General features: G+C 63.5%; 50 protein-coding genes, 1 tRNA gene and 1 CRISPR repeat array (2 of these 52 only partly in view). Of the genes, 21 read left to right on the forward strand and 30 right to left on the reverse strand.

The genetic code is table 11. The features are described from left to right. The 4 genes in view from SK1NUM_RS11675 to SK1NUM_RS11690 are tightly spaced (at most 20 nt apart) and all read right to left on the reverse strand, a layout consistent with a single transcriptional unit that may run on beyond the window. Positions 1–127 carry the 5' end (the start) of an alpha-ketoacid dehydrogenase subunit alpha/beta gene (locus SK1NUM_RS11675; RefSeq protein ID WP_212322149.1) on the reverse strand. Its footprint begins 2333 nt before the window's first position, so the window shows 127 of its 2460 coding nt (coding positions 1–127); its start codon is at positions 125–127; its stop codon lies off the left edge, out of view. 20 nt (positions 128–147) lie between these two features. After that, on the reverse strand, positions 148–1515 hold the full coding sequence (gene lpdA / locus SK1NUM_RS11680; protein WP_212322150.1) for a dihydrolipoyl dehydrogenase: 1368 nt from the start codon (positions 1513–1515) through the stop codon (positions 148–150). A gap of 11 nt (positions 1516–1526) precedes the next feature. Next, on the reverse strand, positions 1527–2888 hold the full coding sequence (locus SK1NUM_RS11685) for a dihydrolipoamide acetyltransferase family protein (protein ID WP_212322152.1): 1362 nt from the start codon (positions 2886–2888) through the stop codon (positions 1527–1529). Positions 2889–2897: 9 nt separating this feature from the next. Continuing rightward, positions 2898–3650 carry a DeoR/GlpR family DNA-binding transcription regulator gene (locus SK1NUM_RS11690; protein ID WP_212322154.1) on the reverse strand — a complete coding sequence of 251 codons (753 nt, stop codon included), beginning with the start codon at positions 3648–3650 and terminating at the stop codon, positions 2898–2900. A gap of 386 nt (positions 3651–4036) precedes the next feature. Here SK1NUM_RS11690 and SK1NUM_RS11695 point away from each other — a divergent pair, with 386 nt between their 5' ends. Beyond that, a complete protein-coding gene (locus SK1NUM_RS11695; RefSeq protein WP_212322169.1) occupies positions 4037–4711 on the forward strand; it encodes a fructose-6-phosphate aldolase in 675 nt (224 codons plus the stop codon). 181 nt (positions 4712–4892) lie between these two features. Beyond that, entirely contained in the window at positions 4893–6197 is a 1305-nt protein-coding gene (locus SK1NUM_RS11700) for an HAD family hydrolase (protein WP_212322170.1), read from the forward strand. A gap of 82 nt (positions 6198–6279) precedes the next feature. Here the strand turns inward: SK1NUM_RS11700 and SK1NUM_RS11705 are convergent, their stop codons facing one another. Further along, a complete protein-coding gene (locus SK1NUM_RS11705) occupies positions 6280–7104 on the reverse strand; it encodes a helix-turn-helix domain-containing protein (RefSeq protein WP_212322172.1) in 825 nt (274 codons plus the stop codon). Between the two features lie 34 nt (positions 7105–7138). On the opposite strand from SK1NUM_RS11705, the gene SK1NUM_RS11710 reads away from it, so the two are divergent. Further along, positions 7139–7684 carry a maleylpyruvate isomerase family mycothiol-dependent enzyme gene (locus SK1NUM_RS11710; protein ID WP_212322174.1) on the forward strand — a complete coding sequence of 182 codons (546 nt, stop codon included), beginning with the start codon at positions 7139–7141 and terminating at the stop codon, positions 7682–7684. Here the strand turns inward: SK1NUM_RS11710 and SK1NUM_RS11715 are convergent, their stop codons facing one another. Beyond that, entirely contained in the window at positions 7685–10474 is a 2790-nt protein-coding gene (locus tag SK1NUM_RS11715) for a cation-translocating P-type ATPase (protein WP_212322176.1), read from the reverse strand. It abuts the gene before it with no gap. A gap of 346 nt (positions 10475–10820) precedes the next feature. Between SK1NUM_RS11715 and SK1NUM_RS11720 the strand changes: the two genes are divergently transcribed. From SK1NUM_RS11720 to cas2, 7 genes are read left to right on the forward strand one after another with little or no spacing between them, the layout of a single operon-like run. Further along, positions 10821–11576, forward strand: a complete 756-nt coding sequence (locus tag SK1NUM_RS11720; protein ID WP_212321357.1) for a transposase family protein — start codon at positions 10821–10823, stop codon at positions 11574–11576. 13 nt (positions 11577–11589) lie between these two features. Then, entirely contained in the window at positions 11590–12735 is a 1146-nt protein-coding gene (gene cas7g, locus SK1NUM_RS11725; RefSeq protein ID WP_212322178.1) for a type I-G CRISPR-associated RAMP protein Csb1/Cas7g, read from the forward strand. 1 nt (position 12736) lies between these two features. Further along, the gene (gene csb2, locus SK1NUM_RS11730) at positions 12737–14149 is read left to right on the forward strand and encodes a type I-G CRISPR-associated protein Csb2 (RefSeq protein ID WP_212322180.1); all 1413 of its coding nucleotides are present in this window, start codon (positions 12737–12739) and stop codon (positions 14147–14149) included. Beyond that, complete coding sequence (gene cas3g, locus SK1NUM_RS11735; RefSeq protein WP_212322182.1) at positions 14136–17024, forward strand: type I-G CRISPR-associated helicase/endonuclease Cas3g; 2889 nt, start codon at positions 14136–14138, stop codon at positions 17022–17024. The genes csb2 and cas3g overlap by 14 nt, the downstream gene beginning before the upstream one ends. Further along, on the forward strand, positions 17021–17962 hold the full coding sequence (locus SK1NUM_RS11740) for a type I-G CRISPR-associated protein, Cas3-extension family (protein ID WP_212322184.1): 942 nt from the start codon (positions 17021–17023) through the stop codon (positions 17960–17962). The genes cas3g and SK1NUM_RS11740 overlap by 4 nt, the downstream gene beginning before the upstream one ends. Positions 17963–18009: 47 nt before the next feature. Then, positions 18010–19635 carry a CRISPR-associated endonuclease Cas4g/Cas1g gene (gene cas4g/cas1g, locus SK1NUM_RS11745; RefSeq protein ID WP_212322193.1) on the forward strand — a complete coding sequence of 542 codons (1626 nt, stop codon included), beginning with the start codon at positions 18010–18012 and terminating at the stop codon, positions 19633–19635. After that, positions 19632–19922 carry a CRISPR-associated endonuclease Cas2 gene (gene cas2, locus SK1NUM_RS11750; protein ID WP_212322195.1) on the forward strand — a complete coding sequence of 97 codons (291 nt, stop codon included), beginning with the start codon at positions 19632–19634 and terminating at the stop codon, positions 19920–19922. Before cas4g/cas1g ends, cas2 begins: the two co-directional genes overlap by 4 nt. A gap of 166 nt (positions 19923–20088) precedes the next feature. Continuing rightward, positions 20089–21724: direct repeats of the CRISPR family, unit length 36 nt; unit sequence CTTTTCCCAGCTCCAAAAGCTGGGCTCCATTGCGGC. A 177-nt stretch (positions 21725–21901) separates the two neighbouring features. Here cas2 and SK1NUM_RS11755 read toward each other — a convergent pair. Beyond that, positions 21902–22657 (reverse strand): transposase family protein, encoded by a 756-nt coding sequence (locus SK1NUM_RS11755; RefSeq protein WP_212321357.1) that lies wholly within the window; start codon positions 22655–22657, stop codon positions 21902–21904. Between the two features lie 402 nt (positions 22658–23059). On the opposite strand from SK1NUM_RS11755, the gene SK1NUM_RS11760 reads away from it, so the two are divergent. The 5 genes from SK1NUM_RS11760 to SK1NUM_RS11780 all read left to right on the forward strand — a co-directional run bounded on the left by SK1NUM_RS11760 (position 23060) and on the right by SK1NUM_RS11780 (position 28953). Further along, positions 23060–25780, forward strand: a complete 2721-nt coding sequence (locus SK1NUM_RS11760) for an adenosylhomocysteinase (RefSeq protein WP_212322197.1) — start codon at positions 23060–23062, stop codon at positions 25778–25780. Positions 25781–25869: 89 nt separating this feature from the next. Then, entirely contained in the window at positions 25870–26283 is a 414-nt protein-coding gene (locus SK1NUM_RS11765) for a cupin domain-containing protein (protein ID WP_223927551.1), read from the forward strand. 170 nt (positions 26284–26453) lie between these two features. After that, complete coding sequence (locus tag SK1NUM_RS11770; protein ID WP_212322198.1) at positions 26454–27311, forward strand: ABC transporter substrate-binding protein; 858 nt, start codon at positions 26454–26456, stop codon at positions 27309–27311. Positions 27312–27319: 8 nt separating this feature from the next. After that, positions 27320–28183 carry an amino acid ABC transporter permease gene (locus tag SK1NUM_RS11775; RefSeq protein ID WP_212322199.1) on the forward strand — a complete coding sequence of 288 codons (864 nt, stop codon included), beginning with the start codon at positions 27320–27322 and terminating at the stop codon, positions 28181–28183. Next, positions 28183–28953 carry an amino acid ABC transporter ATP-binding protein gene (locus tag SK1NUM_RS11780; protein ID WP_212322200.1) on the forward strand — a complete coding sequence of 257 codons (771 nt, stop codon included), beginning with the start codon at positions 28183–28185 and terminating at the stop codon, positions 28951–28953. Before SK1NUM_RS11775 ends, SK1NUM_RS11780 begins: the two co-directional genes overlap by 1 nt. Before the next feature lie 19 nt (positions 28954–28972). Here the strand turns inward: SK1NUM_RS11780 and SK1NUM_RS11785 are convergent, their stop codons facing one another. From SK1NUM_RS11785 to SK1NUM_RS11800, 4 genes are all read right to left on the reverse strand, one after another. Next, entirely contained in the window at positions 28973–29842 is an 870-nt protein-coding gene (locus SK1NUM_RS11785) for a sensor histidine kinase (protein ID WP_212322201.1), read from the reverse strand. Beyond that, on the reverse strand, positions 29839–30534 hold the full coding sequence (locus SK1NUM_RS11790) for a response regulator transcription factor (RefSeq protein WP_212322202.1): 696 nt from the start codon (positions 30532–30534) through the stop codon (positions 29839–29841). Before SK1NUM_RS11790 ends, SK1NUM_RS11785 begins: the two co-directional genes overlap by 4 nt. Then, entirely contained in the window at positions 30531–31157 is a 627-nt protein-coding gene (locus SK1NUM_RS11795) for a DUF3060 domain-containing protein (protein ID WP_212322203.1), read from the reverse strand. Before SK1NUM_RS11795 ends, SK1NUM_RS11790 begins: the two co-directional genes overlap by 4 nt. 130 nt (positions 31158–31287) lie before the next feature. Next, positions 31288–32052 (reverse strand): DUF3060 domain-containing protein, encoded by a 765-nt coding sequence (locus SK1NUM_RS11800; protein ID WP_212322205.1) that lies wholly within the window; start codon positions 32050–32052, stop codon positions 31288–31290. 169 nt (positions 32053–32221) lie between these two features. Here SK1NUM_RS11800 and SK1NUM_RS11805 point away from each other — a divergent pair, with 169 nt between their 5' ends. The 3 genes from SK1NUM_RS11805 to SK1NUM_RS11815 all read left to right on the forward strand — a co-directional run bounded on the left by SK1NUM_RS11805 (position 32222) and on the right by SK1NUM_RS11815 (position 36289). Further along, entirely contained in the window at positions 32222–33271 is a 1050-nt protein-coding gene (locus tag SK1NUM_RS11805; protein WP_212322212.1) for a lipoate--protein ligase family protein, read from the forward strand. Between the two features lie 213 nt (positions 33272–33484). After that, a complete protein-coding gene (locus SK1NUM_RS11810) occupies positions 33485–35602 on the forward strand; it encodes a hypothetical protein (RefSeq protein ID WP_212322214.1) in 2118 nt (705 codons plus the stop codon). A gap of 9 nt (positions 35603–35611) precedes the next feature. Further along, positions 35612–36289: an FMN-binding negative transcriptional regulator gene (locus SK1NUM_RS11815; protein ID WP_212322216.1), complete on the forward strand. Its 678-nt coding sequence runs from the start codon at positions 35612–35614 to the stop codon at positions 36287–36289. Positions 36290–36375: 86 nt separating this feature from the next. Here the strand turns inward: SK1NUM_RS11815 and SK1NUM_RS11820 are convergent, their stop codons facing one another. The 10 genes from SK1NUM_RS11820 to purL all read right to left on the reverse strand — a co-directional run bounded on the left by SK1NUM_RS11820 (position 36376) and on the right by purL (position 46107). Beyond that, a complete protein-coding gene (locus SK1NUM_RS11820) occupies positions 36376–37743 on the reverse strand; it encodes a glycoside hydrolase family protein (protein ID WP_212322218.1) in 1368 nt (455 codons plus the stop codon). Between the two features lie 328 nt (positions 37744–38071). Next, a complete protein-coding gene (locus SK1NUM_RS11825) occupies positions 38072–38326 on the reverse strand; it encodes a hypothetical protein (RefSeq protein ID WP_212322220.1) in 255 nt (84 codons plus the stop codon). Positions 38327–38445: 119 nt separating this feature from the next. Further along, positions 38446–39078 carry a hypothetical protein gene (locus SK1NUM_RS11830; RefSeq protein WP_212322222.1) on the reverse strand — a complete coding sequence of 211 codons (633 nt, stop codon included), beginning with the start codon at positions 39076–39078 and terminating at the stop codon, positions 38446–38448. Continuing rightward, a complete protein-coding gene (locus tag SK1NUM_RS11835; protein WP_212322224.1) occupies positions 39075–39659 on the reverse strand; it encodes a zinc metalloprotease in 585 nt (194 codons plus the stop codon). The genes SK1NUM_RS11830 and SK1NUM_RS11835 overlap by 4 nt, the downstream gene beginning before the upstream one ends. 625 nt (positions 39660–40284) lie before the next feature. Continuing rightward, on the reverse strand, positions 40285–40500 hold the full coding sequence (locus SK1NUM_RS11840) for a deaminase (RefSeq protein WP_212327774.1): 216 nt from the start codon (positions 40498–40500) through the stop codon (positions 40285–40287). Positions 40501–40535: 35 nt separating this feature from the next. Continuing rightward, the gene (locus SK1NUM_RS11845; RefSeq protein WP_212322227.1) at positions 40536–42191 is read right to left on the reverse strand and encodes a hypothetical protein; all 1656 of its coding nucleotides are present in this window, start codon (positions 42189–42191) and stop codon (positions 40536–40538) included. After that, positions 42176–42613, reverse strand: a complete 438-nt coding sequence (locus SK1NUM_RS11850; protein WP_212322229.1) for a deaminase — start codon at positions 42611–42613, stop codon at positions 42176–42178. The genes SK1NUM_RS11845 and SK1NUM_RS11850 overlap by 16 nt, the downstream gene beginning before the upstream one ends. Positions 42614–42695: 82 nt before the next feature. Then, complete coding sequence (locus SK1NUM_RS11855; protein ID WP_212322231.1) at positions 42696–43058, reverse strand: nuclear transport factor 2 family protein; 363 nt, start codon at positions 43056–43058, stop codon at positions 42696–42698. Beyond that, complete coding sequence (locus SK1NUM_RS11860; protein ID WP_223927553.1) at positions 43055–43783, reverse strand: hypothetical protein; 729 nt, start codon at positions 43781–43783, stop codon at positions 43055–43057. The genes SK1NUM_RS11855 and SK1NUM_RS11860 overlap by 4 nt, the downstream gene beginning before the upstream one ends. A 59-nt stretch (positions 43784–43842) precedes the next feature. After that, entirely contained in the window at positions 43843–46107 is a 2265-nt protein-coding gene (gene purL / locus SK1NUM_RS11865) for a phosphoribosylformylglycinamidine synthase subunit PurL (RefSeq protein ID WP_212322235.1), read from the reverse strand. 157 nt (positions 46108–46264) lie between these two features. On the opposite strand from purL, the gene SK1NUM_RS11870 reads away from it, so the two are divergent. Together SK1NUM_RS11870 and SK1NUM_RS15320 are read left to right on the forward strand one after the other, a co-directional pair. Beyond that, entirely contained in the window at positions 46265–47413 is a 1149-nt protein-coding gene (locus tag SK1NUM_RS11870; protein WP_212322237.1) for a carbohydrate kinase family protein, read from the forward strand. A gap of 175 nt (positions 47414–47588) precedes the next feature. Beyond that, entirely contained in the window at positions 47589–49799 is a 2211-nt protein-coding gene (locus tag SK1NUM_RS15320) for a calcium-binding protein (protein WP_280526529.1), read from the forward strand. 66 nt (positions 49800–49865) lie between these two features. On the opposite strand, the gene SK1NUM_RS11885 is transcribed toward SK1NUM_RS15320, so the two are convergent. The 9 genes from SK1NUM_RS11885 to SK1NUM_RS11925 form a co-directional block, all read right to left on the reverse strand. Beyond that, positions 49866–49939, reverse strand: a tRNA-Leu gene (locus tag SK1NUM_RS11885). Positions 49940–49945: 6 nt separating this feature from the next. Further along, positions 49946–50851 (reverse strand): Ppx/GppA phosphatase family protein, encoded by a 906-nt coding sequence (locus tag SK1NUM_RS11890; RefSeq protein ID WP_212322239.1) that lies wholly within the window; start codon positions 50849–50851, stop codon positions 49946–49948. Further along, positions 50848–51345: a DUF501 domain-containing protein gene (locus SK1NUM_RS11895; RefSeq protein WP_212322241.1), complete on the reverse strand. Its 498-nt coding sequence runs from the start codon at positions 51343–51345 to the stop codon at positions 50848–50850. The genes SK1NUM_RS11890 and SK1NUM_RS11895 overlap by 4 nt, the downstream gene beginning before the upstream one ends. An 8-nt stretch (positions 51346–51353) precedes the next feature. Continuing rightward, a complete protein-coding gene (locus SK1NUM_RS11900; protein ID WP_223927555.1) occupies positions 51354–51929 on the reverse strand; it encodes an FtsB family cell division protein in 576 nt (191 codons plus the stop codon). Between the two features lie 30 nt (positions 51930–51959). Next, a complete protein-coding gene (gene eno, locus SK1NUM_RS11905) occupies positions 51960–53237 on the reverse strand; it encodes a phosphopyruvate hydratase (protein ID WP_212322243.1) in 1278 nt (425 codons plus the stop codon). A gap of 109 nt (positions 53238–53346) precedes the next feature. After that, positions 53347–53637: a hypothetical protein gene (locus SK1NUM_RS11910; protein ID WP_212322244.1), complete on the reverse strand. Its 291-nt coding sequence runs from the start codon at positions 53635–53637 to the stop codon at positions 53347–53349. Continuing rightward, positions 53627–55195 carry a TROVE domain-containing protein gene (locus tag SK1NUM_RS11915; RefSeq protein WP_223927557.1) on the reverse strand — a complete coding sequence of 523 codons (1569 nt, stop codon included), beginning with the start codon at positions 55193–55195 and terminating at the stop codon, positions 53627–53629. The genes SK1NUM_RS11910 and SK1NUM_RS11915 overlap by 11 nt, the downstream gene beginning before the upstream one ends. Before the next feature lie 458 nt (positions 55196–55653). Continuing rightward, the gene (locus tag SK1NUM_RS11920; protein WP_212322249.1) at positions 55654–56286 is read right to left on the reverse strand and encodes a MazG family protein; all 633 of its coding nucleotides are present in this window, start codon (positions 56284–56286) and stop codon (positions 55654–55656) included. Then, positions 56286–56768, reverse strand: a complete 483-nt coding sequence (locus SK1NUM_RS11925) for a hypothetical protein (RefSeq protein ID WP_212322251.1) — start codon at positions 56766–56768, stop codon at positions 56286–56288. Before SK1NUM_RS11925 ends, SK1NUM_RS11920 begins: the two co-directional genes overlap by 1 nt. A gap of 318 nt (positions 56769–57086) precedes the next feature. Here SK1NUM_RS11925 and SK1NUM_RS11930 point away from each other — a divergent pair, with 318 nt between their 5' ends. Further along, on the forward strand, positions 57087–57671 hold the 5' end (the start) of the coding sequence (locus SK1NUM_RS11930; protein WP_212322254.1) for a glycoside hydrolase family 16 protein. 954 nt of this gene lie beyond the right edge of the window; 585 of the gene's 1539 nt are visible here — the first part of the coding sequence; it begins with the start codon at positions 57087–57089; the stop codon falls past the right edge of the window.

Genomic DNA, 57671 nt, shown 5'->3' on the forward strand with positions numbered 1-57671 from the left:
CCTGCTTGCCGTAGCGTTTCAGCTCGGCCTTGAAGTCGGGTTTGTAAGCATTGACGGGCACCTCGGGGGCCTTGATGGCGCTCTTGGCACGCACGTTCGCCGGATCGACGATCAGTGAGCGGGTCATGTGTTTTCTCTCCTTATCGCTCAGGCCTTGGCAGCCCAGGCGGCCTCTCGGATCAGTTCACTAACGGTGGGATGGGGGAAGACCAGCTGGCGCAGGTCGGTGAGATTAAGCTCGGTCTCCAGGACGGCGGAGGCGCCCCAGATCATCTCGGCGGCGTAGCTGCCGATCACGTGGATGCCCAGCACCTGCCGGGTGCCGGCGTCGAGGATCAGCTTGGTGAGGCCGGGGGCCTGGAGACCGTTCTCGGCGACGAAGCGCCCGGACATGTAGCCGGGGACGCTGGCGGTGACGACCTTGCGTCCCTGCTTCTTCGCAGCGGCCTCCGTCAGTCCGATGCCCGCGCACTCGGGGGCGGTGTAGACGGCCCACGGAATGGTGTGCCAGCGCATCACCTCGCCGCGCCGGTGGGCCTTAGGGTCGATGATGTTGGCGGCAGCCACCTCCCCCATGCGGTAGGCGGCGTGCGCCAGCAGGCTGCGGCCGGTGACGTCGCCGATGGCCCAGACGTTCGGCAGGTTGGTGCGCATCCGGTCGTCGACGACCACGCCGCGGCCGGAGTACTCCAGCCCGCTCTGCTCAGCACCCCAGCCCTCGACGGCGGGCTTGCGGCCGACGGCCATCAGCACGTAGTCGGCCTCCACCGACTCCTCGGTGCCGTCGGCGGTGGTCCAGCTGACCTTGCCGCCGTCGATCGAGGTGACGCGGCAGCCGAGTGTGAAGGTGACCTGTTTCAGGGCCTTGCGGAGCTGCGCAGCCACCTCGTCGTCGGCGAAGGGCACGATCTCCGGCAGCATCTCGACCACGGTGACCTCGGTGCCCAGCATCGAGTAGAGGCTGGCGAACTCCACGCCGATCACCCCGCCACCGATCACGGCCAGGCGTTTCGGCACCTCGGGCAGTGACAGGGCCCCGGTGGAGTCGATGACCTTCGGGTTGTCGGCTGCTCCCGGGATGGGTGGCATGACGGGCACCGACCCGGTGGCCAGGATCACGTGCTCAGCGGTGTGGCTGGTGCCGTCGACGGTGACTCTGCCGGGACCGTCGAAGGTGCCATGTCCCTTGACGACGGTAACCCCGGCCTTCTTCTCCGTGGCGCCAACACCGCCGACGAGGGTGGATACCACCTTGTCCTTCCACTTCTGCAGCGCGGGCCAGTCGACGCTGATGCCCTCCACTGTGACGCCGAACTGGGCGCCGTGGCGGGCGTGGTCGTAGGTTTTGGCAGCCCCGAGGAGGGTTTTGGTGGGGATGCAGCCCACGTTCAGGCAGGTGCCGCCCAGGGCTTCGGCCTCCACGAGGAGCACCTTCTTGCCGGCATGGCCGAGCCGTTCAGCGGCGATGTAGCCGCCCGGGCCGCCGCCCAGCACGATGACGTCGAAGTCGGTCATTTCTTTTCCTCTCAGCTCAGGACGGCGATCTCGATGTTCTCCAGGAAGGCCACCAGGTCCTTCAGGAACCGGGCCGCGTCGGCACCGTCGATAACCCGGTGGTCGGCGGTCAGCGACAACCCGATGCGCTGCTCGGTGCGGACCTGGCCGTCCTCGTCGGTGTAGGCGCGCGGGAAGATGGCGTCGACGCCGAGGATGGCGGTCTGCGGCACGTTGAGCAGCGGGGTGAAGCTCTCGATCCCGAAGCCGCCCAGGTTGGAGACGGTGAAGGTGGCGCCGCTCAGCAGGTCGGGGTTGATGTTGCCGTCGATGGCCTGCGCTGCCAGGTCCTTGCTGATGGCCGAGAACTGGCCGAGGCTGAGCCGGGAGGCATCCCGGATGGTCGGCACGAGCAGGCCGCGGGGGGTGTCACAGGCGAAGCCCAGGTGGACGCGCTCGAAGGTGGTGAGCACACCGTCGACGAGGTGGGCGTTGTGCGCGGGATGCCTGGCAGCGGTCTTGACGGCTGCGAACCCGACGAGGTCGCCGATGGTCACCTTGTTCATGCCGAGCACCGGGTCGGAGTTCTTGAGCCGTTTGCGCATCTCCAGCAGGCCCTGAGCCCGCGCGGTGGTGGTGTAGGTGAGCTGCGCGGAGCTGGCCAGGGAGTGCATCATCCGCTCGGAGATCACCTTGCGAATGCCCTTCAGCGGGGTCTCGGTGTAGGGGCCGGGGAAGCCGGAGTCCGCGGCGGCGGCTGGCGCCGTCGTCGGGGCCGAGGCCTCCTCCACCGGGGCGGCGGGAGCGGTGAGGTCGGCCTGGCTGACGCGGCCGCCAAGGCCGGTGCCCTCTCCCGCGACCGCTCCGGCTCGGGCTGCCGCCTTGGTGGTGCCGTCGGCGACGGCGGCGACGTCACGGGCGATGACGCGACCCCCAGGGCCGGTCCCGGCGGGCACCGCTGCGATGTCGATGCCCTCGGCGGCTGCCAGGTTCCGGGCGCGGGGGCTTGAACCATACGCACCGTCGGCTGGGGCAGCTGCCGCAGTGGCGGCGGGGGCAACGGGAGCTTCGGCGGCGGGCTCTGGAGCGGCCTCGGGTCCTGGTTCGGCGGCACCGCTGAACCCCACGTCGGCCAGCGCTGGGGCGGGGTCTTCGCCCGGTTCGCCGACCACGAGGAGGGGCTGCATGACGGGGACGTCGTCGCCTTCCTCCCACAGCAGCTTCAGCACGGTGCCGGAGGCGGTGCTCGGCACCTCCATGGAGGCCTTGTCGGTCTCCACCTCGCAGAGGATGCCGTTCTCGGCGATGGTGTCGCCCTCTGTGACCGACCAGGACACGATGAGACAGGACTCAACGCTGTTCCCGAGAGCCGGCATGACGATGACGGTTGCCATTGGTTTCTCCTAGACGATGCGGACGTGGGTGTGTTCCTTGAGGGCCTCCACGGCGTCGTCGGGGAGACCAGAGTCGGTGATGATGCCGGTGACGGCTTTCAGCGGCAGGAACGAGACGAAACCCGCCTGCCCGAACTTGGAGGAGTCGGCGACGAGCCAGGTCTGCTCGGCGCGTTCCTGCATGGTGGTGGCCACCTGGGCTCCCTCAACGAAACGCGTCGTCAGGCCGCGTTCCGGAGAGAACCCGTCGGTGCCGAGGAAGGCGATGCGGGTGTTGAAGTCGGCGATGGCCCGCTCGGCCAGGGGCCCGACGAACGATTCCGACTCCGGCCGGAAGACCCCGCCCGTGAGGATGATGTTCAGCGCCGGGTTGGTGCGGGCGTTGTTGAAAACCAAGGCAGAGTTGGTGACGATCTGCACGCCGCGCTGCCCGCTCAGGTAGCGGGCTATGAGCGCGGCGGTGGTGCCGGCCTCGATCATGACGGTGTCATCATCTGTGATGAGTTCGGCGGCAGCCTGGGCGATCTTCTCCTTGGCCTCGACGTTGATCTGCTGGCGCTGGAGGATGCCCTGCAGGGTGATGGGCCGCGCCCCGCCGCGGGTGCGTACCAGCATCCCCTGCTGTTCCAGGGAGCGGAGGTGCCCGCGGATCGTCACCTCGGAGACCCCGAAGTCGCTGGCGAGCCCGGAGACGCTCAGCCGGCCGTCGTCGGCCAGCTTCGCGAGAATCGCGTTCTCGCGTTCTGTGCGTTCCACCGCCATCGCTGGAGCCTTCCGTTTACTTACGAAATTCTTTCGTTTGACCTACGATACCGCATCGATTCAGGGCGTCAAACGGCGATAACGCAAGCTACCCGGAGCGGCGGAACAGCTGTACCTACTGGGCCAGGCACAGGGCAAGCAGGCCTTGGACGACTCGGCGATCATCACCGTCATCGCCCCTGAGAAAAACCACGGGAAACAGTAAGGGCCGGGTGGCCCCTGCTCATTGCCGGCACGGTGAAACTCACCTGCGGGCCCGTCGATCCGGGTTTATGCGACCGCCTGAACCGCCTTGACGCAGGTAGGCCAATGCCCCGCCGGCTTCTGCTCATCTCGGCTGCACCCCACGTCAGCGCGGCATCACGGTGGCGTTAGAGTCACTCGTCATGGATATCCTGTTCGACACGGCCAACCTCGACGACATCGAGCGGCTGACCCCGATCTATCCCGTCACCGGCGTGACAACGAATCCCACGATCCTCAAGGCGGAGGGCAAGGTCGACTTCTACGCTCACTTCCGCCGGATTCGCGAGATCATCGGCCCCGACCGCACCCTGCATGTGCAGGTCCTCGCCAAGGACGCGAAGGGCATGATCGACGATGCTCACAAGCTGCTCGACAAGATCGACGACAAGGTCTACCCCAAGATCCCGACCACCGAGGCGGGCATCGCGGCGATGCGCCACCTGAAGGCCGAGGGAGTCAAGGTCACTGCGACCGCGATCTACTCCAAGACCCAGGGCTTCCTGGCGATCGCTACCGGCGTCGACTACCTGGCGCCCTACTACAACCGGATGCAGTCGCTCGACATCGACACCCGCGGCACCCTGGAAGCCCTCGCCGGCTTCATCCGCCGGTTCGACGCGCCCAGCAAGATCATGGCGGCAAGCTTCAAGAACGTCTCCCAGGTCTCCCACGCCCTTGAGGCGGGCGCCGACGCCGTGACCCTGCCGCCGAAGCTGCTGCGGGCCGCGCTCTCCGCGCCGGGCATCGAGGCCGCCGTCGATGCCTTCATCAGCGACTGGAAGAAGATCTACGGCACCACGTCCCTGCCCGACTGATGTAGAGATTTCAATTATGCATTCATTGACTTTCGGACAGGCCTAAAACGTCTTTTCGTTTTCACTGCGCTCGGAGGGACAACGTTGATAGCGTGTCTCCGGCCTGCCCTAAGAGGGGAGGGTGACACATACGCGCCAGGCCTGAGTCCGGTTTGACGCGCCCTGAAGGAAGAAGCCCGGAATGAGTTTGGAATATCCAAGATCCACGCTGGCAGCCCTAGCAGCCTCTGCCTTATTGCTGTCTGCCTGTGCGGGATCACCGCAGCCCTCAGCACCGTCCTCAGCCAGCTCCCCAGCACAATCCGCGGCCACGGACTGCGCGACCCTGCCCGCCGATCCGGGCTGGTACGGCGACAATCATGACCGCCTCGCCGCCATGATCAAGGAGAAGGGCAAGTGCGGTGGCGACGGTGATGTGGCAAGTGGGGCGCCGCTGGCGTTATTCGATTGGGACAATACCGTCGTCAGAAACGATATCGGCGATGCCACCACGTTCTGGATGATAGCCAACGGCAAGATATTGCAGCCCAATGACTGGGCTGAGGTGAGCACTTTCCTGACATCGGCGGCGGTGCAGGAGCTGACGTCATCCTGCAGCGCCCTGGCCGAGCCCGGACATCCGCTTCCCACCAACACTGAGGATGGCGTGGCATGCGCTGACGCAATTCTCTCGGTCTACTCCGAGGGCAAGACCACCGGCGGTGAGAAGGCATTCGAGAACTATAACGCCCGCCGCATCGAACCTCAGTACGCTTTCGCCGCCCAGCTGCAAGCCGGATACACCGACCAGGACGTCACGGCCTTCGCAACCCAGGCCCGGGAACAGAACCTGGCAGCCGAGCAGGATGCGACCCAGAAGGTCGGGTCGAAGGAGGTCACCGGCTGGGTGCGGTACTACGACCAGGTCACCAGCCTGATCAAGACACTGAAAGAGAACGGCTTCGACGTGCGGATCATCTCGGCCTCCGCCGAACCCGTGGCCCGCGTGTGGGCCGAGCCCCTGGGCCTGACCGGGAACAAGGTGATGGGTGTGGCCGTGGAGCACGACGACGACAAGATCACCACGAAGCTGAAGCCCTGCGGCGGCGACGAGGCCGGCATGCCCTACATCGAGGGCAAGCGGTGCCGCGTGAACCAGGACGTCTTCGGCATCACCGGTCCGGACGCCTTCAAGCAGGCTCCGGAGGGGCAGCGGCCCGCGTTCAGCGCCGGCGACTCCGACACCGACGTCACCTTCCTGACCGACGCCACCGCGCTGCGGCTGGCCATCAACCGGAACAAGGTCGAGCTGATGTGCAATGCCTACGACAATGAGGACGGCAAGTGGCTCATCAACCCGATGTTCATCGAGCCGAAAGGCCAGCGGGAAGAGCCCTACCCCTGCTCCACCAACGGCGAGATCCTGCCTGACGGCAGCACCGGACCGCTGAAGGACATTTCAGGCAACCTGATCGAAGACCAGAAGGACACGGTTTTCGGCGGCTGAGAAATCGGACAGAATATTCGACGGTTCAGCGGCATCTGTCTGCTGAACCGTCGAAATACCACGAAATATCTTCGGCCGAAGATTATTGGCTGCCGCGTTGCCTGGCGTAGGTGACGGGCGTCAGGCCGGTCACGGATTTGAAGTCCCGCTGGAAATGCGCCTGGTCGGCGTATCCGAGCGACGCGGCAAGGTCAGCCAGCCCGGAGGCATCCCCTGCCAGATGCCGGGCGGCCTCCTGAAGTCTTCTGCGGCGGATCAGCCACTTCGGCGTCAGGCCGATCCGCTCAGCGGACAGGCGTTGCAGAAAACGCTCGTTCACCCCGAAACGCTCGCAGATCTGACTGACCCGCTGGATGCCGGCCTCACTCTCGACGGCACGTACGACGGCGTTGACGACAATCCCGTCCTTGTCCACCGGCAGCAGCTTCCGCAGCGCGGTTTCCATGACGGCGACCGCGGTCTCCCGGCTCACCGGGTCGTTGGGATCGGTCATGCTGGCCCGCACATCGGTGACCAGGCGGTGAACGTCCGGCAGCCCCGAGTCCGCGAGATCCATCTGCCCGTCGGTGAGCGTTGAGACATCCGCCCCGATCAGGCGCTGGCCGACGGCAGGCTGCAGCATCACCCCGACGGCCCATCCCCGGCCGGTGAGTCGTTTGGTGGCGAGCCCTGTCGTGGGACCGATGAGGCTGGCATAGTCGTTTCCGACCACCACCAGGCAAACCGGGTACTGCAGGACGCGCTGCACCGAAACCCACCCAGGCGCGAGATCCCACACCGGAACCCAGTAGCGGCGTACCACATCGGCCAGGCCGGGCCGGGGCGCGAATCTGTAGACCGGCGGGCTGAAGCCACGGTCGTCGGCCAGCTGCGCGGGCTCCAGAAAAGCTGTGTCGTATTCGTTCAATACACCCTTCCCTCCCCCGGCAACACTAGCCAGCATGGATTCTCGAATCGCCCAGTTCCTCGGCCACGCCGACACCTTCACCCAAAGGACGACATCCCTCAGCGCCGCGCAGTGGGCATGCCCCAGCGCCTGCGAGGGCTGGACCGCGCAGGACGTCCTGGACCACGTCATCGACACCCAGCGCGAGGTCTTCGCCCGTCACGGCATGGATCTAGGAGCCCGGCCCTCCGGCGCCCCGGCCGAGGCGTGGAACGCGCACGCGGCCGCCGCGCGCTCAGCCGCAGCCGATGAGAAAACGCTCCTGGCCAGATTTGACGGCCCTTTTGGGCCGACCACGCTGGCTGATGTCCTGCTGGACTTCTACGGCTTCGACCTCATCATTCACGCCTGGGACATCCGGCGGGCCAGCGGGGAAGATCTGAAGCTCACCGAAGCAGAGCTGGACTTCATCGAGGCTGTCATCCCGGCGTGGGGGGATGCCCTCTACCAGGACCAGATCTGCGGCCGCCTTATCGAGGCTCCGGTGGACGCCTCCCGCCAGGCCCGGCTGCTGGCCCTGACGGGGCGCCGCAGCTGGTGATCACGACCTGAGGGAGCGGCGGACCAGCTTGACGACCTCCTCATAGACCAGCACCGCGGCACCTGCACCGACGGCGACGACCCAGTGGATCCAGTCCAGCGGAGCCGTGCCGAATGCGGCTTGCAGGAAGGGCACCTCCACCACCAGGATCTGCAGCACCGTGACGAGCCCGATCGACCCCCACAGCCAGGCATTGCTGAACAGGTGGTCGAATGCGCTGCCGGTGTCGGAGCGGGAGTTCAACGCGTTGAACAGCTGCATGAACACCAGCGCGGTGAACACAGTGGTGCGGGCGGTGATGAGCTGGGCATCGGTGGTCGCGAGTCTCTCCAGGCCACCGATGAGGCCGCCGGGCAGGCAGAGATCATAGATCAGCAACGCGAGCAGCCCCATCACCAGGCCCGTGCCGATGATCCGCCACCACATGTGCTGGTCGATGATCCTCTCTGTCAACTTCCGGGGCCCACGGCCCATGACGTCGTCCACCTCGGGGTCAACGCCCATCGCGAGCGCGGGCCCGGAGTCGGTCACGAGGTTGATCCACAGGATCTGCGTCGCCAGCAGCGGCACGACGGCGGCGGCCGGGTTCGCGGGGTCGGCCAGCCCGATCACCCCGCCCAGCAGTACCGCCAGAAACACCGTCGCCACCTCGCCCATGTTGGAGCTGAGCAGGTAGCGCATGAATTTCTTGATGTTGTCGAAGATCCCACGGCCCTGCCGGACGGCGGCGACGATGGTGGAGTAGTTGTCGTCGCCAAGGATCATCTCCCCGGCATCCTTGGTGACCTCTGTGCCGGTGATGCCCATCGCGATCCCGATGTCGGCGGACTTCAGCGCAGGGGCGTCGTTGACGCCGTCACCGGTCATGGAGACGATCTGCCCGCCGGCCTGCAGCGCGTCGATGATACGCAGCTTGTGCTCCGGGGATACGCGGGCGTAGACGTCGACGTCACGGACGGCCTGATTCAGCTGCTCTGTGGTCATGGCCTCGATCTCGCGTCCCGTCAGCGCCCGGGGCTGGCCCTCGGCGATACCCAGGTCGGCGGCGATGCGGGCTGCCGTGACGGGGTGGTCGCCGGTAATCATGACGGTGCGGATGCCGGCGCGGTGCGCCTCGGCGATGGCCTCGACGGCCTCGGGACGGGGCGGGTCGATGATGCCGACGATGCCGAGGTACACCAGGTCACGTTCAGCGTCCTCCGCGAAGGTGCCGGGATCCTGCCCGAGGGCACGGCGGCGGGCAACCCCGAGGGTGCGGTAGCCCTCGGAACTCAGCCGCTCGATGTCGGCGTCGATCTGGGCGCGGCGCTGGTCGCTGAGCGGCACGACGTCGCCGCCGGCCAGCTCAGCGGTGCAGCGTTCCAGCAGCACATCGGGCGCCCCCTTCGCGAACAGCCGGACGTGCTCGTCGGCGGTGCGGCGGCCGAGCACCGACATCATTTTGCGTTCCGAGGTGAACGGCACCTCGCTGATGCGCTCCCATGCCCCGACCCGCTCAGGCACGCCGTCGACCTTGTGCTGGGCGACGAGGAACGCGGCCTCGGTCGGGTCGCCCTGGACTTCCCAGACGCCATCGACCCTGGCCAGCTGCGCATTGTTCGCCAAAGAACCCGCGGCCAGGGCACGTTCAGCCTCACAACGCACCCTGGGCTCGTCCCCGGTGATGGTGACCTCACCGACGGGCTCATACCCGGTGCCGCTCAGCTCCATCCGGCCGGAGGGGGTGACGACCTCACGGATCGTCATCTCGTTCTTGGTTAGGGTGCCGGTTTTGTCGGATGCGATGACGGAGACCGATCCGAGGGTCTCGACGGAGTGCAGGTTCTTCATGACCGCGTTGCGGCGCGCCATGGCCTGCACGCCGATGGCGAGCACCAGCGACAGGATCGCGGGAAGTCCCTCCGGCACAGCCGCGACGGCCAGCGAGACACCCAGCAGCAGGATCTCGACGACCTCCTCGAGCGAGGAAACCCCGTTCACGACGCCGATGGCGATCATCACCACGACGGCGATACCGATTACCAGCCCACCCAGTGTCTTCGAGATCTGGGAGATCTCGCGTTGCAGCGGGGAGGGTTCGTCGGCGGTCTCGTCCAGCAGTGTCGCGATGTGACCCATCTGGGTGTCCATGCCGGTCTCAGTGACGACAGCCCGGCCCACGCCGCGAGCAACGGCAGTTCCCTTGAAGACCATGTTGTGCCTATCGCCCAGGGAACCAAGTTCGCTCAGCGGCGCCACGCTTTTGGTGACCGCCTCCGACTCGCCGGTCAGTGAGGCCTCCTGCACCTGCAGCGAGGAGGCGCTGAGCAGGCGGGCGTCAGCGGCGACAGCATCGCCCTCCCCCAACACCAAGATGTCGCCGGGGACGAGTTCGGCGGCGGCAACCGTCACCAGCCGGCCATCACGCAGCACCGTCGCCCGTGCCGCCGTCATATCCGCCAGGGCGGCGACCGCATCAGCCGCCCGGTTCTCCTGCACGAACCCGAGGATGGCGTTGGCCAGGACGATCAGCAGGATGACGACCACATCGATCGGCACCCCGTGGGTGCCCTCCAGGAACCACGCCCCCAGGGAGATGGCCATCGCTCCGAACAGCAGGTAGACCAGAGGGTCGGCAAACTGCCTGAGGAAACGCCGCCAGGCCGGCTCCCGGGGCTGGGAGCGCAACTCGTTGGAGCCGTGGCTGGCAAGGCGGGCGGCAGCCTCCGCCGACGTCAGGCCGGTCTCTGGATTGACTCCGGCGGAGCTCAGCACGTCCTCGACGGATTGCAAGGCAGGTGAGGTCGTCATGGGGTCCAGTGTCGCGCCTCATCAAGCATCTTCAGGGCAACGCCACGAGCAGATCACCTGACCGACCTGTCTGAACACCGTTCTACACAACCCCAGAATGACTGCCTGTCGTCTGGAGATGGCTAGCCCCATTGAGCATTTACACCCAAAACACCATTTCTGTCTTTCTCTTCCACTATGGTTACAGCACCTAACAATCAGAAGGAATCTTGAGGCTTATTCATAGGGGTGTTTTGGCTTTCCCCAGCTAACACTTTACCCGAGGGGGATGTGAGGGCGGCTTGCCCGATCTGAGATAATTCAAAATGCAGAAAGAAAACCCTCAGATGAAAGACAAGCCGCCGCCGTGAATACTACCACAAGCCTTGACCGTGACCAGATCCTCAACCTGTGCGAACTGATCCACACATCCCGTTCCGGAAACCTTCCCCCGGCAGGGTCCCGTGTCCTGGGCTTGTTCCGCTGTATCCAGGTCACTGTGTTGATATTGCGGCACAATCTCACCCAGGAGTTGCTGGCCGACATCCACACAGTCTCCCAAGCCACCATCTCACGAGTGGTGGCGGTCTACACTCCCCTGATCGCCGAAGCCCTCCAGAACTGGGTGCCCAGTGTGGGGGACCTCGACCCGGACCGTCAGTACATCATCGACGGTACTCTGGTGTCCTGCTGGTCGTGGCACGACCGTCCCGAGCTGTACTCAGGCAAGCACCACACGACGGGGGTGAACCTGCAAGTGGCCTGCACCCTGGCCGGACAGCTCGCCTGGATCTCCCCGCCCCTGCCGGGTAGTGTGCATGATGCAAAGGCCATCAAGGAATCCGGCTTCCTCGCAGCCCTCGACAGTCAAAGTCATATTGGAGACAAAGGCTACATCGGATTGGGGATGATCACCCCCGCGAAGAAACCCGCCCATGGTGAACTCACCGACAGCGACAAAAGAAACAACACGACCATCAACCGCGTCCGCTACCTCATCGAACGTGTCATCGCGAACGTCAAAACCTGGCGTGTTCTACACACCGATTACCGCCGCCCCTACAACACCTTCGAAACCACAATACAAGCCGTCACAGGACTCATCTTCGCCTACAGTCTATGAATAAGCCTCCTTGATGACAGCGCTGTCCCTCGAATCGCTCCACGATAAGCTCCGTGACCCCGAATTTGCCCTAGTCAGGGTCACCGCCACCTACCAACCTGGTGGTGGCATCGGAAGCCGGGTCTTTCCCCCAACATTCCCAACCTCAGGATCAAACGAATCGCCTTACCTCCTGGAGGAGCGCATCCGCGATGGACAGCCCCGGCAAGCTGTGGTCCTCGACCAGGTACCTTCCCAGGCCAATCGATGCGACGAAGCACTCAAGGCCGCTTGGAAGGCAGGGGATCTCCGGATGCCCATGCTCAGGCTCACCCACGAGGGCGCTGCGAAGGTCGTTATCACCGGTCTGGATGCACCGCACCGTGCCTTCGACGCATACTGGCGCGACTCCCTGCTCGATGGCGAAAAATTCGACAAAACCCCTATAGGTAAAGCTCTTCAACAGGCTTCTTTGGAGGACGCAACCGCACTTCTCCAGTACGATCCCGCAACCTTGGCCTATGGCGGATGGAACAGCCATCGCAAGGGCCACCAGGCCAAGTTCCCACGCTTCTACAGCAGCGAGATCGTCGGCTGGGATCCCGTTGTGGGCACGCGCAAGGCAGGCCGGATGGACCCGCTCAACCTCACCGGCTCACGAAACGGCGAGGGTGATGAGTGGACGTACTCGACGGCCGCGGCCAAAGGCACCAAAGCCAAGCTGAGCGAGATCGGGCACGGGAACATCGCCCCGAATTCCGCTCACGGCGGTGTGACCATCACCGAGGCGACTCGTTTCTCCACGCTGAGCCTCACCGCAGTCCGTCGGATTGGGTTTGGTGATCTGACGACAGAGGCCACATTGGCGGCTCGCACGCTCCTGGTCGCCTTCGCACTGCTGGGTGACCGGCTGGCTTTCGGTGGTGCCGGGATCTGGCTGCGCAGCGGCTGTGACCTGGTAGCAGAGTCGGAGTCCCTCGAATGGATCGGACGCGGCGGCGTAGTGGAGCCTTTCACCCTGTCTACTGACGAGGCGCTCAGGCTCTACGACGAGGCGCTGAAGGCTGCGCAGGCTGCCGAGGTCCCGCTGCACCTCGACCCCATCGAATTGACCCCCTCCAAGTCGCTCGCCGCAGCTATCGACTTCAGCATGACCAAGGCCGAGTCCGCAGGGGAGTGACATGCCCATCTGCCTCGACATCTGCCTGATGGGCGAGCGCTACGACGCTGGCGACGGCGAGGATCCTCGCTCACCGGAATGGCCTCCGCATCCCGCCCGGGTTTTTGCGGCGCTACGCTCGGTCGCGAAATCCTACGAACTTACTCCGCTCCAGCAACTTGAGCAGCTGCCACCTCCGCTGATCCACGCCATAGTCCTGGCTCCCCACAGTAGGAGCCGGACCTATGTCGTCACAAATGCGACGTCCGAGAAGGGTGGCAACCAAAACCATCCAGGCCATAAAAGCAACAACCTCAAAGAAAGGGTAAGCAGTTTTCCAGCGGACCCCAGAGTTCAATTCCTCTGGACCGATGACGTAGAAATCTCCGATGAGGCTCTGGCCGGCCTCGACGACCTCGCACGACGCGTCCCATACCTTGGCCGCTCAACTTCACCCGTCATCCTGGCCTTCCGCAGAGCAGCGGAGATCGAGCCCTTACCTGGATTGGACATCCTAGAACCCACTGATCGTGGACAGGAGGAGATTTCCCTCAGAGTTCCGTTCCCCGGTTTCCTGGACGAGCTGGAGGCCCTCCACGAAAGCGACCAGCCGTCATGGCAGGCAAGCCGGGCCCGGGCACGCCAGTCCTATCGGGTACAGCGCCCCGACTCCGGAGTCCGCGCCCCCAAGGCCATCACATCCGATTATCCGGATCTGGTTATCCTCCGATTCATCGGCCGGCATCCACCGGGCAATCTTGTAGGCCGTTTCACAGCGGCGCTGCGGAGCAAGGTGCTGTCCCAGACACAGAACCCCCTCCCCCCAGCTCTGCACGGTCACGGGTTCGACGGACATCCCCATGTCGCCTATCTCGGGCTTCCTTTTGCAGGTTTCGAGCACGCCGACGGTCGTCTCGTGGCACTGGCAGTTGCAATACCTGGGCTAGGCCAAGCGGAACGCCGCCGGATCCTGAGAGGCATTCTGGGCGCCGATCCAGACCGGATAGTCGAGCTGCGAGTCCCTGGGTTCAACCACCCCTTCGAGTTGCGCTACTCGCCCAGCGATCCGCTGCCACGCAGCGCGACCGCGGGGCGGTGGATACGCCCCGCAAGACGCTGGGTATCCGCCACTCCCCTGGTGCTGGACCGATATCCGAAGAATGGCGATCTCACCGCGGCAGTCAGTCTCTCCTTCGAACAAGCTGGGCTCCCGGTCCCCATCGGCATCGAGCTAAGCACGCAGCCACTGACCCATGGGGCAGTCCGGCTAGCCCCAGACGAGCTGCCTCAAAGAGCTCATGGGCGGCTCTACCGGCACGTCCGGGTGACTTTCGAACAACCAGTGGAGGGTCCCGTGCTGGCTGGGGCTGGACGTTACTTCGGTGTCGGCCTGTTCGCTCCAGAATTTGGAGGGGAAAACGATGATCGCCAGTGACTTCGACCAGTTCATGCTGGAGGTGCACGGCCACCCTCCATTCCCCTGGCAGTCAGCAGCTGTCGTCGATATCCTCGACAAGGGCTGTTGGCCTTCGCTAGTGGACATTCCCACCGGGCTCGGTAAGACCTCGATGCTCGATGTGGCTGTTTTCGTACTAGCGATGAGCGCTGGCGGCGAGACGCCACCTGGATTGGGGCGGCGACGGATTTTCTTCGTGGTCGACCGCCGGATCGTCGTCGATCAAGCCGAGATGCATGGAAAACGCATCTCTGAGGCCCTCGAAACAGCAACTGGCGGCAGCATCTCTGCTGAGATCGCCGCCCGGATCCGGAAACTATGTGGTTCCTCTGGCGCCAACCCGGTGCTCCCAGTCGTCAAGATGCGGGGCGGGACAACCTGGGATGCGGCATGGCTACCCCGCCCTGACTTGCCCGCAATCATCACCGGCACTGTGGATCAGGTAGGTAGCCGCCTATTCTTCCGCGGCTACGGGGTCAGCACGCGAAGGCGGCCCATCGACGCAGCACTGGTCGGAACCGATTCCGTGATCATGATCGACGAGGCACATCTAGCGCAGGCCTTGATTTCGTCCCTGGGAGCTGCCCATCGCCTGGACTCCAGCCAGATTCTCGGCTTGCCCCAGGCCTCGGTCATCCGCCTCAGCGCCACGAGCGGGGAACAGCCAGAAGGATGGGTTACCTCTTTCGATGAGGAAGCCCATCTACGTGACGTCACGGCTCACAAGCGCCTGACTGCTTCAAAGACGCTGACTTTGGTCACACCTCCTGGAGGGAAAAAGCTCAAACCTCACCAAGCGGTTGAGAAACTGGTGAAGTATGCCGCCGAAGCAGTCACGAGTGACACATCCCGCGTCCTGGTGGTGTGCAACACAGTGGACCGGGCTAGGGAAGTTCACCAAGAGCTCAAGAGTTCCAATAGCCTACTGCAGGGCACCGAAGTTCTCCTGCTTATGGGGCGTTCCCGTCCCTTGGACCGGGAGGCGATAGCAGGCCGGGTGACCGAGCTGTTCGGCGCAGACCGGGATGAAATGCCAAGACCGGCAATACTCGTCGCCACACAGACGGTAGAAGTCGGGATTGACCTCGATGCGACCACCCTCATCACAGAAACCGCCGCTTTTGATGCGCTGATTCAACGCATCGGCAGGCTCAACCGGCGAGGCGAGCTATCACAAGCAAAAGTCGTCGTGGTCGAGGATGGTGATCCAAAGCCTCCGGTCTACGGAGAGTCCAAGATCAAAACCGCTGATTTCCTACGATCCAGCACAGAGGAAACCGGGGTGCTTGATGTTTCGCCGTTGGCGTTGCGACACTTGACCACGCCGGAAGACTTGGCCGCGCATCCTCCGCTACTTCCGCTTCTTCTGCCAGCCCAGCTTGACGCCTGGGTACGTACTGCCCCGGCCCCCACAACCGATCCCCCGCTGGATCCGTACCTGCATGGTATTGACAAGTCAGTGGCGCCGGTCACGTTGGCTTGGCGTGACGGGCTCCTGGATGACTTCGGTGATCGCATTCCAGCTGAGGAGGCTGGTGCATCTATAGATGCCCTACCGCTCCGGGCCGAGGAGTGTATAGAGATTTCCCTTGGAGCGTTGCAACACTGGCTGCTCGGAAAGAAGGCCTGGCCGGTGGGTGACACCGAGGACTACGACGATGCCGACATTCCTTTCGGAGATGACGACGCCGATTCGATGGTGCTTCACCGAACCGAGGGAAAATCGGGTCTGTCTTCCTGGGACTGGGTATCTGCCGATTCGCTGCGCCCAGGCGATATGGTTGTCGCCCCGACCGAGCTGGGTGGGCTCGACCGGTTCGGTTGGGCTCCCACCAGCACGGAGAAAGTAACCGACGTAGCCGAACTGGCCGCTTTCCGACGCGGCCGGGCCGCCTTGCGGCTCGACCCACAGTTGCCTGATCGGCTCGGCCTGCCAGCGCCTTCAAACCTCAGAGATCTCGTGCAGGACTGGCGTAATTGTGATGACCCCGTTGATCGGGATGAGCTCAAGGCAACCATTGTCGGCACAGTCCGTTCCTGGTTGGCTCAACAGGTTGAGCCTGGTGCTGAGAGTGTTTGGACCTCGGCAGACTTCGCTGTTCTTGGCGCCCAGCTCTCTGATCAGGCCGCCCTTACGCAGATCAATGAAGACGCCGTCCCAGTACTACGAGAAATCTCACCAAAGCACGACCTGCCAGATGTGGATGAGGGAAACTCTGACGAGACCTCGCACCTGAATCAACGAGTCACTTTGGCAGTACACCTAAACACTGTGGGAACACGTGCACAGGATATCGCCTGTAACCTGGGCTTGCCTGAGCCGCTTCGCCGAACTGTGGTCGACGCTGCGCGCTGGCACGACTTGGGCAAGGTGGATCCTAGGTTCCAGGCGATGTTGTTCGGCGGGGATCCGATCCGAGCCGAGCTGGCGGATGAGCCACTCGCCAAATCCGGTATGCCTCCAGGTGATCGTCAGCGATACATCCGGGCAAGGACACTCAGCAAGTTGCCGCGAGGCGCCCGGCATGAGGCCTGGTCTGAGGCCCTCGTCACCGAGCATCTTTCAGGCATGCCAGAGGAATACCCCGGGGATCCCGAGTTGCTGTGTCATTTGATCGCAAGCCATCACGGGCACGCCCGGCCTCTCTTGCCGCCTGTGGCCGATAACGGCAAACACGTCTTGACCACAACCGTCGACGGCAAAGAGGTGACCGCTCCATTGCCTATTGGGGTGCGGTTGTCAGATGCCGATCGTTTCGCCCGGCTCAATGCCCGCTACGGCCGATGGGGGCTTGCCCTCTTGGAGGCCATCGTACGGTGCGCTGACATGACTGTGTCCTCGGAGGGATCATGAACAAAGTTAAATTCCCTGCTCTAATCGGTGATTCACCCCTTGCCATACTCGCGGCAATTGGAACGACGCGACTCATCTACGACTTCGCCGATGATGAAGCCCGGCTGGCATGGGATGCAACCGATCATTGCCCCATACTGTTCTCCGCCATCCCGACTGTGGAAGCTGTTGCTGACGAACTGTACAAGATCATCAAGAATATACCAGCAGATGTTGCCGTGCCGAGCGGCCCTGTTGGCTTTCCACCCCCTGGGAGATCTCCCGATAAACTACGGGTAGAGCAGGGAGATCTACCTGATCTAGTATCTAGCCTAGTTTCAGAAAAATCCGATTCTGAAAAAGCCACAGTGCGAGCATGGCTAGGTAGCCTGATAACGGACTTGACTGTTGATTCAAAGAAACGTGGATCAATTAGTAATTTCATCGCCTCATCAGGTGGGCAATCAATCGCCACTATGCTGAAGAACACTCTCACGGTTGTGCAGAAAAAACCAGATTATCTTCTTCAAGCTCTCGTTAAATGGCGTCGTTCACAAAAAGAATGTACTGGCGAATATTTAGATCACCGGGCAGTCTGGAAAGCAATTGAGGACGGTGCTGGTGTTCCTAAGATGCGAGGGGTACCCGGAGCTACCTGGCTTGCACTGATGTCTTATCCACTTTGGATAACAACCGCTACAGGAAAACACGCCCACACAAGTGGTTGGCATCTAATATCCAAACCTCGTGGCTCTGCGAAGGAACTTCGGCTACCGCTCTGGGAAGAACCTATAGGTCCGGCAGCTATCAAAGCGCTAGTAGAACACCCTGCCTTGGATGCTGACATGATGGAATCCTTAAGCCAGGAAGTCCGTCTACTTGGCGTTTTCCACATCTGTCGTGCACGACGCCTAGGTGGAGATCACTCAGCTGGCGTATTAGCTCCGGTAATACGATGACAGTCAGGCCGGATATCCCCGGGCTGCCGGAGATAGTCCCGGCACGCATGCTTAACGAATTCCTGTACTGTCCACGACTTTTTCATCTGGAGTGGGTACAGTCCCGCTTCGCCACCAACGATGATGTGGAGGAGGGCCGCTATGTGCATCGTGTGGTGGATAAAGCGTCAGGGGATCTGCCCGATAAATCTGAGGCCTGGGACGGGAGAGTGGCGCGCTCGGTATCGCTCTCCTCGCCTAGGCTTGGACTGGTGGCGAAACTAGACGTGGTGGAGGACGGCGGAGACGGTTCCGTCATTCCGGTCGACTATAAGAAGGGTCATCCGGACAAGGCCGGGAGGCCGTGGCCCAGCGACAGAATCCAGCTGCTGACCCAGGCGCTGCTGCTACGAGAAGCCGGACATACAGTTCATCGCGCAGAGCTCTGGTACGCTGAAACCCGGCAACGTGTGGCAATTTACGTCGATGAAGCCGCACTCGATGAAGTCTCGGAAACTCTCAAGGAGGTATGGCGTGTAGCGGCAGATCCGAACCCTCCGCCACCCTTGCGAAACAGCCCCAAATGTCCTCGCTGTTCACTAGTCGGAATCTGTCTGCCTGATGAGCTCGGAGCACTAAGAACTCCCCCGAAGGAACGACGGCCACTTAAACGACTACTAGCCCCTATTGTGGAAGGCCGCCCCGTATATGTGACGCTGCAGGGAGCCACGGCAGGAATTCGGCACGAAAGACTAGAGATACGACTCGATGGGGAATTGCAAACCAGCTATCGCCTTATCGACGTGAGTCAGTTATGCATCTTCGGTAACGTAACCGTGTCCTCGCAGGCTCTACGAGAGCTAATGTCCCGCGAACTACCCGTGCTGTGGTTCACATACGGCGGTTGGTTCGCAGGAATGGCTGCCGGACTGCCTGGAAAAAATGTGGATTTGCAAATAGCACAGTTCGGGGCATCAGACAGGGATCGTTTGGCAATCGCCTGTCGAATGATCTCAGGGAAGATTCGCAACAGCAGAACGCTGCTACGTCGGAATTCACGCACTGAGGCTGAGCGTATCGAAAGCCAACTCAAAGAGCTGGCTTCCCAGGCTATTCAAGCCAGCTCTCCTGGCCAGTTATTAGGCATAGAGGGAGCCGCTGCACGACTTTATTTTGGCAGTTTCCCAGCCATGATAGGGGCAAATTCACGCGTAGACATCTCAGGTTTCAAAGAAAACGGACGTTCTCGACGCCCACCGCCTGACCCTCTCAACGCCCTTCTGTCATTCTGCTATTCCCTACTGGTAAAAGATTTGACAGCAACTCTTGCATCGATTGGGTTTGACCCATACTTCGGAGTATTCCACAAACCAAGGTTTGGTCGCCCCGCGCTAGCTTTGGATATAGCAGAGGAGTTTCGTCCGCTGGTGGCTGAGAGCGTGGCGGTGCAGGTCCTGAATAACCGAGAGGTCGGTCCGAATGATTTCCGGCACCGCGCTGGCGGTTGCATGCTGGAGTCAAGTGGACGTAAGGCAGTGCTGCGGGCATACGAACGTCGTCTCGAGCAAGAAATCACACATCCCCAGTTCGGTTATAAAGCGACCTACCGTAGGATCATGGACATCCAAGCCCGTATCCTGGGAGCCTCCCTCACCAAGGAAATCGAACAATACACGGCGATGGTGACTCGATGAAAACACAACGGCGTCGTTATCTAGTGGCTTATGACATCCGTAATCCTGGACGACTCAGACAAATCTGCAAACTGATGGAAGCCCACGGAGAACGACTCCAATACTCCGTCTTCATCTGCGACCTCAACAAGTCAGAACTGATCCATCTAAGATCAGCCGGAGAAGAAATTATGAACCTAGCAGTAGACTCGGTGGTGATTGTTGATTTAGGAGAGATCGGTGAGGACAGGTTCATATTCGTTGGAGCCCGCGAGGAGCTACCCACCCGAGGCCCGCAGATCGTCTAGCGAGCGCTCCAGCGCCCTCCGTCCCCCTGGGGAGCGCTCGCGCCCTAGTCAACGCGAGTTTCCCAAGCCTGTCAGGGAGCAACAACCCGACTCGTCTGCCCCAGAACTTCCGCTGCTCGCAGAGATGTGCAACACTGGTAGTCAGTTGGTGAAAAAATCGCGAGCTCTTTTCCCAGCTCCAAAAGCTGGGCTCCATTGCGGCCGGGTCTTGCGCGACCATAGCGGGGAGTTGCTGCCGCTTTTCCCAGCTCCAAAAGCTGGGCTCCATTGCGGCAGCAGGACACGCTCGACTTCGGCATTGACGTTGTAGCTTTTCCCAGCTCCAAAAGCTGGGCTCCATTGCGGCATCGCACACCCACGAGAACTCCCCCTGGAGGAGGTCGGCTTTTCCCAGCTCCAAAAGCTGGGCTCCATTGCGGCACGTAAACAAGGTTTGCTAGTCAAGTGGGGTGGCTGGCCCTTTTCCCAGCTCCAAAAGCTGGGCTCCATTGCGGCCCATCGGGACCGACTCCTGGAGATACCTCGGGCCGCCTTTTCCCAGCTCCAAAAGCTGGGCTCCATTGCGGCTTGGCTCTGCAACTTGGCGAGGTAGGTAGCCAGCTCTGCTTTTCCCAGCTCCAAAAGCTGGGCTCCATTGCGGCGAGACGAGTCGGTGTTGCTGACGGCGGATGCTGGCGACTTTTCCCAGCTCCAAAAGCTGGGCTCCATTGCGGCGTGTCCGCCTTTGCCGTGGACGAGGATGGATCGTCCCTTTTCCCAGCTCCAAAAGCTGGGCTCCATTGCGGCCATTTCGGTAACGCGAAGGAATGGCATGCTGCGGCTCCTTTTCCCAGCTCCAAAAGCTGGGCTCCATTGCGGCGACTGGACACTCTGGCTGGAGGACTCGGTCGGACGGGACTTTTCCCAGCTCCAAAAGCTGGGCTCCATTGCGGCGACTGGACACTCTGGCTGGAGGACTCGGTCGGACGGGACTTTTCCCAGCTCCAAAAGCTGGGCTCCATTGCGGCTGGATGGCCTCGGTCACCACCTCTTCGGTGAGGGCCCTTTTCCCAGCTCCAAAAGCTGGGCTCCATTGCGGCCGAGGATCCTGGACGAAGTAGGTTTGGACTTCGATGGCTTTTCCCAGCTCCAAAAGCTGGGCTCCATTGCGGCACGGCCGCGTCCCAGGTCGGTGACATCGAGTTGATCCTTTTCCCAGCTCCAAAAGCTGGGCTCCATTGCGGCCGGATGTACCAGATGTGGCTGGCGGTGATTTCGACTTTTCCCAGCTCCAAAAGCTGGGCTCCATTGCGGCAGGGCTGGTCAGTGGCGGTTGATGTGTGGCGTGACCACTTTTCCCAGCTCCAAAAGCTGGGCTCCATTGCGGCCGGATGTACCAGATGTGGCTGGCGGTGATTTCGACTTTTCCCAGCTCCAAAAGCTGGGCTCCATTGCGGCAGGCCGCTGATGCAGGTTGGCGAGGTCGTGGGTGCCTGCTTTTCCCAGCTCCAAAAGCTGGGCTCCATTGCGGCATGCTCCTCGCGTGGCTGATCAACAAAGGGGCTATCTTCTTTTCCCAGCTCCAAAAGCTGGGCTCCATTGCGGCAGGTATCTGCGGCCGGGGCATGAACCGGAGGACGTGCTTTTCCCAGCTCCAAAAGCTGGGCTCCATTGCGGCGCGATGAAGAGAACCACCCCGCCTGCCAGGATTGATCTTTTCCCAGCTCCAAAAGCTGGGCTCCATTGCGGGGCTTCGATGATCAGGAGCTGTATGAGTATGCGGTGAGCTTTTCCCAGCTCCAAAAGCTGGGCTCCATTGCAACTATTTTATTTGTCGCTAAATAAATCAATCGGCTATCTTTTTAAACTATAAAAGCTGGACCCGTTGAGGGTTTTATATATTCCCCGTTCAGCATTCTCAAAAATTGAACATCGACTCTAACTTAATATCGAATCTTGGACATGAATCTTCCCAGATCAGCATATATTAGGAGGCTTATTCATAGACTGTAGGCGAAGATGAGTCCTGTGACGGCTTGTATTGTGGTTTCGAAGGTGTTGTAGGGGCGGCGGTAATCGGTGTGTAGAACACGCCAGGTTTTGACGTTCGCGATGACACGTTCGATGAGGTAGCGGACGCGGTTGATGGTCGTGTTGTTTCTTTTGTCGCTGTCGGTGAGTTCACCATGGGCGGGTTTCTTCGCGGGGGTGATCATCCCCAATCCGATGTAGCCTTTGTCTCCAATATGACTTTGACTGTCGAGGGCTGCGAGGAAGCCGGATTCCTTGATGGCCTTTGCATCATGCACACTACCCGGCAGGGGCGGGGAGATCCAGGCGAGCTGTCCGGCCAGGGTGCAGGCCACTTGCAGGTTCACCCCCGTCGTGTGGTGCTTGCCTGAGTACAGCTCGGGACGGTCGTGCCACGACCAGCAGGACACCAGAGTACCGTCGATGATGTACTGACGGTCCGGGTCGAGGTCCCCCACACTGGGCACCCAGTTCTGGAGGGCTTCGGCGATCAGGGGAGTGTAGACCGCCACCACTCGTGAGATGGTGGCTTGGGAGACTGTGTGGATGTCGGCCAGCAACTCCTGGGTGAGATTGTGCCGCAATATCAACACAGTGACCTGGATACAGCGGAACAAGCCCAGGACACGGGACCCTGCCGGGGGAAGGTTTCCGGAACGGGATGTGTGGATCAGTTCGCACAGGTTGAGGATCTGGTCACGGTCAAGGCTTGTGGTAGTATTCACGGCGGCGGCTTGTCTTTCATCTGAGGGTTTTCTTTCTGCATTTTGAATTATCTCAGATCGGGCAAGCCGCCCTCACATCCCCCTCGGGTAAAGTGTTAGCTGGGGAAAGCCAAAACACCCCTATGAATAAGCCTCTAGGCACACTCGGGCAATCAACTTATCATAGATAATTTTTGACTTAATCTCTACGACATATCATGGCAAATAAACCCCTATGGTTGCTCATATTTAGCACGGTTGACATAAATTCAACATTTCTACTTTGTTATAAACTAGTTTGCCGGCGTCTCGGAGGCCTCTTTTGCTGAGAGCTGGCAGACTGTTCGCATCATGACCTCTGACGGAAGGGCAGCTGATGACTGACGACCTTGTCGCGGCTACAGCAGAAGGGCGGCAGACCGAGTGACCGACCGCTCCGCCGCGCAGCTAGCGCTTCGCCGGTTCGCGGCTGCCACCAACCTCAGCATCCCCGGGCGGGCGTTCTGCACTCCCCGGAACCGTCAGCTGGCACGGGTTCTGCGGGCTATGGGCGCTCGGCTCGGGACGCCGGATGCCACTGCTGTCTTCGCGGACTCGCCGGTCGAGGGAATGATCACCGTCACCGCGGACTCTGTGTTTGCCCCCGACGGGAGCATTCTCTCCCCCGCTGACTCGCCCGAGGACCGCCTGGCCTGGGCGCGATCCCACATGCCGGTGACGCTCGACGCCGCCTCCAGCCTCGACCTGACAGGCGTACGGATCGGGGTAGCGCTGGTCCTGGAGCCGAAGACCGCTGTGCTGGCGCTGGCGCTGGCGGATGCGGGCGCTGAGGTCTTCGTGTTTGGCCACGCCGAGGAGGTACGCCCTGCCGTGGCCGACGCCCTGCGGCAGGCGGGGCTGACCGTCTTCGCCGACCCGGACCCCACCCGGGAGGAGCAGCTCGCCCGCGACTTCCTGTCCTGTGGCTTGCATCTTCTCCTGGACGACGGCTCACACCTGATCCGGCTCGCCCACGAGGTCGAGGGTGCTCTGGATCACCTGATCGGCGCGGCTGAGGAAACCACCTCTGGGCTACGCCCGCTCCGGGAATGGCAGCAGGCAGGCAGGCTGCGGATTCCCGTCATGGCCTCCAACGATGCCCGCACCAAGACACTGTTCGACAACGCCTACGGCACGGGCCAGTCCTGCCTGATGACCATCCTTGACCTCCTCGACCCAGGCCAGCACGGCTGGCCGCTCTGGGACAAGCAGGTGGTCGTGGCGGGATACGGCGACGTCGGCCACGGCTTCGCGAAACTCACCGCCGCGCTCGGCGGGCGGGTCGCCGTCGCTGAGCTGGATCCGGTCCGCGAACTCCAGGCCCGCATGGACGGGCACCGCACCGGACCCCTCGATGCCCTCGTCACGGACGCCGACCTGGTCGTCTCAGCCACGGGCGTGCGTCACACCATCACGGCCGCCCACCTGACACAGCTGCGCCAAGGCGCCGTCGTCGCTGTCATCGGCGGGGTGGAGCAGGAGGTCGCGATGGCCGACGCCGAGGCAGCCGGAGCGCATTGGGTCAGTGACGACGTCATGGCCCTGCGAAGCGGTCGGGCTGTGCGCATCCTAGATCGGGGGAACTGCATCAACGTCACAGCCGGCGAAGGCAATCCCATCGAGATCATGGACCTCTCCTTCGGCGTCCAGGTGGCAGCGATACGACACCTTCTGAACCACCGCGACCTGCCCCCCGGAGTGCACTCACTGCCGCGGGAGGCCGACGACGCCGTCGCCCGGGCCGCCCTCACCACCGCCACGCCGGGTTCCCCGCACCCACCACTGCCCAGGCATGCCCCAGAACCGGTGCAGGTCTACTCCGCCGGCCTGGTCATCCCCATCACCGCCCCCTCCGTGCTGGGCGGAGCGGTCGCGGTGCGTGGGAGGCGCATCCTGCATGTCGGGGAGCGCGACTGGGTGGTGCGCGCACTACGGGAAGACGGCATCCGCTTCACGGAGGTCCACTGGCCGGGCGTCATCCTTCCTGGCCTGGTCAACGCCCACACGCATCTCCAATACACCAGCATGGCGGTGCTCGGGCACGGCCAATACCACGGATTCGACGACTGGGCCCAAGCCTTCAACCAGATCTACGATGCCCAGGCCCTCGACTGGGCATCCTCCGCACGCCAGGGAGCGCAGCTGAGCCTGCGGCACGGCGTGACGACGGTCGCCGACGTCGTCACCGACCCCTCGGCCGCCTCGGCCCTGCACGATGCGGGCCTGCACGGGGTGGCGTACTGGGAGGTCATGGACTGGACCAACGAGGATTGGGCCAGCCACGGGCAGGACGAGGTGATCGCGGCGCTGGAGGGGATGCCCACCCCGCCCGCGGTGGGACTGTCACCACACGCCCCCTACTCGCTGGATGCGAGACCCCTGCTCGACCTGCCCGACATCGCCCGGCAGCGGGGATTGCGGCTGCACATCCACCTGGGTGAGTCGCAGCTGGAAGCCGAATGGGCCGAGGGACGCGAGGGCGACCTGGCGGACCTGTGGCGCTCCGATGTCTCCACCTCCTTCACGGCGCTGCGCGCCAGGGGTGTCGGGCACTCGGCGGCCCGGTTCGTCGACGAGCTCGGGGTGCTCGGTCCCGACTGTCACGTGGCGCACGGCGTCTACATGACCGCCGACGACCGGCGGCGGCTGCGCGCCCGCTCCACGACGGTGGCTCTGTGCCCACGCTCCAACCGGGTGATCGGGCTCGCTGCTCCCCCCGTCGCGGCCTACCTGGCGGAGGGCAATCAGATCGCGGTGGGAACTGACTCGCTCTCCTCGTCGCCGTCGCTTGATGTGCTGGGTGAGCTGCCCGAACTCTACGACCTGGCCCGGGAGCAGGGGTACGCCCACACCGACCTCGGCCGCCGCCTGCTGCATGCCGCGACGCTGGGGGGCGCGACGGCGCTCGGCCTGGGAACCGGCCGCAACCGGGTGGGACAGCTGCAGGCCGGAGCGATCGCCGACATGGTGATCCTCGACGTGCCCGTCAGCGACGTCATCGGCACCATCGACGACGTGGTCCGGCTGGGTGCAGGCCGCCAGGTCGCGACGCTGATCGAGGGCCAGCTGCGCTGGCGTGATGACCGCTTCCCAGGGATGACATGATTGCTCGCCAATCTGCCGATGAGGTTCACATGGTACGCGCCCCGCATACGCCCCGCTGGCTCATGCCAGTGAGTCCTAGGCTATGAGCCGTGAATGACGACGTTTTGCGCCTCACGGACTCCCTCGGCCTGACCCCTCACCCGGAGGGCGGATGGTTCCGGCGGACGTGGACGGCACCTGTCCGGGTGGACACCCCGAATGGGGAACGCGCCACAGCATCGGCGATCCTCTTCCTGCTCGGTGAGGACATGGAGGCCGCCTGGCATGTCGTGAGCTCGGATGAGTTGTGGCTCTGGCATGGGCCCGGGAGCCTGGAGATCCACGACGGCGGGAACGGCCCAGAGCCTGTCGAGGATCCGCAGCCGAGGATCATCGACAGCGCAACGGTGCAGCATCTGGTGCCTGCCGGGCGCTGGCAGCGCACCTTCGCCCGTGGCTCTCACTGCCTGGCGACCTGCGTCGTCTCGCCGGAGTTCACCTATGACGACTGGCAACTGGCCTGAAAGCCAAGGCAACCAAGCGAAACGCTATGGACCGTACCCCAAGCGAGGCTAACGAAGCGAGGTGCCGCATCCAGGGACGACGGACACCGGCGAAATTACGACTTGCGGCACTAGGCTGTGCATGAACTCAGCTGGCCCGTCCCGGGACCTGACCTTTAGGAGCATCAGAAATGGCCTTCCTCCTCACCCGTCGTGCTGCGCTCACCGCATTGGCTGGCACCGCCCTGCTCAGCGCCTGCACGATCGCAGACGATGGGAAGAACACCTCATCGGCTGGCACTTCCTCCGAAGGCGCACTGAGCACCGTCACCCAGGGCAAGCTGACCATCGCCACCGGTGAACCGGCCTACTCCCCTTGGGTGGAGGACAACGACCCCGCCTCCGGCAAAGGCTTCGAGGCCGCAGTCGCCTACGCCGTCGCTGGGAAACTGGGCTTTGCAAACTCGGATGTGGTCTGGGTGCGCACCACCTTCGATGCTGCTGTCGCGCCTGGCGCCAAGGACTGGGATTTCAACCTGCAGCAGTTCTCCATCACCGAGGAGCGCAAGAACGCCGTCGACTTCTCCTCGCCCTACTACACCAGCGCCCAGGCCGTGGTGACTCTGAAGAGCTCACCGGTGGCCAGCGCAACCAGTATCGAGGCTCTCAAGGGCGCTCTGCTGGGTGCGCAGACCGGGACCACAAGCTACAAGACCCTGACGGAAAAGGTGGCGCCGACAACGACCCCTGCTGTCTTCAACAGCTCGCAGGACACGGTCCAGGCGCTCAAAGGCGGCCAGGTGGATGCGATTGTGGTCGACCTGCCGACAGCGCTGTACCTGGTGGCCACCGAACTGGACAACGGGGTCGCGATCGGCCAGTTCGCCGACACCACCGGCGGCGACCAGTACGGCCTGGTGCTGCCGAAGGGGTCCGCCCTGACTGCCCCCGTCACCCAGGCTGTTGATGCCCTCCGCGCCGACGGCACTCTCGACTCCCTGGTCAAGACCTGGCTGACAGACTCGGTCAACGTCCCCGTCCTGAGCTGAGCCGGCTGATGAACAGCACAGTCGACGACCTCGAGAACATCAGCCAGGTAGAGCTCGGAAGGCGCAGCTACCGCCGGCAGCAGACCATCAGGTCGGTGCTGATCTCAGCGGTCTCCACAGTCGCATTCGCAGTGGTGATCTGGCTGATCCTGGAGAACTCCCCTGGCTGGCAGATCACCCGCGAGACGTTCTTCTCGGCACGTTACTTCGTGGAGGCGCTGCCTGCCGTGGCCATGGGGCTGTGGCTCAATATCCAGATCCTGTTCTTCGCTGTAATCGGCGTCGCGATCCTGGCAGTGATCCTGGCGACGCTCCGGTCGCTGCGGGGCCCGGTGTTCTTCCCGCTGCGTTTCTTCGCCGCCGCCTACACGGACCTGTTCCGCGGCATGCCGTTCCTCATCGTGCTGTACCTGATCGGTTTCGGTATCCCGGCGCTCAATCCGGCTACCCGCATCCCGGCGGCGCTGCTCGGCACGGTCGCGCTGATCCTCACCTACTCGTCCTACGTGGCGGAGGTGCTGCGCGCCGGGCTGGAGGCGGTGCATCCATCGCAGCGATTCGCAGCCCGCTCCCTGGGGCTCAGCCACAGCCAGGCGCTGCGTTACGTGGTCATACCGCAGGCGGTGCGGAAGGTGACCCCGGCCCTGATGAACGACTTCATCTCGATGCAGAAGGACGTCGGTCTGATCTCCGTGCTGGGCGCTGTGGATGCGATCCGTGCCGCGCAAATCCAGCAGGCCAACACGTACAATTTCACCTCCTACGTGGTGGCGGGCCTGCTGTTCGTCGTCTTCAGCTGGCCATTCATCCGGCTCTCGGACTGGTACACAGCGCGGCTACGTGAACGCGAGCAGACGGGAGGTGCGGTCTGATGGCCAAGCTGCAGCCTGCTAGCCCTGAAAACCACACGGGCCCGGTCCTTGACATGCAGGGGGTGGTCAAGCGATTCGGCCGCAACGTGGTGCTGCGGGGTCTCGACCTGGCCATCGCCAGCCACGAGGTGGTGGTGCTGCTGGGAGCGTCGGGCTCTGGGAAGTCGACGCTGCTGCGCACCGCGAACCTCCTGGAGAGAGTCGACGACGGGCAGATTTTCCTCTCCGGGGCAGACATCACCGACCCCCGCATCGACGTCGACGCCGTGCGCGCCCGGATCGGAGTGGTGTTCCAGCACTACAACCTGTTCCCGCACCTGAGTGTGCTGGACAACATCACCCTGGCAGCGCGGAAGGTGCACGGCATCGCCCGCGACGCCGCGGAGACCAGGGGCAAGGAGCTGCTGGAGCGCATCGGCCTGAGCGACAAGGCCGCTGCGTTTCCCGACCGGCTCTCCGGCGGGCAGCAGCAGCGCGTCGCGATCGTCCGGGCCCTGGCCACCGATCCCGAACTCCTCCTGCTCGACGAGATCACCTCGGCCCTCGACCCGGTGCTGGTGGGCGAGGTCCTGGATCTGGTGCTGGACCTGAAGTCGACGGGCTCGACCATTCTGATGGCCACCCACGAGATCGGGTTCGCGCGCTCCGCAGCCGACCGGGTCGTCTTCCTGGAACAGGGACGCATCGTCGAGCAAGGACCTCCGGAGCAGGTGATCGACGACCCACAGGACCCAGCCACCAAGGACTTCCTGGCTCGCGTGCTCCACTAGGGGCTCTCCCCTGCGGCATCTACAGCAGCGGCAGGCGCATCCTGACGGTGGTTCCACGTCCCTCGATGGAGCTGAGCTCACAGGAGCCACCAAGACGCCGCAACACGGCAGCCACCATCGGCAGGCCCAGACCGTTGCCGGGAATGTGGCGGACCTCCTTGGAACGGGCCAGCTCGCCCCAGACCTGGTCCACCTCGGAGGCCGGGATGCCGCGACCCGTGTCCGAGACGTCCACCACCACATGCCCGCGGTCCTCGATTCCCCGCACCTCTAAAGTCGCGCCGGGCGAAGAGTACTTCACGGCATTGCTCATCACGTTGTAGAGAGCCAGGAACACCAGGTCGCGGTCGCCGCGCACGGGAGGCAGCGGGCGGGGCGCCCGGGGAAATGCCACCACCAGGTCGCGGTCCTGTGGCACCGTGGTCTCGATCGCCTCCGTGGCAACTTCCGTGATGTCCACGGGCTCGTCGGCCACCGGGTAGGAGTCGATCTCGCTGATCTTGCGGAGCTCGGCGACGAGCGAGGCCAGCCGGTCCACCTGGGCGCGCATCGATTCCGCGAGCGCCACGTCCTGCACCTCGCCGATCCCCATCCGCAACGCCATGAGGGGATTCTTCAGTTCATGGTCGAGCCTCCCGACGAAGGTGCGGTGCGCTTCCCGGGCCTGCGCCCTGGCGCGCTCCGTGGCCTCCTCGACGGCGCGGCGGCCTTTGCCCCGGCGCCACCGCAGCACAACTACCACGCCCAGCACCAGCACCCCCAGCAGCAGCGGCAGCACCCACACCTCGATACCCACTTTGAAGATGCGGGTTTCCCCGGCGATCCGCAGGCCAGCAGATGCGATGAGGCCGGCCACGCCGATGGCCCACACCCAGCCCAGCCTCCTCACGCGGCACGAACCTCGGGGTGGAACCGGTACCCGACTCCCTGGACGGTGTCGATGACCTCAAGGCCCCGGGCGCCCAGCACCTTGCGCAGTTCCGCGACACGATGGTCGACGGCCCGGGTGGTGATGGCGAACTCGACGCCCCACACCTGCTCCAGGAGGTGGTCGCGGCCGAAGGTCTCACCGTGATGCACCATCAGATACTCCAGCAGAGCCAGGGCCTTCGGGGTCAACTGCACGGCCTGCCCGCGGACAGTCGCGGTCTTGGCCAGCCGGTCCAGTTCCAACCCACCGCCGGTTATCCGGGATGCGTGGGTGAGGGTTTGTCCCACCTGGCCGCGCCGCAGCACCGCTCGGATGCGGGCCACCAGCTCAGCCGGGTCGAAGGGCTTGTTGAGATAGTCGTCGGCTCCCTTCTCCAAGGCATCGGCGCGGGTACCGGACTGGCCGACCCCGGTCAGCAGGATCACGGGTGTCCAGTCGCCGCCTCGGCGCAGCCGGGCCAGCACCTCCCGTCCGTCGGCGCGAGGCATCAAAACGTCCAGGACGATCAGATCGGGATGCCGTGTGCGGACCAGCTCAAGCGCCTCGACGCCGTCGGCGGCGGTGAAGGCGACGAACCCCGCCCGCTCCAGGGTGCGGGCGAGGTGGTCGCGGATCATGGGGTCGTCGTCGACGACCAGGACAGCTGTCATGCGATGGTGTTGCCGGTGCCCTTGTCGTCCTTCTTCTTGGCCCCCTGAGATATGACGGTGTTGCCGTTACCAGTCAGCTTCACCGCGTCCAGGTCGTCGGGGACAGTCACGGAGTTGCCGTTGGCGGAGATCTCCACCTCGTCGAGGTCCTTGCCGGTGACGTTGTTCCCCTCGCCCTCGATGATCAGCTTGTCAGCAGACTCGAAGGTGATGACGTTGCCACCGCCCTTGACGGTGATGGTGTCGCAGTGCCCCGTCAAGGTGACCGAGCCATTGCTCCCGGTGATGGTGGACTGGCCGGAGCAGGGCTTGCCGTCGCTGTCGCTCTTGTCGTCCTTGTCACTCTTATCGTCGCTGTCATCGCTGGAGCTCTTGTCGCTGCTGCTATTGCCGGAACCACCTGCGCCCTCGGTGGCACCAACGCTGACCCCGCCAGGACCGACGGAGACGCCGGGAGCGTTCACAGATCCCCCGTCCTTGCTGGCATTGCCTCCGGCCTGGGTGGTAGAGACGGCCTGCGAGTTATCGGCAGACTTGGTCTCAGTGCCGGCAGCGCAGGCGGACAGTCCCAGGGCGGCGACGGCTGCGGCAGCGAGCGCGGTGCGGATCAGGTTGATTTTCATTTTTCTCCACAGGCATGAGTGGGCGGGAGGGAACAGCCATATTGTGCCGGGAAGAGACATTGCCGGATCAACCACCCCACCCGGTTACACCAGGTAGTGCTGGTAGGGGTGCCGGGATCTTAGGGATCGCTCAGGAGACGGTGTTGTTGGACCCCGTGTCCTTGACGTTCTTGACACCACCGCTGGCGGTGACCGTGGCGTTGTTACCGGAGATCTCCACCTCGCTGAGCCTGCCGCTGGAGGTGACAGTGGCGTTGCTCCCCGTGATCTCGGCCTGCGAGATATCACCGCCTGTGATATCGGCGTTATTGCCCTGAACTATGAGCCGGCCCACCGACTCGTAGCTGACGGTGGCGTTGCCGCCCTTGATGGTGATGGAGGCGCAGTGACCTGAGAACGTGGCCTCGGCATTGTTGTTCGTCACCACCACGTCATCGTCGCCGTCGCAGGTCCTGGAGACCGAGCCTCCGGCCGGTGAGTCCGTAGCAGACCCATCGGATGTATCAGATGTGGACGGTGTGTCGGATGCGGACGGTCTCTTGGACACGGAAATCCCATCCGGGCCAACCGAGATGCCGGGCGCTGTGACGCTACCGTCAGATCCGACGGAGACCCCGGGAGCCGAGATGTTGCCGTCGGATCCCACGCTGACACCGGGAGCGGAAATCCCACCTGGTCCGACGGAAACCCCTGGAGCCGTAACGCTACCGTCAGACGCGGTGCTCGATGCGGAGGCGGTGCTCGACGCGGCGGGGGAGACGGGCGCCGACTGCGTGCTGCCACCACCCACGGGCGCATCTTTCGGCGTGGCCTCAAGACCCGCGGAGCAGGCGGCGAACCCGAGGCTGGCGACAGCAGCTGCGGCGAGGGCGGTGCGGACAAGCATGGTCTTCATGACTGCTCCTTCAGGAGGTGGTTTGCGTGTGACGCATCAAGCATGTCGGGTTTCAGCGGCACGGACCGCGTTCGTCGCAGGATTGCGACAACCACCCCGCCGCCGGAACCATCCACTGCCGGATGACAAGGCATATACGTATCCCGCAATCTCCCGTAGGCTCCACTGCATGCATGGCGAATACAAGGTGCCGGACGGAAAACTGGTGGCGGTCGACCTGGAGGTCTCCGACGGGCGATTGACCGATGTGGTGGTCTCCGGCGACTTCTTCCTGGAACCAGACGATGCGCTAGATGACATCGTGCAGGCGCTGAACGGCCTGCCACACAACTCCTCCGTGGCGGACCTGGCAGCGGCCATCAACACCCGGCTGCCAGAAGGGACACGGATGCTGGGCTTCTCCCCGGAGGCGGTGGGCATCGCGGTGCGGCGCGCGCTGGGGCACGCCACGAACTGGGACGACCACACCTTCGACGTCATCGGTCCGGTCACTCTCGACCCACGGCTGCACGTCGCCCTCGACGAGGTGCTGGCGGGCCGCCTGGCGCGCGGGGAGATCGGGCCGTCCCTGCGCATCTGGGACTGGAACCAGCCGCTGGTCGTGATCGGCTCCTTCCAGAGCTACCGCAACGAGATCGACGAGGAGGGGCGCGAACGTCACGGCATCAACGTGGTGCGCCGCATCACGGGCGGTGGCGCGATGTTCATGGAGCCCGGCAACTGCGTCACCTATTCCTTGCTGGTGCCGGGGTCGCTGGTGGAAGGCCTGAGCTTTGAACGCAGCTACGAGTTCCTGGACCAGTGGGTGATGGGCGCGCTCGCGGAGCTGGGGGTCAAGGCCCGCTACGTTCCGCTCAACGACATCGCCTCCGAGAAGGGCAAGATCGCGGGCGCGGCGCAGCGGCGGCTCACCAGCGGAGTGGTGCTGCACCACGTCACGATGGCCTACGACATCGACGCCGACAAGATGCTCCAAGTGCTGCGCATCGGGCGAGAGAAACTCTCGGACAAGGGAACGAAATCGGCGAACAAACGTGTCGATCCCCTGCGCTCCCAGACCCAGATGCCCCGGGACGAGATCATCGCGTCCTTCCTGAAGCACTTCGAGTCGCGCTACTCCACCCGCCGCCGCGACTACACCGACGACGAGCTCTCAGCAGCCGCGGAGCTAGTGGAAAATAAGTTCGCCACGAAGGAATGGACCAGGCGTATCCCCTAGTAGATCCCAGTTTCCGGTTCCGTCACCCAGAGAATCCACATCCAGGCGATTTAAGGACACCCCGTCGGGTTCCGCGACACCCCCCACATTCGCAGGAGATCCAATTTTGGAGCATCTGGAACGTAGAGTGTTGGGATCGATGTCCAAACGCGCATCTGGAAGGTTGTCAATCAGGAGACCGGAGCGGACATGGCGGAGACACAAGCCGGAAAGATGAACGACCAGGAAACGGCCTTGGAGCCACTCCCCAAGCGGGAGAGCCCCGAGGACGCAGCTGAGCTCGCCGCCATGCCGCAGGAAGCGAGGGCGCCGAAACACGAGGCCAGCGAGCCACAGCGCAAGGCCAGCGCCTCCCCACAGGAGCCCAGCGCGCCGCCAGAGGAGGAGGCAAAGCTGAGGACCGCGGTCAACAGGGCCCTCAAGACCGCCTGGCCTGACTCCCCGGAGAGCACCTTTCCGCCGATGCCTTCCCCTTTCGCACCACCTCAGACGCTGTGGGCAGACCTGTCGAGGCCCTCCAAGCAGCGGCCCGATCCCCGCGCGAACGGGCTGTTTCCCGCTCCACCGGCGAGTCCGTCAGAGGCTGGGAAGCCCGCAGCACCCGCCGAGACGAGAGACGAGCCGCCGAAGAGTCCGCAGGTGCCTGCCTCGCAACAGGCTGACCTGGCCTTCCCAGGCGAGAGCTCCGAGTTGCCCGTCGTGCCTGAGGCAGATCTCGAACCCCGGCGTGGCACCCTCACAGACACCACTCCCGCCTACGCCCGATCGTCCAGGCGCCGTGAGGAGCCGGACGCGGTCCGGGCCCTACAGGAGGCGCCGTCGACAACAGGCGGCGCTGTGCCCGCGCCACCTGGCGAGGAAGCTCCCGCGCCGGAACCTGAAAGGCCCGAGCCGACACGGCTCCGGGACGCCGGACGTGCAGGCAAAGCTCAAAGCCCACGGTCCGCACCAGATCCCGGGAAACCAGAACCGGCACAATCGCCAAAGGAGCAGCGGAAGAAACCACAGGAGGTCATCAAGACTGCCGCTCCCCCGCGGCAGGAAACACCGATACAAGAAACACCGATAGATGCGGCAAAGGCCGTCACACCTACCGGGGAGGCTGACCCCGCAGCCGACGATCGCACCTATTCACACATCAGGAATATATCGAGGGGGCATTGGCGGGTCACCCTATTATCCAGCCTGGGCATCACCTTATTCACCGCGACGCTTATTTTGCTGGTCTACCCTATCAGCCGGTTGATATACGGGCAAGGCTGGCCTACTGTCGCATCCCTGCCAGGCCGGATCTCACAAATCTGGACAGATCTGACATCAGCTGATTTCATACAGCTCATCGCGATCACACTGCCCGTCCTTCTCGTATTCCTGACGCCACTATATATCGCATTTTCCATTCAGGGGAATCGCATCCCAGACAGGGACAGCAGCGCCACCAATGAGCAAGTCGCACTCCAGCAGGTTCGGGAGAGCGTGGTCCTGATACTCGCCGGCCTCACCGGCACGACAATCGCCTTGACCATCCCATGGATCACCGTCCGGGCACCGATTCTGCTGTTCCTTCCGGTTGGCGGCGTGCTGACCTGCGGCTTCATGATCGCGGTCCGGGCTCGCTCGCTGGAGAACGACAGGATGCGCCTGACGCGCTCCACCCAGCAGGAAACCGCCCTGTCCCAGGCAAACGCCAACGAGGTCACCGCCCGCCTGGGAAGACGCGGCAGAGAGCGCAGCAGCCAGGAGGGCAGCAAAAGCAGACGGGAAAAGAAAACCGCCAGAGTCCGGTCCTCCAGGGAGGACCTGCTCCGGCACATGAGATGGCGGCTTCTGGCAACACATTTCACGGTATTGACTCTGTTGGCAGTCGTCGGTCTTGTTCCCCTCATCTGGTACATGACCTACAATGTGGCCTCTCCGTGGGTCACGCTCTCATTCTCTCTTCTCACAATTGCGTGGATCCGGTTTTTCTGGGGCTACACCTTCACCACCAAGCGGAAGGACGTATTGGCTGAGGCAATGAAGCCTGGGAACAATCGTTTAGCCCGTTCTGGGGCATGGGCGGTGCGCACCATATTTGAATGCACCACAGCCCTGACCGCCCTGGCTGCCACTATCGTAGTTCTTGGCAGCCAGCTCACTGAGACCAATTTCACAGCAATCCTGGTGGTGGAAAGCGGCTGGTATCTGGTTGTACTGCTGCTTCGCTGGGTTTATCAGCAGTTCAGCCGGACGGGCCGCGGAATCCGGCAGCTGGACCGCAGGCTGGCCCTACTGAGGTTGCGGCGTGAGATAGCCGCGCTCCAGGCGGGAACCACTAGCCGCCCCGGCTAGGCTGGCGGCGTGTATGTCGCGAAGCACTTCGAGATTCCCGAAGACCGGCTCGCTGACCTGCTTGGCCGGGTCCGGGCCGGGAACCTCGTGACGGTACATGCCTCCGGGCCACAGGCCACCTTCGTCCCCTTCCATCTCGAGGAACGCGACTGCGGGCAGGTGCTCGTGACGCATCTGACACGGAACAACCCCCAGGCCGTCGAGCCTGTGACCGCGCCGGCACTGGTGATCATCGACATCGACGACGCCTATGTCTCTCCCCACTGGTATGCCACCAACAAGGACCTGCCCAACGTCCCGACCTGGGACTACATCACCATCCACATCACCGGAGCGGTCCGTTTCAACTCCGCCCCCGAAGCGGCCCTCAGGGCGGCCCGCGAACTCACCGCCCGGATGGAGCCACCCGAGGTCTTGGACGCAGTCGGCGAGGAGAAGCTGCGGAAGATGGCGCGGGCCATCGTCGGAGTCGAGGTGACGGTGGACAAGATCCAGGGCAAGGCGAAGGCCAGCCAGAACCGTCACCCCGACGATGTCGGCAGCCTGCTGGCCCACCTGGAGCACGAGGGCGAGACGGAGCTGGTGAGATACTTGCGGGAGGTCGCGCTCCCCCACGCCATAGAGCGTTTCGGGATGATCCACGATCTGCGAGGTGCCCGCCGCCTCCCCACCAGCACCGCTGACTGACGGACGCCGGTCTGTGAGTTCCCGGGCAAGGATTCGGACGGGGCACGCCCAAGAACAGCGCGGTCCCGGGTCGCCGTCCCTGCGATTCAGGCACCCCTGGCGGCGACCTCAGCCAGCACGTCGCTGACCGGCCCGCCGGCAGCTCCTGGGGTCTCATCCTCCAGGTAGTACCACCAGAATGGCGCACCCCAAGACTTCACCCGGCCCAGGCCGACGCTGGTCAGGTGCTCGGCAACGGCGCGGCGGGCCTGGCGCAGGTCGGTGGCTGATCCAAACCACCATGGCGCGCCGTCCAGGTCCGCGCCGCCATAACTCAGTTCGGTGACGGCCACCTTCTTGCCGGGGAATGCCTTCTCAAAGGCCGACATCACCCGGTCTGCGGCGGTCCCCAGCGGGTGCTGCTGCGGATAGATGGACAGGCCGACCACATCGACCAGGTCCTTCAGACCAGAGTCCAGGTTCTGCTCGATCCATGTGAAGGTCGAGTGGGCCTCGTCGTCTTGACCCAGCTGATAGTAGATCGTCAGCAGTGTCGTCTTGCCCATCTCCCGGACCCGCTGGGCAGCGATGGTGGTCTTCTCCACCGCGTCGCTCCCGAGCCAGTTGCCGCCCAGCTCATTGCCGACCTCCCATGCGTCGGCCGCCGACAGCGCGCTGATCAGCACATCAAGCCGCTCCCGGTACTGCGTCATCGACATCCCGGCCAGCTCGAAGGAGTCGCAGACCTGCACCACGGCCAGTCCGCCCACGGCATGGATCCCGTCGACGGTCTGGGCCCAGGCGGACACCTCATTGAGGTCGCTGACCACCAGTCGCACGGCTGGTGTGCGCTTTCCCCCCGTGATCGCACTCAAGGCACTGATCTGAGCTGCTGCGGGAACCTTCGTGAAAGTGACCGCTATGGCGGCCTCGGCTGGGGCGTTGGCTGTCGGTGCCCGGTCCAGCATCAGCTGGGCCTCCGCCGCCAGCTCCAGGCAGCGGGCGGCGGAGACTCCCTTGTCGGCGCCCAGCCCGAGCGCATCGCAACGCGCCAACTCTTCCTCGGTGGCTTTCCGCGCTTTGACGATGGTGTCATCGGGTGTGGGGCTTGCCGCGATCTGCTGCGCCTGCCGGTCGTGCAGGGCGCGGGCCGCCAGCTCATTCAGGTCGTAGGTGCCGGGACCTGGTAGATCGGCCAGCAACGCGGAATAGCCATGGCTCGTCGGCCAGGACAGGGCCAGGGTGTATGGGCCCGCTCCGGGTAGAGCTAGCTTTGCCGTCGCCTCCTCCGTCTCCTCCAGCGGCGCGAACTGCGCCACGGTGAGCGACTCGGAGTTCAGGAGCACGTCGTCATAGCCGCTCTCACCGGCACCGTTGCTCTGGCGACCGCGGAAGGCGGCAAAGTCCAGGAGCGCCCCATCGCTCCGGTAGGCATGAAGAATCACATCCCCGTATTCTCCGCCCTGCGGTGTCATGCTGTAGGCCTCGGGGGCTCGCCCTGACATACCAGCGCTAAAAGCTGAAGCGCCCAATATGCCCAGGATCATTCGTCTGTCTGGCAGAATCGGTTGCGTCATGCCCCCCACCCTTCCAGGGGATCCCACAGCTCTCAAGACCCCAGGCGACTCGCAGAGCGCTCACGATGACCCGGGTTCACTACAGGCGGTGCAACACGGCAGCTGTCTGTCAGCGGCCCGCGTACTTTGCTTGTCGCCTGCCGGGCGGTGACGCGCCTAGGCCTCTTCCCACACTGTCGTAGCCGGCAATGCCTTATGGGGCCCCTCGTATGGATAAAACAGTGGCTCAGGCACCTTTGGCAGCGACCTTGGCCAGCACATCGCTGACGGGACCGCTGTGTTTGCTACCTGGTGTCTCGTCCTCCAGGTAGTGCAACCATAGGGGAGCGCACCAGGCATATGTTGGTCCCCCCAATCCGACGCTAGTCAGGTGCTCAGCAACGATGCGGCGTGCCTTCACCGGATCATCGGGGGACCCAAACCACCACGGCCCATCATCCAGGTCATTGGCCCCATAGGCCAGCTTGGCAAGCGTCGTCATCACCCGATAGGCCGCCGTACCCAAAGGATGCTTCTGCGGAACGACTCCAGGCCCATGAATAATTATCAATGAGTCCCCGTACCCTGTGGCGGATACGGGGACTGATTCTCATTGACCGGTCACTTTGATGCTGTCTCACGCGCTTGGGCCAGGGTCTTGAGACCGAGGCTGTTCTCATCGGTCACAGGAGTGAGGGCATCACCGTTCACGGTATACAAACCCTGCTCAGGGTTGATCAAGTCGTAATGACCATCGGGCATCAGATCCAGAAAGAGCAATATATCCGACGAACTAATATCCGACAGCGGCACTGTTTTCTCCTCCGTGTACTTCACCTGCTCATACTCCCCACCAGGCTGAATAACCTCAATGACATCGCCAACCCGAGCATCACCCTTCAGCGCCTCAGTGACCTCAAGTCGGCTGACAGTCGCCACAACTGCCATGTCACTTGGGGTGATCTGTTCGCTTGGAACGCCGCTTTGTGGATTGCTCAACCCATCCCCATTATCCGGCGAGGTATCGGGATAAAGCAATTCAACGCGAGAATCCAGGAACTTTCCCCTGACGATGGTTCCTGCGGCATCCCCTGCTTCGTCCAGTGTGCTGTAGACGGGGTAGTCTGCACTCATCTGGAGTGTTTCAGTAGGGTCGGCAGGTGAGGGCTCTGCGCTGGATCCTGAACAGCCCACGAAACCCAGCACGGATGCCGCCGCCAGAGCGACTGTGGCTTTCCTAATGTGTCCTTTCATGAGTAGATCCTCCCCACTTCTTCGATGTCGTAAGGCTGCGGAGCGATGACCGTCGTCCTGTCACGGTCATGCTTCATCAGTGATGGCCGATCTGTCGTCGGATTGTCGGTGAGGCTCAATGCATGCCCCAACTCATGCGTTGAAGTACTGGCAACCCACTCCTCGAAATGACTACCTGAGTCTTCTTTCAATCTCAGTGAATTCACTTGGATTTTGAAAGTCCTGTTGATGTTGCGCCAGCCATAAGAGGTGTACAGACCATAAAAATTCCACTGATAGCGGCCAGCTGTCATCACCGCCGCAGCGCTATCTTTTTTACCAATCGCTAGATCGCTTGTCGCTTGCGTCTGGTTCCATCGGTCACGCGCTTGATCGAAGACATTCGACCAATACGAGCTGATCCCCACATACTTGACCGAGAAAGCCGCACTCGGCATCCCTCCACTGGAATAGTCAGCTCTTGCCATCCCAGCAGGAGTAAACACCAGAACCGCAGCCAGGAACAATGTCCCGAGAAGACCCTTCCTCACTCTCCATCTCCGCTGAGGCAGATGGCGCTTTTCATTGGTGCATAAATTCACGGTTTCCTCCCTCCGTAGACCGAGATTCGTCCACGGCAACAAGCGATCTGGCCACGAGGAGGTTATTCATGACTACGAGCAACCCCGCGTTGACAGGGGTGTTTGTCTGACTGAAGCCCTCGTGAATAAGCCTCTGACCATAGGGTTTGCCATATTGCAGGCCAACCGCAGACAAATCTCTCGATATGCAGATACATTTCCACCATGCATGAATAAGACACAGATATCCACCCATCTCGGAGTTTGTTATATGAATGTTATATTCCTGGCTCGAATTTGGCTCTTAGCATGCCCCAACAGGCCTCCGGCTAGGCATAACGGGGCCGACGGTTTCCATGCGTCTGATTCTCACTATCCACAAGGTTGCCGCAAGTATGGAGATTAAATTTAAAATTTTATCAGAGGTGCCGCCGCCACAGGCCACGAGCACCGGGAAGCATCTGAAACCAACCGCCTAAAAGTTTCAGGAATCCTTCTCTTCGCGACATCTCTCCTTATCAAACACAGGTCAACGAAAGCTTGACCGCAGTGCCACATAAGCTTCCAGGCGTCACGTCGTTGATTCTGGCAGAAAACCGCGCTGACTTGAATGAATAATCCGACGGATTCTTACGTTTCCTTGCTGCTATGCGTCGCTCCACTGCTCAACAGCCAAGCCTGCGGCGGCCAGGATCTGCTCACCGGATGGCAGTCCCGAGGCCTGCCGGACCGGTTCTGTGTAGCTGACGACGTAGACCACCCGCCGCACCCGCCGGCTGTTGACGATCAGCCGCGCACAGGTGACACAGGACTCGTGGGTGATGTAGAGGGTGTGGACCTCCCCCTGTCCGTAGCCGGCAATGTCTTATGCCCCTCGTATGGATGAATCCCAGTGGCTCATGCACCTTTGGCAGCGACCTTGGCCAGCACATCGCTGACGGGACCGCTGTGCTTACTCCCTGGTGTCTCATCGTCCAGGTAATTCCACCACAGGGGAGCACCCCAGGACCTAGCCTGACCCATACCGACGCTCGTTAGATGCTCCGCGACGATGCGGCGCGCCTTCACCGGATCATCGGGAGAACCAAACCACCACGGCCCATCATCCAGGTCATCAGCGCCATAAGCCAGCTTGGAGATCGCCACTTTCTGGTAAACAGTCTTGGCGAGCGTCGTCATCACCCGATAGGCCGCCGTACCCAAAGGATGCTTCTGCGGAGCGATCTCCAAGCCCATGATACGGACAACCCCAGTGAGAGCCCTATAGAAGACTCTGCCATTGTGTAAATTCTTTCTCACCCATGTAAAAGTTGAGTGAGCCTCATCACCTTGCCCCAACTGATACTTAAGCCCCAGCAGCGTCTTTGTATACTCCTTCAGGGGATCATCACCCGGTATGGCTGTGGCAATCGCGCTATAGATTTTACGAGCGCAAACGGTCATATCTCCCAATTCCGATGATTTGTCAATGGGATCATCAGACAGCCAATCACCGCCCATATCATTGCCGACCTCCCAGACATCTACTGCTAGTCGTCCGGTGGCTGCCGGCAACCCCTTGAGAAGTTTGTCAATCCGAGCGATATTGTCCTCGTGCGACTTCCACCTCCTTACGACTGCGTCGCGGACCTGGATGACTGCTATACCACCCAGAGCGTGGATACCGTCGATCACCTCAGCCCACTTGGGAAGGTCATCTAGCTGTTCTCCGATCACCAACCGCACGGCCGGTGTGCGCTTGCCGCCCGTGATAGCCTTGAGGTCATTGATCTGCTCAGGTGTGGGAACTTTTGTGAAGGTCACTCCTATGAATGCCTTTGCAGGGATGACGGAGGCCAAGGCTAGGTCCAGCTTCAACTGTGCCTCTGAAGCCAGTTCCAGGCATTGAGCAGCGAGCGCTCCCCTCTCGGGGCCGATTTCAAGCGCACCGCATCTGGCCAGTGCCTCCTCAGTGGCCTGGCGGGCAGCGACGATGTCCGCATCCGGTTCAGGTCCTGCCTCAATCCGTTGTACCTGCCGGTCGTGCAGGGTGCGGGCTGCCAGCTCATTCAAGTCATAGGTACCGGGGCCTGGTAGATCCGCCATCAGAGCGGAATAGCCATGACTAGTAGGCCACGACAACGTCAGCGTGTAGGGACCGCCCTCCGCAGGGAGGGCAAACTTCGCCGTTGCCCCTTCCGCCTCTTCCAGAAGACGTACCTTGACGGCGATCAGCGATTCAGACTCCAGGAGCGCATCGTCATACCATTTCTCACCGGCCCCATTGGTCTGCCGGTCCCGGAATGCCGCAAAATCCAGGAATGTCCCATCGGGCAGATAGGCGTACAGGACCACCTCTCCCGCCCCGTCTTCCTGGGGAGCCAGGCCATGGGCCTGTGGATTCATCCCGGGCAGGTAAGCACTGAGCGCCGAAACGCCCAATGCACCCAGGACCGATCTTCTATCTAGCGGAAATGATGTCGTCACGCCGTTGATTCTGACAGAAAAACGCACTGATTTGAATGAATAATCCGACGGATTCTTACGTTTCTCTGCTGCTATGCGTCGCTCCACTGCTCAACAGCCAAGCCTGCGGCGGCCAGGATCTGCTCACCGGATGGCAGTCCCGAGGCCTGCCGGACCGGTTCTGTGTAGCTGACGACGTAGACCACCCGCCGCACCCGCCGGCTGTTGACGATCAACCGCGCGCAGGTGGCGCAGGGCTCGTGGGTGATGTAGAGCGTGTGGGCCTCGCCGTTCCAGTTGGCGGCCAGCAGCGCGTTGACCTCCGCATGGATGAAGCCGCTCATCCCCTGCTCCAGTGACTCGCGTTCGTTCGGCTCCCCCGCTGCCCGCCCGTTGTAGCCGACGCCCACCACGCGGTTGAAATGATCCAGCAGGCAGGCGCCCACCTGCACCTTGCTGTCGGCGCTGCGGGTCGCCCACAGCCGCGCCGTCGCGACGCCAAGTTCGTCAAAGCTGGGTCGATGTGCCATACCCACAACCTAATGGCGCTCCGCCTCCAGCCCGGTCAGGAACCACCTGTCTCTCCTGGATGTCGCAAGAGCCAGGCCGCCCTCACAGGAGGGTGCCCTGGTGATATTCCACGACCCAGCGGGAAGGGGTGCGCCGCCAGATGGTTGCGCGGCGGCTGCGCCGTCCTTCCTGGTCGAGTTCGTAGGTGGCAAGCCAGAGGCCGTCGCTGAGCTGTCGGGCCTGGAAATCGTGGATGACCCAGACGTCCTCATGCGGTCGGGAGTACCGGTCGACCAGCGCCTCGATGACAAAGTCCCGCGTGTAGACGCGCCCGCTGGCCCCAACCTCCCAGAAGCCGGGGGCGGTCATGTTCTCGAACACCTCACGGCCTGCACCCAGCTCCTCATGGTGGAAAACCGGCTCAAGTGCCAGGAGCTGCTCAGTGACCTGATGGTCGCAGCTCATACCCCAGACGTCCCCATGACCGGCACGGCCGGGGCTATGCGGGCGCTGCCGATGCCACGATTCGCCTTACCGAGCCGGAACCGGACCCTTCCTTTCAGCACCGTGCCGGAAACGGCCTGCCCGCCGATCAATGGCTCACCGGGAAAGAGTGTGAAGGTCCACTTCTCGTTGTAGTCGCTGTCGGGGATGAGCCCGGCCGGGGCCTGAAGCAGGCGGGCGCCCCACAGCTGACGCGTCATAGCAGCGCGGGTGTCGAAGCCATCGACGGTGAAGACGTCGGGTGACGCGCTGGTGACATCGTCGTAGCTGCCCGCCGCCATCCCGTACGCGCCCACCACCGACACGAAGGGCGTCCATGGCTGGGCTGGGCCGGTCAGGTCTGCTCCGTCCGCGAGCGCCGGGTCAAAGAAATCCTCTCCGAGCCCCGCGTGCTGACTCGCTCGCACGTCGGCGGGGATGCTGCTTCGCGTGTCCAGGTGACGTGGTGAGGGCACCATCAAGAGCCCGTACTCCACCGAGCCTGCGAACCGGAAATCGCTGAACCGCTCCCGCAGCAGCGACACCCCGCGTTGCGCGGCACGCCACTGCTCATCCGACAGGACCTCGGTGAGGAATGTGAGCGGTGACGGCAGCCCGGCATCCTCCAGCAACTCCCGGATGCGGGGGTTTGCCACCCAACCGGACTCCCGAATCCGAGCCAGCTCGTCGCCGCGGAATGTTGACACCACATCACGTTAACAACAGACTAGGCCGGCCGCACAGCAACAGCCCCGGTCCGGAGCTGTCACACCTCGTTCTGCAAGGCCTCCGGGATGGGCCGCGCCCAGGTCTCCCGGAGTTTCACCAACGGCATGCTCAGCAGCCCCACAACGGTGGCCTCCAACGGCTCGACGACTTCACCCAGCCTGGTCAGCGGCACGACGTTGTCGCGGCACAGCGACTTCAGCCGTTCCACCGACGACTCCGGCATGGTTACCACAGCCCGGGCGGCCGACTCGCTGAACAGCTGCGTCGCCGGGTCCTCTCCTGGCAGCGTGACGGTGAATCCGAACCCGCCCTGCAGGGCCGATTCTGTCAGGGCCACGGCGAGGCCGCCCTCGCTGAGGTCGTGGGCGGAGTGCAGCAGCCGCTCCAGGGCCGCGTCCCGGATCACCCTTGCCAGCCCGGCCTCCGCCCGGAGATCCACCTGCGGCGGGGTGCCACCGAGGTGCCCGTTGTGCACGGCATCCGCCCAGACCGATCCCGACAGCTCCTCCCTGGTGGTTCCCAGCAGCCAGATCCCGTCTCCGGCCTTCGCGAAGCCCGACCGCAGCCGCTTGGACACGTCGTCGATCACGCCGAGCACGCCGACGGTCGGGGTGGGCAGGATCGGGGTGCCGCCGGTCTGGTTGTAGAGGGAGACGTTCCCTCCCGTGACAGGGATGCCGAGTTCCTTGCACGCATCGACCAGGCCGAGGATGGTCTCGACGAAGCTCCACATCACCTCGGGATCCTCGGGGGAGCCGAAGTTGAGGCAGTCGGTGACAGCCACCGGTTCTGCGCCTGTCACCGCGACATTCCGGTACGCCTCGGCCAGTGAGTGCTGGGCACCAAGATAGGGGTTGAGGAAGGTGAATCGTGAGTTCGCATCGAGCGCCAGCGCGATCCCCAGCCCCGTCTCCTCATCGATCCGCAGCATCCCCGCGTCCTCGGGCTGCGCCAGGACGGAGTTCCCCCTCACATAACGATCGTATTGGTTGGTGATCCAGGACTTGTCGGCGATGTTGCCGTGCGCCAGCACCTTCAGCCACGCGTCCCGCAGACCTTCTGGGGAGTTGTCGCGGGGCAGGCTTTCGGCGCGATTGTCATTGACCTGGTCAAGCCAGGCAGGACGATGGTATGGGCGATCGTAGGTCGGCCCCTCGTGGGCCACAGTCCGCGGGTCCACGTCCACGATGCAGTGGCCGTGCCAATGGATGATGAGCCGCTCACCGTCGGTGACCTCGCCGATGACGGTGGCCGCTACATCCCACTTGCGGCAGATCTCCATGAAACGCTCCACGTTCCTGGGCTCCACCACGGCCATCATGCGTTCCTGCGACTCGCTCATCAGGATCTCCTCAGGAGCGAGGTTCGGGTCGCGCAGCGGGACGAGGTCGAGGTTGACCGACATGCCGCTGTTGCCTGCGGAGGCCAGCTCGGAGGTGGCGCAGGAGATGCCCGCGGCCCCGAAGTCCTGGATGCCGTTGATGATGCCCGCCTTGAACAATTCGAGGGTGCATTCGATGAGCAGCTTCTCCATGAACGGGTCACCGACCTGTACGCTGGGCCGCTTCGCCGGGCCGGTCTCGTCAAAGGTCTCGGAGGCCAGGATCGAGGCTCCTCCGATGCCGTCGCCGCCGGTCGCCGCGCCGAAGAGGATCACCCGGTTGCCCACCCCGGAGGCGTGGGCGCGGTGCAGGTCCTCGTGGCGCAGCACCCCGACGCACAGCGCGTTGACGAGGGGGTTGCCCAGATAGGTGGTGTGGAACTGCACCTCGCCGCCGATGTTTGGCAGGCCCAGGCAGTTGCCGTACCCGCCGACTCCCGCGACGACACCAGGTAGGACGCGGTGGGTGTCGGGCGCATCGAGCGGGCCGAACCGCAGCGAGTCCATCACGCCGATCGGCCTGGCTCCCATCGCGAGGATGTCGCGGACGATGCCGCCGACTCCCGTTGCCGCGCCCTGGTAGGGCTCGACGAAACTCGGGTGGTTGTGTGACTCCGCCTTGAAGGTCACGGCATAGCCCTGGCCGATATCAACGACTCCCGCGTTCTCACCGATGCCCGCCAGGAGCGGTCCGCGCGGGGTGTCCTGGGTGAGCTCCCCGAATTTCCTCAGATGCGCCTTCGACGACTTGTAGGAGCAATGCTCCGACCACATGACCGAGTACATGGCCAGCTCCGCGCTGGTGGGCCGGCGTCCGAGGATCTTCCGGATACGGTCGTATTCCTCGTCTTTCACCCCAAGAGCGGCATAGGGCTGCTCCAGGTCCGGGGTTTCCAGTGCATGAGCCACAGTGTCTACCACGGGGCCAATCTAGCGGTTGATCCCGCGACTTCGCGGGACCTCCCAGCCGCCGTCGCAAGATGGCTCTGCCCAAGTGTCGACTCCCCTTGCCCGCTCCCCTATGGTTGTGGCTGGTTGCAGTCTCAAAGCCGAGTCGCAGGAAGGAACCACCCGGGAAATGACCCAGCCAACCCATTCCGATGAATTCTGTGAACGCTGCTGGAGCTTCGATCCGCTCGCCGCCTCCCGCAGCGAGGACGATCCGGCGCTCGACGTCATCACCTCGGGAACCATCTTCTTCGACATCATCTTCGCGGGGCTGCCCCGGATCCCTGTCCCCGGCGAGGAGCTGTGGAGCACAGGCCTCGGCTCCTGTCCTGGGGGCATCGCGAACCTGGCGACGGCGCTGGCCCGGCTGGGGCTGCGGACCGGCCTGGTGGCAGGCTTCGGCGACGACACCTACGCGGACTGGATCTGGGAGACCCTCCTGGAGCAGGAGCACATCAACCTGGCTTCCTCTCCCCGGTACGAGAACTTCCACACCTCGCTGACGGTGGCGGTTACCGTCGAAGGCGACCGTGCCATGGTTACCCACGGCCACGACCTCCCGGAGTCCCTGTCGTCCTACATCCTGGCAGCTCCGGCGTCACGCACCGCGGTGGTCGATCTCGGCGGCGAGACCTACTGGTGGGACGAGTTGAAGTCCCGCGGCACCGCGCTGTTCGCTGACATCGGCTTCGACATCTCAGGACGCTGGGACCCTGCCGTCCTGCACCCGCTGCGCCACTGCCAGGCCTTCACCCCGAACGCCGTCGAGGCCATGGCATACACCCGTACCGACTCCCCCAATCAGGCCGTCCGCAAACTCGCCGACCGCGTCCCCCTCGCGGTGGTGACCGATGGCATCGGCGGCGCCTACGCCATCGACCAGAACACGGGCGAGGAGGCCTGGTGCCCGGCCGTGACGGTGGAGGTCACCGACGCCACCGGTGCAGGCGACGTGTTCGCTTCCGGACTCGTGTTGGGCTGCCTGGCGGGCTGGCCGCTGGAGCAGCGGCTGAAGTTCGCATCGCTGACGGCGTCCCTGGCGGTGCAGCAGTTCGGCGGCTCGCTGGCTGCCCCGGGCTGGGGCGACATCTCCGACTGGTGGCGCCATCTACGCCGCAGAGTGACCGCCGGAGACCTCAAAGCCGCTCACATCAGCCGCGAGTACGGCTTCCTCGACGACCTCATCCCCCGACACCAGGTGCACAGCGTCCGCCGCGCCGAGGCGACCTTCGCCACCCACTCCGACCTGCGCACGAAGACCCCACGCAGCCCGGCCTAGGGGTTTCACTGACCCTCCCTCGGTGGAACCCCCCACCTTGCCCTGAACACCTGAGTGTTTCTGTCGTCCTTTCGGCCGAGCCCCTCGCTGGGCTCCGGAACGCTTGGATACATTGACCGATAATCTATCCCCTGGAGGGCTCATGAAATCAATATCCCGTCCATTGGTCGTTGTCATGGCGGGTTCGCTCGCCGCCTTGGCAGGGTGCGCCTCAGTCTCAGGGCCGCAGACGGCAGCACCGCCGATCAGCCCCGCGAACGTCCTGGTAGCCGGTCCCGGCGACGCCACCAGCCAGGCCCCCGAGAGTGACGGCACCGCCCCTCTGGTAGCCAACAACATCTCGGAGGATGCAGAACAGGCCACAACCCAGCTGCAGAACCTCATCAACAAGGCCGTGCAGGAAGACACCGGAGTCAAGCTTGATCCATCGCGGACCTACACGATCAACCATGAACTGGTCCTCACGAAGGGACTGAAGTTCTTTGACGGCGCAGGCGCCACCATCAAAGCTGCGATACCCAAAGGGGATAACCCCGGAAACGTATTCCGTTTCGAAAAAGACGCCAGCAACATGAAGCTCACCAATGTAGTGATTGACCTCAAGGAATCCACAGAAAAGGGGGCAGAAGTTCGCGGGGTCCTAGGCTCCGCTATATCGGATATCGAGATCAGTCATTTGACAATTCTCGGCCTCGGGTATAGAGGCATCGATGTAGTCGCACGAGACGGCGCAGTGAAAAATGTCAAGATCCTGAACAACAGGATAGTCGGGACTGTAAGTGATGAAGTCCCAGACAAGCAAGTCGCAATCGGTGTTACTTCTGGGATCAAGGGCGTAACCACTGATCCAAAAGATGAATATGCAGACAAAGAAGCTCCAGCATATGATCGATTTGTCGAGAAGGGCACTATCGCAGAAACAAATCCTGGAAGCACAAACATCACCATCACTGGCAACCACATCACCGGAGCATACTATGGCATCGGGCTATCAGGAGTCAGCAACAGCTCCATAACCAACAACTACTCGACCGAGAACACCCGCAATCTGTCGATGCAGGACAACTCAAACAACAACACGGTGGAAGGGAACTACTTCAGCAATTCGTTCTCGGCATCCATCCACCTCGCCTACGGTTCATCAGGCAACACCATCAAGGGAAACAAGATCACCACCAACCGCTCCCAGGGCGAAGGACTGGTGCAGGCCTACCAGAAAAGCCAGAACAACACCTTCGAGAACAATGTGATCGAGGTCAAAGAGCCAGCCCATCCCCACTGGATGTTCTACGTCGGCCCGGCCTCTGACAATAACGTCTTCCAGGGAAACATCCTCTCCGGGAAAGCCGACAGGGCCATTGTTGCGGTCGAGTCCATCTGGGACAAGGACTCCACAGTGTCAGGGAATGGCAACCAGCTCTCCAAGCATGCATATGCCGGAAGAGACATCACCCATCCAAAAACTAAGGTATCGGTGAAGTACGCTGGCGGCCGAGGTAATCTCACTGGTGTCAAGTTCGTCGACAATGTCATCCTCCCGACGGGGACGCCATTCTATGTGGGCGCCGAAGTGTCCAAAGGTGTGGCGTCGAACCCTCTGAAGAAGGGCGAAACTAGAAAGCCGGAGGAAAAACTGATAGGCAATATCACGGGCCTGAATATCTCGGGCAATCACCTCGCCGGGACGGGGTACTCCGAATACCCCAGCGGACTGGCTGAACACAAGGGTTCTCTTCCTGGCGTTGAGAGCGCTTCCATCAACTATGAAAGCAAGGAGATCGGCCAGCACCACTCCACGGTCACCGATCAGCAGGGTGGCAATGGGAATGATCGGTTCGTCTTCGATGCATCCGGGGACAAGGCCACCGACAGCGGCGGCACCGACACCCTGTACACCGCCATCGACACCACCATCCCGGCTGGGGTGGAGAACCTTCAGATGCTGGGCAGTGGCCCGCTGAAGGTGACGGGCAATGACGAGGCCAACGCGATTACCGGCAACTCCGCCGACAACACCCTGTCTGGGGAGGGCGGCGACGACATCCTCGCCGGCGGAGAGGGAGCAAACACCCTCACCGGGGGCGCTGGGAACGATACGTTCGTACTGGATGGGAGGGCGGACGGCAAAGCCGACACGCTCACCGACTTCGCCTCCGGCCAGGACAAGATCAAGCTGCCCGCGGCGACCTTCGGCTACCTGGGTGATGACGCCTTCACTACAGGCTCGGCCACCACCACGACCCGCATCTACCAGCAGGACGGCGCTCTGTTCTTCGATGCCGATGGCTCGGGAGGCCTGTACCAGCCTGTGGCCATCGCGAAGCTACCCGCTGGCGTCCAGGTCCAGGCCGGTGACCTGATCATGGAGAAGGAACCAGCCAAGTAATGTCAAGGCGGCCGGGCAGAGCACCACGCTCTGCCCGGCCGCCTTCGGCTCTCCGTGGGCTACCAGCGCCCCCGACGGGATTCGAACCCGTACTTGAGCGGGTTTAAGCCGCCTGCCTCTGCCAGTTGGGCTACGGGGGCCGGGACCTACAGCAGTTCCAAGGCTATTCCATCCAGGATGTCAGTTTCGCTGACTAGGATTTTTTGGGAGGGAATTCTCGCGGCTATCTCGTCGAGGATCAGGGTCCCGGCCCCGATCACCCCAGCCCGGAGGGGATGCATGCAAGGCTCCCCCTCGATCTCGGACACCGGGGTGGCCAGCCAGTGGCTGTTGGCGTCGCGGATGTCGTCGCATCCCAGCACCAGGCCGTGCACCGCATCACGGGAATAGGCCTCCAACCCCAGCACCCGGGCGGCAACGCTCGTCACGGTCCCAGCCACCCCGACCGCACTCGCGACGGCAGCGAAATCGATCCCGGAGCCATCCAGCAGATCACCGACGAACGCCCGGGAGGTCCTCTGCTCCTCGGACGTCGGAGGGTCGGTGTGCAGGAACCGTTCACGGAGCCGCACGGAACCGACGTTGAGGGAGACGGAGTGCAGGATCGTCCCGGCCACATCGGCCAGCACCAGCTCCGTCGAGCCACCGCCGATGTCGAGGATCAGGGTCGGCGGGGTCACATCCACCGCGCAGAGCGCCCCGGAGCTGGATAGCCGCGCCTCCTCCTGGCCCGGGATCACGTCCACCTCCACGCCCAGGCGTTCGCGCACCCCGTCGCTCAGCAGCTGCCGGTTCGTGACGTCACGCGCCGCGGAGGTGGCGACGAATCGCACCTTCCCAGCGCCATGGGCACGGATGATCTGGGCGAACTCGTCGCAGACAGCAAAGGTGCGGGCCAGGGCATCCGGATGGAACTCCCCGGTGGCGTCGACTCCCTGCCCGAGGCGCGCCAGCCGCACCTCACGCGCTAGCTCTTGGGGCGCATCGCGGCTTCCCGCCAGGACGAGCAGGCGGATTGAGTTGGTTCCGCAGTCGATGGCAGCCACCGTCATGCCGGCTCCTCACAGCAGGCATCCCCGACCCGTTCCCGCACCAGAGCCAGGGCCTCGTCCCCCAGGGGATTCACGCCGGGGCCCACCGCCAGCGAATGTCCCACGAGGACATGAAGGCATTTCACACGGGCCGGCATGCCGCCCGCGGAGACTCCCTCGATCTCCGGCACAGCCCCGAGGGCAGCCCGGTCCGCGAGGTAGGCCTCGTGGGCATTCTGGTAACGGACCGCCAGTTCCCCGTCCTCCTGGAGCCGCCGCGACATCTCAGCCATCAGCCCCGAGGCCTCCAGCGACGAGCAGGCCGCGACGTACCGAGGGTTGGTCAGGTAGTAGACGGTGGGGAAAGGCGTGCCATTGTCCAGTCTGGGAAGGGTCTTGATCACCCCGGGGTTTCCGCAGGGACAACGCCACGCGACTGCCACCACTCCGCGCGGGGTGCGCCCCAACTGGTTCTCGATCACGTCGAGGTCAGCGGCTGTGGGAGCCTCGCTCACCAGATTCCTCACTCTTCCTCTTCGGCCGGGGCATCGGCCACGGCGACCGATCCCCACATCTGCTGCCACCACATACCGCTGCTGGGCTTGTTGGGAGCCAGCGCAGTGGAGTCGCCGCCAATCGGCTTGCCGTCGGCGCCGATCACCCGGTAACCGGTCTCCCCCGGCATGACCCAGCCGAGCCGGGACCGGGCCTCCGCCTTGACGAAGGCGGGGTCCTTCCAGCGGGCCAGCTGATCCTCCAGGGTGGAGATCTCCTGCTGGCGCTGCGCGATCTGTTCTCGCAGCATCGCCGTCTCCTGCGCCTGGGCGAAGTAAACCCGCAGGCTCTGAGCCAGGGTGACGGCCAGCGCGGCCATGACGACCCCCAGGATGAGGAGCCGCCACGTCATCCCGAGCGCACGCTCGGAGGATGTGACGCGGGGCCGTTCCGCGGTGGCACGGGCGACGGCCTCCGCATCCAGCGGACGGGTCCGGGAGCGACCGCTGGAGATCCGCTCCCCCGGACGGGCCGCGGTCCGGGAACGCGGGGATCCACGTCCCGGACCGCTGCCCGTCGGCTTGCTTCTGGGATTACTCGGCATGCGACCAGTCTGACTGATGCGAGTGCCGGATCAGCCCTTGAAACGCGGGAACGCGGAGCGCCCAGCGTAGACCGCGGCGTCATCGAGGTTCTGCTCGATGCGCAGCAGCTGGTTGTACTTCGCAACCCGGTCCGTGCGGGCCGGGGCGCCGGACTTGATCTGGCCACAGCCCAGGGCGACGGCGAGGTCGGCGATGGTGACGTCCTCGGTCTCACCCGAGCGATGCGACATCATGGTGCGGTATCCGGCGCGGTGGGCCATCTCGACGGCGTCGATGGTCTCGGACAGCGAGCCGATCTGGTTGACCTTGACCAGCAGGGCGTTGGCGACACCGGAGTCGATGCCCCGGCCGAGGCGCTCCACGTTGGTGACGAACAGGTCGTCGCCCACGAGCTGCACCCGGTCACCGACACGCTCGGTCATGGCCTTCCAGCCGTCCCAGTCCTCCTCATTCAGCGGGTCCTCAATGGACACCAGCGGGTAGGCGTCGACCAGCTCAGCGTAGTAGTCGATCATCTGCTCGGCGGTCTTATCGGTGCCCTCGAACTTGTAGACGCCGTCCTTGTAGAACTCGGAGGCCGCGACATCGAGGGCCAGGGCCACCTGCTTGCCGGGCTCATACCCGGCCTTCTTGATAGCTTCGACGATCAGGTCGAGGGCCTCGCGGTTGCTGTCCAGGTTCGGGGCGAAACCGCCCTCGTCACCCAGGCCGGTGGACAGGCCGCGGTCCTTCAGCACCTTCTTCAGGGCGTGGTAGACGCCAGCGCCCATCTCGACGGCCTCGGCGAAGGACTCGGCGCCGATGGGGGCGATCATGAACTCCTGGATGTCGACGTTGGAGTCGGCGTGCGAACCACCGTTCAGGATGTTCATCATGGGCACGGGCAGGATGTGGGCGTTGGGACCGCCGACGTACTGGTACAGCGGGAGCCCAGCCTCCTCAGCTGCGGCATGCGCGACGGCCAGGGAGACGCCGAGGATCGCGTTGGCCCCGAGCTTGGCCTTGTTCGGGGTTCCGTCGAGCTCAAGCATCGCGAGATCGACGACCCGCTGCTCATCCGCGTCGTAGCCGAGGACTTCTTCGCCGATGACGTCGAGTACGTTCTTGACCGCTGTCAGGACTCCCTTGCCGCCGAAGCGCTCGCCACCGTCACGCAGCTCGACGGCTTCGAAAGCACCCGTCGAGGCGCCGGAGGGGACGATGGCGCGGCCGGCTGCGCCAGAGTCGAGGACAACCTCGACCTCGACGGTGGGGTTGCCGCGAGAGTCGAGGACTTCGCGGGCGTCGATGAACTCAATAGCTGCCATGGGGCTGCCCTTCCTTGGATGTGAAGACCTGGATGTCCTTCCCGTCAACCCTATCCAACGCACGGGCAGCGGTCACGCCTTTCTTCCGCCCCTCGCACAGGGTTGCAGATCAGCGGCGTTTGACGACCTGGGCTATCAATTCCCGGCTGCACCCGATCGCTTTCGCGAGCGCGCCATAGGACCAGCGTTTCTCATCCTCAGCGCGCAGCTGCCGGATCAGGCGGTCGCGCTCGGCACGCAGGTCGGCGGCGCGCCGCTCGGCCTCGGACGCCTGGTCGTGGAGTTCCCGGGCCCTGGCGGCCTTGAGGTCCGACACTCCCCCGGAACGACGAGTGGCGGCCCCGCCTGCGCCTGTCAGCGCGGCGTTGCCGCCACGTGTCCGGTCCCGCCTAGAAGCCACGCGAAAACTCCGAGATCAGGTTCGGCACCGCATGGTCGAATCCGGCCACGTCCAGCATGCCCGCGTCGTCCGGGTTGGCGATGCTGAACCCCGTGGAGGTCATGGCCACCACCACGAGCTTCGCCGGGATGCCGGTTGCCCGGCGGTACTCGGCCAGGGCCTGGTACGGGTGGATTCTCCCGCACCAGGTCTCGTTGTCGGTGTAGACCACGAAGGTGTCCACCTCCAGTTTCTGCTTCCGGGCGTGGATCATTGGCTGTGCGCAGTCCGTGTTGCCGAACGGCAGACCGCTGATCCTGCCCAGCACGTCATCGAGACGCTGCCGCGGTGACAGGTCGAGCGGCTGCAGCCGCCCGGTGAAACCGACGACCGCCGAGACGGGTTCTGTTGCCAGCTGCACCAGGGCCAGACCCGCCGAGGCCTCGCGGGCGGTCACCGGCAAGCCCGAGATGTAGGAGGCCATCGAACCGGAGACGTCCAGCGCCAGCATGGTGCGCTTACCCGACGGGACAACTGCGCCAAAAGTGGCGTAGAACGCATCATCCAGGGCGTCGACGACCCTGCGGCTGGGCTGCCATGAGCTCTTGCCGCGTACTGACTGCCCGGAGGCATAGGTGCGTGCCGCCACGAGGACGTTCACCGGGTGGACGCGCGCCTTGCGGAGCCGGCCGGGATCGGTGAGCTGCGCGCATACCTGCTCGGTGTGGCCTCCCAGGTCGCTGAGAAGACCCAGCCCGGTGAGTCGTGGCAGCTGGCGCAGCAACGCCGTCTGCGGGATTCCCGCTTCCAGGAGCGCCTCCCAGACCTCGGGCTCCTTGAGAGCGGCGTCCGGCAGCATCTCCCAGGTCAGCCGGTGCTCACGAACCAGCCCAGCCCAGGTGCTGGCCTTCGTCGCCTCCTGCGCCTTCAGGAAGACGCGGATCAGCTCTGGTGTGTCATCATCCACCGACCTGCGCACGATCCAGTCGAACAGCGACCGCAGCTCCGGCACCGGCGTCACGGGGTGTGACAGCCGTAGCAGGTCCCGGTGCGTCCAGCCGTCGCGCTGACGGTACTTGACCACCTGATAGGCCAGGTCGCTGGCCTGCCGGTCCGTATACCAGCGCCCGACGGCGCGGCGCAGCCCGCGTCCCCAACCGCGGAACTGCTGCACGTAGGCGGCGAAGGTGAACAGGTGGGTTCCAGTGCGCGCCACCGTGGGCAAAGCGGCCAGCGCAGCCGCGGAGGTCTCAGGCACGGAGGCTGCATAGGCCAGCGCGAACAGGGCCGGGTTCTGCCGGGGCGCGGCGCCGCGGGCAGAGACGTCGACGATGGTGGCGACCAGCCCCTCGGGGTCCGATGCGGCCATACGCTGGAGGACGGCGACGTTCTGGATGGCCAGGTCCGCGGCGGAGGCATAGTAGGTGCCCCCATCGACCCCGAGCAGCAGGAAGCGGCGCAGCCGCGCGGCATCGTCGAGTTCAAAGGTGTAACCCCCGGCTGAGTTCAGGACCTGCCGCTCGTCGGCGGGCGCGTTCTGCGGGGTGATCCGCAGTGCAATCCGGCGCAGTACGTCCATGATGTCGCCTCCTTTCATTCGTCTTGGGCCTCTCGGAGCGGAAGGAGAGGAAGAGGCCCGGGCGGGCGTAGGTGTGGACACCGGAGTGCTGCTCTACCAATTGAGCTACGCCCGTTAGGACGACGGGACTCGAACCTGCAACCCGCCCATCCATAGTGGTAACCGATGCCCTTCGGCCCACCCGGGCCACGTCACCGCATGAGGGCCACCCGGGCGTGTGAGTGCATCCGGCGTTCAACCGACGGGGGCGGCTTTTCAGACAACAGGCCTGGCAATGTGCCGCAGCCCGCACGGAAGTCGTTAACCGAGCGCGACCGGCCCGGGTGGTCCTCATATTGAGTTCTTCGTTCCGGGCCTTGCCCGTCAACTGTGTATTACAGTACACAGTCCTTCGCAGGGATGCAACTCATGGTTCTTCGTGGGACCCGTGGTGGAATAGAGGACGCCGACAGCTGGTGTCAGTCCGCGTCCGACCGCCTCTCCGCTTCCCGGATCCGATCCTCCAGCTCACGGAGAGCGGCACGGACCGAGGCGTCGGCATCGATGCCGCTGGCCTGGGCCCGGGCGACGAGAGCCCGGATCTGCTCCCCCGTCTCGCTGGCCGTGATGGCCTCGTCCGGCAACTCGACGGCGACCTGATGCGACCGGGCCCGCGAGATGACCTTCTGGGTGCGCGCCAAGGAGCTCATAGACTGCGCGATGCCGTCCAACGACGAGGTCCTACCCTTCTCCTGGCGTTTGCTCTGCTCCCAGGTCTGCCTGAGATTCTCGGGAACCTCACCGCCGCCGAAGACGTGGGGATGCCGGCGAATCAGCTTGTCGGCGATCCCCCGGGCGACGTCGTCGAGGGTGAAGCGCCCCTCGTCCTCGGCTATCTGGGCGTGGAAGTAGACCTGAAGCAGCAGGTCGCCAAGCTCCTCCAGAAGGTCGGCGTCGGTTCCCTGCTCGACGGCGTCGACCACCTCGCAGGCCTCCTCGACGAGGTGGGTCAGCAGCGACTGGTGGGTCTGTTCCCGGTCCCAGGGACATTCGACGCGCAGCCGGGCCATCACCTCGCGGAGGCGGATCAGCTGCTCACCGGCCATGGTCATCAGTCCTCCGTCGCGACCGAGATGGAGCCGCCCTGCGGGTCAAGTCCCTGCTCCGGGTCCCAGCTGCCATAGCGCGGATTGAACTCCACCTGCGGCAGCAGTTGCTGAACGGTGTCCGGGTCCACATTCCGCTGCATAAGGCGCAGTTTCACGCGGCCTTGAAGCACCTTCTCGCAGGGAGTTCCGGCCAGGGCCCTGCCCTGGGGGTCCGACTCGATGCTCTGCCGGATCCCGGCCTCATCGAAGGGGGTCCCAACGCCTTGGGCAACGTGGTCGGCGATGTCGCCGGCCACCAGGAAGAACAGCGCCCGGGTGCGGGTGACCTCAAGGCCAGCTGCCTTGCACGACTCCACCGTCTCAGTCAGCCTCACCTCCGGGATGGCCACATCACCGACGACTGCTGCGGTGGACGCACTGTGCGAGCAGCCGGCAAGCGCCGCAGCGGCCAGGCACGCAGCGGCAGTACGGGTGGCGAACTTCATGGGTCTCCCTCCGACAAACAGCCTCGCTCCCGAAGCATAGCGTCCACCTCATCATGGGCCAGCACATCCCTGTGATAAAGGCCGATGAATTCTGAAAGGCGGTTTCACAAGGACTTTTTCCGCAGTTCTCGTTGCATCCCAGGAGTCAGCCCAGTAGCGTGAAGCGTGCTCATCACCGCTCACGGTATATCCGCAGAAGTGGGAGTCACCTCGATTCGAGGCGTCTTATTTAAAAGACAACCACCTCGGATTCGCGCCTTCGACCACGACGTGGATACGCCGGGACCGGGACCGTCCTATCGAGGAGTAAATAAGCTGATGAAGATTTATCGCCGTAAATTTCACCTGGCGACGGCAGCGGTGGCGTTCATAGGCGTCTTATCGTTCCTACCCATCACACCTGCTAGCGCAGGAACGCACGAGGCTCCCTCATTCCAGTCCGCGCCGTCCGAGGTGGGAGACAACGGTGCGCCGTTCCAGCTCACCGCCGACCCGGGTCATTTCCAGAAGACAAGCCGGAGCGATGGCTCAGCAGCGGATTCCACGCTAACGGGTTACACCTTCCAGCTGGACGCGATCCCCTCCACCAGCGTCTACAACCGAGTGCAGGTCCGCAAGTCCGGGGAGAGCTATTACTCGGTCGTCGTGCGCTCCACTGAAGGGAAGGACTCCTACATCCAGCTGGAGAAGGTCACCAACGGCACCACTGAGGTACTCCAGGGCGCCAAGGTGAACGGCCTCAAGACCGGAACCAGCTACCGCCTCGAACTGGAGGCAGCCGGGAAGGACAAGGCGACCCTGTCCGCACGGGTCTATGAGGCCAGCTCCTCTGCTCCGCAGTGGCAGGTGACGGCAACCGACGAGAAGAGCCCCTTCGCACCATCATCAGAGATCGGGGTGACC

The organism is Arachnia rubra, assembly GCF_019973735.1.
Lineage (GTDB): Bacteria > Actinomycetota > Actinomycetes > Propionibacteriales > Propionibacteriaceae > Arachnia > Arachnia rubra.

Bases quoted from the DNA above. Each gene is read 5' to 3' on its own strand.
- lpdA (WP_212322150.1), bottom strand. From the start codon at position 1,515: ATGACCGACTTCGACGTCATCGTGCTGGGCGGCGGCCCGGGCGGCTAC.
- SK1NUM_RS11685 (WP_212322152.1), bottom strand. From the start codon at position 2,888: ATGGCAACCGTCATCGTCATGCCGGCTCTCGGGAACAGCGTTGAGTCC.
- SK1NUM_RS11690 (WP_212322154.1), bottom strand. From the start codon at position 3,650: ATGGCGGTGGAACGCACAGAACGCGAGAACGCGATTCTCGCGAAGCTG.
- SK1NUM_RS11695 (WP_212322169.1), top strand. From the start codon at position 4,037: ATGGATATCCTGTTCGACACGGCCAACCTCGACGACATCGAGCGGCTG.
- SK1NUM_RS11700 (WP_212322170.1), top strand. From the start codon at position 4,893: ATGAGTTTGGAATATCCAAGATCCACGCTGGCAGCCCTAGCAGCCTCT.
- SK1NUM_RS11710 (WP_212322174.1), top strand. From the start codon at position 7,139: ATGGATTCTCGAATCGCCCAGTTCCTCGGCCACGCCGACACCTTCACC.
- SK1NUM_RS11715 (WP_212322176.1), bottom strand. From the start codon at position 10,474: ATGACGACCTCACCTGCCTTGCAATCCGTCGAGGACGTGCTGAGCTCC.
- cas7g (WP_212322178.1), top strand. From the start codon at position 11,590: ATGACAGCGCTGTCCCTCGAATCGCTCCACGATAAGCTCCGTGACCCC.
- csb2 (WP_212322180.1), top strand. From the start codon at position 12,737: ATGCCCATCTGCCTCGACATCTGCCTGATGGGCGAGCGCTACGACGCT.
- cas3g (WP_212322182.1), top strand. From the start codon at position 14,136: ATGATCGCCAGTGACTTCGACCAGTTCATGCTGGAGGTGCACGGCCAC.
- SK1NUM_RS11740 (WP_212322184.1), top strand. From the start codon at position 17,021: ATGAACAAAGTTAAATTCCCTGCTCTAATCGGTGATTCACCCCTTGCC.
- cas4g/cas1g (WP_212322193.1), top strand. From the start codon at position 18,010: ATGCTTAACGAATTCCTGTACTGTCCACGACTTTTTCATCTGGAGTGG.
- cas2 (WP_212322195.1), top strand. From the start codon at position 19,632: ATGAAAACACAACGGCGTCGTTATCTAGTGGCTTATGACATCCGTAAT.
- SK1NUM_RS11770 (WP_212322198.1), top strand. From the start codon at position 26,454: ATGGCCTTCCTCCTCACCCGTCGTGCTGCGCTCACCGCATTGGCTGGC.
- SK1NUM_RS11775 (WP_212322199.1), top strand. From the start codon at position 27,320: ATGAACAGCACAGTCGACGACCTCGAGAACATCAGCCAGGTAGAGCTC.
- SK1NUM_RS11780 (WP_212322200.1), top strand. From the start codon at position 28,183: ATGGCCAAGCTGCAGCCTGCTAGCCCTGAAAACCACACGGGCCCGGTC.
- SK1NUM_RS11790 (WP_212322202.1), bottom strand. From the start codon at position 30,534: ATGACAGCTGTCCTGGTCGTCGACGACGACCCCATGATCCGCGACCAC.
- SK1NUM_RS11795 (WP_212322203.1), bottom strand. From the start codon at position 31,157: ATGAAAATCAACCTGATCCGCACCGCGCTCGCTGCCGCAGCCGTCGCC.
- SK1NUM_RS11800 (WP_212322205.1), bottom strand. From the start codon at position 32,052: ATGAAGACCATGCTTGTCCGCACCGCCCTCGCCGCAGCTGCTGTCGCC.
- SK1NUM_RS11805 (WP_212322212.1), top strand. From the start codon at position 32,222: ATGCATGGCGAATACAAGGTGCCGGACGGAAAACTGGTGGCGGTCGAC.
- SK1NUM_RS11810 (WP_212322214.1), top strand. From the start codon at position 33,485: ATGAACGACCAGGAAACGGCCTTGGAGCCACTCCCCAAGCGGGAGAGC.
- SK1NUM_RS11820 (WP_212322218.1), bottom strand. From the start codon at position 37,743: ATGACACCGCAGGGCGGAGAATACGGGGATGTGATTCTTCATGCCTAC.
- SK1NUM_RS11825 (WP_212322220.1), bottom strand. From the start codon at position 38,326: ATGACGACGCTTGCCAAGCTGGCCTATGGGGCCAATGACCTGGATGAT.
- SK1NUM_RS11830 (WP_212322222.1), bottom strand. From the start codon at position 39,078: ATGAAAGGACACATTAGGAAAGCCACAGTCGCTCTGGCGGCGGCATCC.
- SK1NUM_RS11850 (WP_212322229.1), bottom strand. From the start codon at position 42,613: ATGGCACATCGACCCAGCTTTGACGAACTTGGCGTCGCGACGGCGCGG.
- SK1NUM_RS11855 (WP_212322231.1), bottom strand. From the start codon at position 43,058: ATGAGCTGCGACCATCAGGTCACTGAGCAGCTCCTGGCACTTGAGCCG.
- SK1NUM_RS11870 (WP_212322237.1), top strand. From the start codon at position 46,265: ATGACCCAGCCAACCCATTCCGATGAATTCTGTGAACGCTGCTGGAGC.
- SK1NUM_RS15320 (WP_280526529.1), top strand. From the start codon at position 47,589: ATGGCGGGTTCGCTCGCCGCCTTGGCAGGGTGCGCCTCAGTCTCAGGG.
- SK1NUM_RS11890 (WP_212322239.1), bottom strand. From the start codon at position 50,851: ATGACGGTGGCTGCCATCGACTGCGGAACCAACTCAATCCGCCTGCTC.
- SK1NUM_RS11900 (WP_223927555.1), bottom strand. From the start codon at position 51,929: ATGCCGAGTAATCCCAGAAGCAAGCCGACGGGCAGCGGTCCGGGACGT.
- eno (WP_212322243.1), bottom strand. From the start codon at position 53,237: ATGGCAGCTATTGAGTTCATCGACGCCCGCGAAGTCCTCGACTCTCGC.
- SK1NUM_RS11915 (WP_223927557.1), bottom strand. From the start codon at position 55,195: ATGGACGTACTGCGCCGGATTGCACTGCGGATCACCCCGCAGAACGCG.
- SK1NUM_RS11920 (WP_212322249.1), bottom strand. From the start codon at position 56,286: ATGACCATGGCCGGTGAGCAGCTGATCCGCCTCCGCGAGGTGATGGCC.
- SK1NUM_RS11925 (WP_212322251.1), bottom strand. From the start codon at position 56,768: ATGAAGTTCGCCACCCGTACTGCCGCTGCGTGCCTGGCCGCTGCGGCG.